Annotated in this window: 49 protein-coding genes and 2 pseudogenes (1 of these 51 running past the window's edge); 27 read left to right on the top strand and 24 right to left on the bottom strand. The window is 66.2% G+C overall.

Annotated elements, in window-relative coordinates:
• The 3 genes from glnE to RBR52_RS08970 form a co-directional block, all read right to left on the bottom strand.
• Window positions 1-923, bottom strand: partial view of a bifunctional [glutamate--ammonia ligase]-adenylyl-L-tyrosine phosphorylase/[glutamate--ammonia-ligase] adenylyltransferase gene (glnE, locus tag RBR52_RS08980; RefSeq protein WP_320376869.1) — the beginning only. The gene continues 1819 nt to the left of window position 1, outside the view; 923 of the gene's 2742 nt are visible here — the first part of the coding sequence; it begins with the start codon at window positions 921-923; the stop codon falls past the left edge of the window.
• A gap of 226 nt (window positions 924-1149) precedes the next feature.
• The gene (gene ssb / locus RBR52_RS08975) at window positions 1150-1623 is read right to left on the bottom strand and encodes a single-stranded DNA-binding protein (protein WP_320376868.1); all 474 of its coding nucleotides are present in this window, start codon (window positions 1621-1623) and stop codon (window positions 1150-1152) included.
• Between the two features lie 101 nt (window positions 1624-1724).
• Window positions 1725-2987 carry an MFS transporter gene (locus tag RBR52_RS08970; protein WP_320376867.1) on the bottom strand — a complete coding sequence of 421 codons (1263 nt, stop codon included), beginning with the start codon at window positions 2985-2987 and terminating at the stop codon, window positions 1725-1727.
• 267 nt (window positions 2988-3254) lie between these two features.
• Between RBR52_RS08970 and uvrA the strand changes: the two genes are divergently transcribed.
• A complete protein-coding gene (gene uvrA / locus RBR52_RS08965) occupies window positions 3255-6158 on the top strand; it encodes an excinuclease ABC subunit UvrA (RefSeq protein WP_320376866.1) in 2904 nt (967 codons plus the stop codon).
• Between the two features lie 164 nt (window positions 6159-6322).
• Here uvrA and tyrS read toward each other — a convergent pair whose 3' ends face one another.
• Window positions 6323-7576, bottom strand: coding sequence for a tyrosine--tRNA ligase (gene tyrS, locus RBR52_RS08960; RefSeq protein ID WP_320376865.1), 1254 nt, complete (start codon window positions 7574-7576; stop codon window positions 6323-6325).
• Window positions 7577-7861: 285 nt separating this feature from the next.
• On the opposite strand from tyrS, the gene RBR52_RS08955 reads away from it, so the two are divergent.
• The 3 genes from RBR52_RS08955 to RBR52_RS08945 are packed head-to-tail and all read left to right on the top strand — an operon-like array spanning window position 7862 to window position 11787.
• On the top strand, window positions 7862-9292 hold the full coding sequence (locus tag RBR52_RS08955; protein WP_320376864.1) for a M23 family metallopeptidase: 1431 nt from the start codon (window positions 7862-7864) through the stop codon (window positions 9290-9292).
• Window positions 9285-10685, top strand: coding sequence for a M23 family metallopeptidase (locus RBR52_RS08950; RefSeq protein ID WP_320376863.1), 1401 nt, complete (start codon window positions 9285-9287; stop codon window positions 10683-10685). Before RBR52_RS08955 ends, RBR52_RS08950 begins: the two co-directional genes overlap by 8 nt.
• Window positions 10675-11787 carry an anhydro-N-acetylmuramic acid kinase gene (locus tag RBR52_RS08945; protein ID WP_320376862.1) on the top strand — a complete coding sequence of 371 codons (1113 nt, stop codon included), beginning with the start codon at window positions 10675-10677 and terminating at the stop codon, window positions 11785-11787. Before RBR52_RS08950 ends, RBR52_RS08945 begins: the two co-directional genes overlap by 11 nt.
• Before the next feature lie 53 nt (window positions 11788-11840).
• Here the strand turns inward: RBR52_RS08945 and erpA are convergent, their stop codons facing one another.
• Window positions 11841-12218: an iron-sulfur cluster insertion protein ErpA gene (gene erpA, locus RBR52_RS08940; RefSeq protein WP_320376861.1), complete on the bottom strand. Its 378-nt coding sequence runs from the start codon at window positions 12216-12218 to the stop codon at window positions 11841-11843.
• Window positions 12219-12304: 86 nt separating this feature from the next.
• Window positions 12305-13363 (bottom strand): N-acetyl-gamma-glutamyl-phosphate reductase, encoded by a 1059-nt coding sequence (gene argC / locus RBR52_RS08935; protein WP_320376860.1) that lies wholly within the window; start codon window positions 13361-13363, stop codon window positions 12305-12307.
• A 178-nt stretch (window positions 13364-13541) separates the two neighbouring features.
• Here argC and yajC point away from each other — a divergent pair, with 178 nt between their 5' ends.
• The 3 genes from yajC (at window position 13542) to secF (ending at window position 16980) form a co-directional block, all read left to right on the top strand.
• Window positions 13542-13877: a preprotein translocase subunit YajC gene (yajC, locus tag RBR52_RS08930; RefSeq protein ID WP_320376859.1), complete on the top strand. Its 336-nt coding sequence runs from the start codon at window positions 13542-13544 to the stop codon at window positions 13875-13877.
• Window positions 13878-13986: 109 nt separating this feature from the next.
• On the top strand, window positions 13987-15987 hold the full coding sequence (secD, locus tag RBR52_RS08925) for a protein translocase subunit SecD (RefSeq protein ID WP_320376858.1): 2001 nt from the start codon (window positions 13987-13989) through the stop codon (window positions 15985-15987).
• Between the two features lie 39 nt (window positions 15988-16026).
• A complete protein-coding gene (gene secF / locus RBR52_RS08920) occupies window positions 16027-16980 on the top strand; it encodes a protein translocase subunit SecF (RefSeq protein ID WP_320376857.1) in 954 nt (317 codons plus the stop codon).
• Between the two features lie 63 nt (window positions 16981-17043).
• Here the strand turns inward: secF and RBR52_RS08915 are convergent, their stop codons facing one another.
• From RBR52_RS08915 to RBR52_RS08900, 4 genes are all read right to left on the bottom strand, one after another.
• On the bottom strand, window positions 17044-17868 hold the full coding sequence (locus tag RBR52_RS08915) for a hypothetical protein (protein ID WP_320376856.1): 825 nt from the start codon (window positions 17866-17868) through the stop codon (window positions 17044-17046).
• 61 nt (window positions 17869-17929) lie between these two features.
• A complete protein-coding gene (locus tag RBR52_RS08910) occupies window positions 17930-18388 on the bottom strand; it encodes a DUF494 domain-containing protein (RefSeq protein WP_320376855.1) in 459 nt (152 codons plus the stop codon).
• A 78-nt stretch (window positions 18389-18466) separates the two neighbouring features.
• Entirely contained in the window at window positions 18467-19603 is a 1137-nt protein-coding gene (gene dprA / locus RBR52_RS08905) for a DNA-processing protein DprA (RefSeq protein ID WP_320376854.1), read from the bottom strand.
• Window positions 19604-19791: 188 nt separating this feature from the next.
• A complete protein-coding gene (locus RBR52_RS08900) occupies window positions 19792-20919 on the bottom strand; it encodes a LysM peptidoglycan-binding domain-containing protein (protein ID WP_320376853.1) in 1128 nt (375 codons plus the stop codon).
• A gap of 382 nt (window positions 20920-21301) precedes the next feature.
• On the opposite strand from RBR52_RS08900, the gene def reads away from it, so the two are divergent.
• The 3 genes from def to htpX all read left to right on the top strand — a co-directional run bounded on the left by def (window position 21302) and on the right by htpX (window position 23799).
• Window positions 21302-21808, top strand: a complete 507-nt coding sequence (def, locus tag RBR52_RS08895) for a peptide deformylase (RefSeq protein ID WP_320376852.1) — start codon at window positions 21302-21304, stop codon at window positions 21806-21808.
• A gap of 35 nt (window positions 21809-21843) precedes the next feature.
• A complete protein-coding gene (gene fmt, locus RBR52_RS08890; RefSeq protein WP_320376955.1) occupies window positions 21844-22803 on the top strand; it encodes a methionyl-tRNA formyltransferase in 960 nt (319 codons plus the stop codon).
• 126 nt (window positions 22804-22929) lie between these two features.
• Window positions 22930-23799 carry a zinc metalloprotease HtpX gene (gene htpX, locus RBR52_RS08885; protein WP_320376851.1) on the top strand — a complete coding sequence of 290 codons (870 nt, stop codon included), beginning with the start codon at window positions 22930-22932 and terminating at the stop codon, window positions 23797-23799.
• Between the two features lie 78 nt (window positions 23800-23877).
• Here the strand turns inward: htpX and RBR52_RS08880 are convergent, their stop codons facing one another.
• Window positions 23878-24240 (bottom strand): phage holin family protein, encoded by a 363-nt coding sequence (locus RBR52_RS08880; protein ID WP_320376850.1) that lies wholly within the window; start codon window positions 24238-24240, stop codon window positions 23878-23880.
• A 20-nt stretch (window positions 24241-24260) separates the two neighbouring features.
• The gene (gene purB, locus RBR52_RS08875) at window positions 24261-25658 is read right to left on the bottom strand and encodes an adenylosuccinate lyase (RefSeq protein ID WP_320376954.1); all 1398 of its coding nucleotides are present in this window, start codon (window positions 25656-25658) and stop codon (window positions 24261-24263) included.
• A 187-nt stretch (window positions 25659-25845) separates the two neighbouring features.
• On the opposite strand from purB, the gene RBR52_RS08870 reads away from it, so the two are divergent.
• Complete coding sequence (locus RBR52_RS08870; protein WP_320376849.1) at window positions 25846-26466, top strand: glutathione S-transferase family protein; 621 nt, start codon at window positions 25846-25848, stop codon at window positions 26464-26466.
• A 13-nt stretch (window positions 26467-26479) separates the two neighbouring features.
• On the opposite strand, the gene RBR52_RS08865 is transcribed toward RBR52_RS08870, so the two are convergent.
• The 3 genes from RBR52_RS08865 to thiL are packed head-to-tail and all read right to left on the bottom strand — an operon-like array spanning window position 26480 to window position 28494.
• Window positions 26480-26992, bottom strand: coding sequence for a CinA family protein (locus RBR52_RS08865; RefSeq protein ID WP_320376848.1), 513 nt, complete (start codon window positions 26990-26992; stop codon window positions 26480-26482).
• Window positions 26993-26996: 4 nt separating this feature from the next.
• Entirely contained in the window at window positions 26997-27518 is a 522-nt protein-coding gene (locus tag RBR52_RS08860; RefSeq protein ID WP_320376847.1) for a phosphatidylglycerophosphatase A, read from the bottom strand.
• 4 nt (window positions 27519-27522) lie between these two features.
• Entirely contained in the window at window positions 27523-28494 is a 972-nt protein-coding gene (gene thiL, locus RBR52_RS08855) for a thiamine-phosphate kinase (protein WP_320376846.1), read from the bottom strand.
• Window positions 28495-28630: 136 nt separating this feature from the next.
• On the opposite strand from thiL, the gene RBR52_RS08850 reads away from it, so the two are divergent.
• The 3 genes and pseudogenes from RBR52_RS08850 to RBR52_RS08840 form a co-directional block, all read left to right on the top strand.
• Window positions 28631-30919 (top strand): NADP-dependent malic enzyme, encoded by a 2289-nt coding sequence (locus tag RBR52_RS08850; protein ID WP_320376845.1) that lies wholly within the window; start codon window positions 28631-28633, stop codon window positions 30917-30919.
• Between the two features lie 430 nt (window positions 30920-31349).
• A complete protein-coding gene (locus tag RBR52_RS08845) occupies window positions 31350-31790 on the top strand; it encodes a ribonuclease domain-containing protein (protein ID WP_320376844.1) in 441 nt (146 codons plus the stop codon).
• A gap of 4 nt (window positions 31791-31794) precedes the next feature.
• Window positions 31795-32199 (top strand): annotated as a pseudogene (locus RBR52_RS08840) (barstar family protein); the annotation flags it as partial.
• Between the two features lie 175 nt (window positions 32200-32374).
• Here the strand turns inward: RBR52_RS08840 and rsmA are convergent.
• Genes rsmA through RBR52_RS08825 form a run of 3 tightly spaced genes read right to left on the bottom strand, consistent with a single transcriptional unit; the run spans window position 32375 to window position 36929 of the window.
• A complete protein-coding gene (rsmA, locus tag RBR52_RS08835) occupies window positions 32375-33181 on the bottom strand; it encodes a 16S rRNA (adenine(1518)-N(6)/adenine(1519)-N(6))-dimethyltransferase RsmA (protein ID WP_320376843.1) in 807 nt (268 codons plus the stop codon).
• 36 nt (window positions 33182-33217) lie between these two features.
• Window positions 33218-34636, bottom strand: a complete 1419-nt coding sequence (locus RBR52_RS08830) for a peptidylprolyl isomerase (protein WP_320376842.1) — start codon at window positions 34634-34636, stop codon at window positions 33218-33220.
• Window positions 34629-36929: an LPS-assembly protein LptD gene (locus RBR52_RS08825; protein ID WP_320376841.1), complete on the bottom strand. Its 2301-nt coding sequence runs from the start codon at window positions 36927-36929 to the stop codon at window positions 34629-34631. Before RBR52_RS08825 ends, RBR52_RS08830 begins: the two co-directional genes overlap by 8 nt.
• A 153-nt stretch (window positions 36930-37082) precedes the next feature.
• On the opposite strand from RBR52_RS08825, the gene RBR52_RS08820 reads away from it, so the two are divergent.
• Genes RBR52_RS08820 through RBR52_RS08810 form a run of 3 tightly spaced genes read left to right on the top strand, consistent with a single transcriptional unit; the run spans window position 37083 to window position 40259 of the window.
• The gene (locus tag RBR52_RS08820; RefSeq protein WP_320376840.1) at window positions 37083-38111 is read left to right on the top strand and encodes an aminoglycoside phosphotransferase family protein; all 1029 of its coding nucleotides are present in this window, start codon (window positions 37083-37085) and stop codon (window positions 38109-38111) included.
• Between the two features lie 20 nt (window positions 38112-38131).
• Window positions 38132-38818 carry an N-acetylmuramate alpha-1-phosphate uridylyltransferase MurU gene (gene murU, locus RBR52_RS08815; protein WP_320376953.1) on the top strand — a complete coding sequence of 229 codons (687 nt, stop codon included), beginning with the start codon at window positions 38132-38134 and terminating at the stop codon, window positions 38816-38818.
• 34 nt (window positions 38819-38852) lie between these two features.
• Window positions 38853-40259: an aminopeptidase P N-terminal domain-containing protein gene (locus RBR52_RS08810; RefSeq protein ID WP_320376839.1), complete on the top strand. Its 1407-nt coding sequence runs from the start codon at window positions 38853-38855 to the stop codon at window positions 40257-40259.
• A gap of 50 nt (window positions 40260-40309) precedes the next feature.
• On the opposite strand, the gene RBR52_RS08805 is transcribed toward RBR52_RS08810, so the two are convergent.
• The 4 genes from RBR52_RS08805 to RBR52_RS08790 form a co-directional block, all read right to left on the bottom strand.
• Entirely contained in the window at window positions 40310-40600 is a 291-nt protein-coding gene (locus RBR52_RS08805) for a hypothetical protein (RefSeq protein WP_320376838.1), read from the bottom strand.
• Between the two features lie 86 nt (window positions 40601-40686).
• Window positions 40687-41505 carry a carbon-nitrogen hydrolase family protein gene (locus RBR52_RS08800; RefSeq protein WP_320376837.1) on the bottom strand — a complete coding sequence of 273 codons (819 nt, stop codon included), beginning with the start codon at window positions 41503-41505 and terminating at the stop codon, window positions 40687-40689.
• Between the two features lie 40 nt (window positions 41506-41545).
• On the bottom strand, window positions 41546-45889 hold the full coding sequence (locus tag RBR52_RS08795; protein WP_320376836.1) for a YhdP family protein: 4344 nt from the start codon (window positions 45887-45889) through the stop codon (window positions 41546-41548).
• Between the two features lie 109 nt (window positions 45890-45998).
• Window positions 45999-46988: an integron integrase gene (locus RBR52_RS08790; protein WP_320376835.1), complete on the bottom strand. Its 990-nt coding sequence runs from the start codon at window positions 46986-46988 to the stop codon at window positions 45999-46001.
• 108 nt (window positions 46989-47096) lie between these two features.
• Between RBR52_RS08790 and RBR52_RS08785 the strand changes: the two genes are divergently transcribed.
• The 3 genes from RBR52_RS08785 (at window position 47097) to RBR52_RS08775 (ending at window position 49054) form a co-directional block, all read left to right on the top strand.
• Complete coding sequence (locus tag RBR52_RS08785) at window positions 47097-47324, top strand: hypothetical protein (RefSeq protein WP_320376834.1); 228 nt, start codon at window positions 47097-47099, stop codon at window positions 47322-47324.
• An 86-nt stretch (window positions 47325-47410) separates the two neighbouring features.
• Window positions 47411-47893 carry a hypothetical protein gene (locus tag RBR52_RS08780; protein ID WP_320376833.1) on the top strand — a complete coding sequence of 161 codons (483 nt, stop codon included), beginning with the start codon at window positions 47411-47413 and terminating at the stop codon, window positions 47891-47893.
• Window positions 47894-48091: 198 nt separating this feature from the next.
• Window positions 48092-49054 (top strand): site-specific DNA-methyltransferase, encoded by a 963-nt coding sequence (locus RBR52_RS08775; RefSeq protein WP_320376832.1) that lies wholly within the window; start codon window positions 48092-48094, stop codon window positions 49052-49054.
• On the opposite strand, the gene RBR52_RS08770 is transcribed toward RBR52_RS08775, so the two are convergent.
• Together RBR52_RS08770 and RBR52_RS08765 are read right to left on the bottom strand one after the other, a co-directional pair.
• A complete protein-coding gene (locus RBR52_RS08770) occupies window positions 49005-49571 on the bottom strand; it encodes a hypothetical protein (protein ID WP_320376831.1) in 567 nt (188 codons plus the stop codon). The two genes, RBR52_RS08775 and RBR52_RS08770, sit on opposite strands and share 50 nt — an antisense overlap.
• Window positions 49534-49779 (bottom strand): helix-turn-helix transcriptional regulator, encoded by a 246-nt coding sequence (locus RBR52_RS08765; RefSeq protein ID WP_320376830.1) that lies wholly within the window; start codon window positions 49777-49779, stop codon window positions 49534-49536. Before RBR52_RS08765 ends, RBR52_RS08770 begins: the two co-directional genes overlap by 38 nt.
• Window positions 49780-49959: 180 nt before the next feature.
• Here RBR52_RS08765 and RBR52_RS08760 point away from each other — a divergent pair.
• The 7 genes and pseudogenes from RBR52_RS08760 to RBR52_RS08730 all read left to right on the top strand — a co-directional run bounded on the left by RBR52_RS08760 (window position 49960) and on the right by RBR52_RS08730 (window position 56445).
• Window positions 49960-50993 (top strand): annotated as a pseudogene (locus RBR52_RS08760) (IS30 family transposase).
• Between the two features lie 192 nt (window positions 50994-51185).
• Window positions 51186-51416: an addiction module protein gene (locus RBR52_RS08755; protein WP_320376829.1), complete on the top strand. Its 231-nt coding sequence runs from the start codon at window positions 51186-51188 to the stop codon at window positions 51414-51416.
• Window positions 51413-51721, top strand: coding sequence for a type II toxin-antitoxin system RelE/ParE family toxin (locus RBR52_RS08750; RefSeq protein WP_320376828.1), 309 nt, complete (start codon window positions 51413-51415; stop codon window positions 51719-51721). The genes RBR52_RS08755 and RBR52_RS08750 overlap by 4 nt, the downstream gene beginning before the upstream one ends.
• Window positions 51722-51745: 24 nt before the next feature.
• A complete protein-coding gene (locus RBR52_RS08745) occupies window positions 51746-52066 on the top strand; it encodes a hypothetical protein (RefSeq protein WP_320376827.1) in 321 nt (106 codons plus the stop codon).
• Between the two features lie 141 nt (window positions 52067-52207).
• Window positions 52208-52708, top strand: a complete 501-nt coding sequence (locus tag RBR52_RS08740) for a BCAM0308 family protein (protein WP_320376826.1) — start codon at window positions 52208-52210, stop codon at window positions 52706-52708.
• Between the two features lie 41 nt (window positions 52709-52749).
• Window positions 52750-54747 (top strand): phosphate transport regulator, encoded by a 1998-nt coding sequence (locus tag RBR52_RS08735; RefSeq protein WP_320376825.1) that lies wholly within the window; start codon window positions 52750-52752, stop codon window positions 54745-54747.
• 42 nt (window positions 54748-54789) lie between these two features.
• Window positions 54790-56445 (top strand): PEP/pyruvate-binding domain-containing protein, encoded by a 1656-nt coding sequence (locus RBR52_RS08730; RefSeq protein WP_320376824.1) that lies wholly within the window; start codon window positions 54790-54792, stop codon window positions 56443-56445.
• Window positions 56446-56663 lie beyond the last annotated feature (218 nt).

The raw sequence follows: 56663 nt of genomic DNA, 5'->3' as shown, positions 1-56663 counted from the left end.
CCGCCGCGCACCACCTGCAACAGTTGCACGATGAACTCGATCTCGCGGATGCCACCGCGTCCCAGCTTGACATCGTTGGCCTTGTCGGGCCGGGCCACGGCGCGCCTGGTCGCCTCCGCCCGAATCTGCCGGTGCAGCGAGCGCAGCGCTTCGAGCATGCCGAAGTCCAGATACCGGCGCCAGACGAAGGGCTCGACCACCGCCGCCAGACCCTGCGCCGCCCGCTGCGCTGCGGTGCTCTGCAGCGGGGAAACCACGCGCGATTTGAGCCAGGCGAACCGCTCCCACTCGCGGCCCTGCACCAGAAAATACTCCTCCAGCATCGCCAGGCTGACCACCGGCGGGCCGCTGTCGCCATTGGGTCGCAGCCGGGTATCGAGCCGGAACACGAAACCGTCGGCGGTGACATCCGACAGCATGGGCGCGAAGGCGCGCACCACACGGCCGAAATACTCGCGGTTGCTCAGGCGCACGGCGCCGTCGGTTTCGCCGTCTTCGTCGTACACGAACACCAGATCGATGTCGGACGACACGTTGAGCTCGCGTCCGCCCAGCTTGCCCATGCCCACCACGAGAAACTGCGCTTCCTCGCCCGCCTCGGTGCGCGGCACGCCAAAGCGCGGTTGCAGCTCGGCGTGCGCCGCGCGCAGCCCGGCGGCCACCGCGCCTTCGGCCAGATCGCTGATGCCGATGCACACCGCCTCCAGCGGCGCGCCCGACAGATCCGACTCGATGAGCCGCAGCATCAGCGCATTGCGCACCCGACGCAGCGCCACAGGCAGCGGCGCTCCCGCCTGCTGCAAGGCGGCAATGGCCGCGTCGATCCCGCCCCGCGCAGGAATGCCCGGCGGCCAGCAGGCCATCACCTCGTCGAAGCGGCCGACATGGCGGCGATAAAAGCGGGAAAACTGCGACAACTCCATCGGGCGGGTCCGGCAACGGCAATGAGCGCGCAGCATAGGGCAGCATGCCCCGGGCTGCATCGCGCCTGCTCAGTGTCTGACGCCCCGGTGCAGGAATCCATGATGCCGCGCAAATCCCGATTGGACGGCGCCTCTCCTGGGCGATCCACGGGCCGGACGCGCCGTGAAAAAGCCCACGCCCTAAATAGGGCGCGGGCTTGTACCCACAAAAACTGTTTTTTCCGTTTTAGAACGGAATGTCGTCGTCCATGTCGCTGAAGTCGCCCGCCGGCTTGCTCTCGGCCGCAGCGGGGGTGCGGCTGGGGGCTGCGCGGCCCGGGGCGGCTTCGCGGCTGCGGCTGTAGGCCTCGCCTTCTGCGCCACCTTCACGTCCGCCGAGCAACTGCATGTCTTCGGCGATGATCTCGGTGGTGTATTTCTCGACGCCGTCCTTGTCGGTCCACTTGCGGGTTTTCAGGCGGCCTTCCACGTACACCGGGCGACCTTTTTTGAGGTATTCCCCGGCGATTTCGGCCAGACGGTCGTAGAACACCACGCGGTGCCACTCGGTTTCCTCGCGTTTTTCTCCGCTGGTCTTGTCTTTCCAGTTGCGCGTGGTGGCGATGCTGACATTGCAGATGGCGGCGCCGCTGGGGGCAAAGCGGGTTTCGGGGTCGCGGCCCAGGTTGCCGACGAGAATGACTTTGTTGACGGAGGCCATGAGGTGTCCTGAATTGCGGCGACCCGCGGGCTGCGGGACGATGGCGGCAAGCATAACGCCTGCGGGGACTAACGGGCAGTGCAGATCAGGGTCAGTGCAGATCAGGCGTTCTGCGGCTGCGCCGGGGCGGCGTCGGCTTCGGCGGGTTTGTGGCGTCTGGGCGGGGGCTGGATGGTGAACGACACCAGCAGCCACAGCGCGGCCAGCGCGGCAGCGGCGAAAAACACGTCTTCGCTGCTGTAATGCGCCAGCCAGCCGCCCACCGCGCCGCCGGCGAACAGGCCGAGCGACTGCCCGGTGTTGTAGATGCCCATCGCCAGACCCTTGCGGTTGGCCGGCGCGGTGCGCGACACCAGCGAGGGCAGCAGCGCTTCCATCAGGTTGAACGAGAGGAAGAAGAAGAACAGCGCGGCGATGAGCGCCACGGGGTGTTTGTAGCCTGCGGCAAAGCCCAGCATGGTGAGCACCAGCAGCGCCACGCCGCCGACGAACACGGGCTTCATATAGCCGTATTTCTCGGCGTAGATGATGCCGGGAATGGACAGCGCGAAAGAAATCAGCGTGACCGGCAGATAGACCATCCAGTGATGCAGCAGCGGAATGCCGGCGTATTTCACCAGCGCCACCGGCACCACGACGAACATGCTCACCTGCAGAAAGTTGACGACAAAGATCGAGAAGTCGAGCTTGAGCAGCGCCGGGGTGAACACCGCCTGCGCCCAGTGGCCTTGCACCTCTTCGGAGGGCGTGGTCATGGGCACGTTGGGCACGACCCAGATGATCACGGCAATGGCGATGATCGCCAGGATGCCGGTGAGGTCGAACATGCCGGGCACCGAAATGGCGTGATACACCGGCGGGCCCAACACCAGCGAGACGATGAAGGAAAAGCCGATGGTCATGCCCACCATCGCCATGGCCTTGGTGCGGTGCTGGTCGCGGGTGGAATCGGCGATCATGGCCGAGATGGCCGCCGAAATGGCCCCGGCGCCCTGAATGGCGCGGCCGATGATGATGAGGTAGAGGTTGTCGCTCGCCCCGGCGATGAAGGAGCCGATGGCGAAGATCAGCAGCCCGACGACCATCACCGGCTTGCGCCCGAAGCGGTCACTGGCCACGCCGAAGGGAATTTGCAGCACCGCCTGCGTCAGGCCGTAGATGCCCAGCGCCAGACCGACGAGAAACTTGTCGTGGCCGTGCGGCAGGTGCTCGGCGTAGATGGCGAACACCGGCAGGATGAAAAACAGCCCGAGCATGCGCAGACCGTAGATTGACGCCAGCGTGCTGCTGGCGCGGCGCTCGGCCGAGGTCATTGCATCCTTGGGGTCGGTCGTCTTGGATCGTCGGGAAGATTTTGAGGCCATGGTGTCGAATGCTGAGGGGCCGCGAGGGCGTCCGAGAAAAACAAGGCGCTTGAACTTGCCAATGCGATGGAAAGCGCATTTTCCACGATGCGCCGGGTTGCTTCGTGACGGAATCTGTCGAGAAGTGCCCAGGATTACATGCGGTTTCATCAGTGACCGGATTCGACACGCCGATTGACGGCGGCCTGCGCACGAGATGGGCCCCATGGGGTGGCGCGCCTTATAGTGTCGGGTTCGCTTTTTCGCCGTGGCTTTTCGCCTTCGCCCATGAATGACCCCGCCTCCTCGTTTGAACCGCCGGCCAGCACCCAGGCCGAGGCCTTGATTCGCGTGCGCGGGGCGCGCACCCACAATCTGAAAAACATCTCGCTCGATCTGCCGCGCAACAAGCTGGTGGTCATCACCGGGCTGTCGGGTTCGGGCAAGTCGTCGCTGGCCTTCGATACGCTGTACGCCGAGGGGCAGCGCCGCTATGTGGAAAGCCTGTCGGCCTATGCGCGGCAGTTTCTGCAGTTGATGGAAAAGCCCGATGTCGATCTGATCGAAGGGCTGGCACCGGCCATCGCCATCGAGCAGAAGGCGACCAGCCACAACCCGCGCTCCACCGTGGGCACGGTGACCGAAATCCACGACTACCTGCGGCTGCTGTACGCCCGCGCCGGCACGCCGCATTGCCCGCATCATCCCGACCAGCCCTTGCAGGCGCAGACCATTTCGCAGATGGTCGATGCGCTCGTCGCCTGGCCCGAGGGACGGCGGCTGCTCATTCTCGCGCCGCTGCCTGCGGCGCAAATGGGCGCTTCGGCCGCCGGGCGACTGGCGGCGCTGCGGGCGCAGGGCTTCGTGCGCTTTCGGCTCGACGGCGTGGTGGTCGATGCGCAGGACTTGCCCGGCCCCGATGCCCCGCCGCCGCAACGCATCGAGGTGGTGGTGGACCGCATCAAGACCGGCCCCGACCTGCGTCAGCGTCTGGCCGAGAGCCTGGAGACGGCGCTGCGTTTGTCCGACGGCCAGGTGGCAGCTCTCGACGCCGACAGCGGCGAGCTCACCGTGTTTCACAGCCGTCCCACCTGTCCGATCTGCGGCACGACGGCGCCGCTGCTCGAACCCAAGCTGTTCTCCTTCAACAATCCTGCGGGCGCCTGCCCCACCTGCGACGGCCTGGGGCAGGTGGAGCGCTTCGACCCGGCGCGGGTGGTGGCCCACCCCGAGCTCAGTCTGGCCAGCGGCGCGATTCGCGGCTGGGACAAACGCAACGCCTTCTACTTTCAGATGCTGCAGGCGCTGGGCGCGCATTACGGCTTCGATCTCGACACACCCTACGAACAATTGCCGCAGGCGGTGCGTCAGGTGCTGCTGCACGGCAGCGGGGCGCAGGCCATCGCTTTCACCTATCTGAGTGACCGCAACAAGCCCACGGTCAAGACGCATCCCTTCGAGGGCATCGTTCCCAATCTGGAGCGGCGCTGGACCGAGACCGACAGCCCGGCGGTGCGCGAAGAACTTGCGCGCATGCGCACCGTGCAAATCTGCCCCGACTGCCTGGGCGCGCGGCTCGGGCCGATTGCGCGCCACGTCACCGTCGGCGGCGAGCGTCTGCAGGCGCTTGCCGCACGCCCCTTGCGCGAGCTGCGCGACTGGTTTTGCGCGCTGCAGCTCGAAGGCCAGCGCGCCGAAGTGGCGGCGCGGCTGGTGCATGAAATCGGCAGCCGCCTGCGCTTTCTCATCGACGTGGGGCTGGACTACCTCACCCTCGACCGCAGCGCCGACACCCTCTCGGGCGGCGAGGCGCAGCGCATCCGCCTGGCCAGCCAGATCGGCTCGGGCCTGACCGGGGTGATGTACGTGCTCGACGAGCCCTCCATCGGCCTGCACCAGCGCGACAACGACCGGCTGATCGCCACCCTCAAGCGCCTGCGCGACCTGGGCAACAGCGTGCTGGTGGTGGAACATGACAGCGACGCCATCCTCGCCGCCGATCATGTGGTGGACATGGGCCCCGGCGCGGGCGAGCACGGCGGGAGCATCATTGCCCAGGGCACGCCGCAGAGCATCATGGCCGATCCGAACTCGATCACCGGCGCTTACCTGAGCGGCACGCGCAGCGTGTTTCGCGGCAAGCCGAGGCAGCACGCCGCGCCCGAGCGGTGGCTCACCCTGAGCGGCGCCTGCGGCAACAATCTGCGCGACGTCACCGCGCGCTTTCCGCTGGGGCGCATCACCTGCGTGGCGGGGGTGTCGGGTTCGGGCAAATCCACGCTGATCAACGATACGCTCTACGCGGCCTGCGCGCGCGAGCTCAACCGCGCCGGGCTGGAGGCCGCGCCCTATGCCGCCCTTGACGGACTCGATCAACTCGACAAGGTGATCGCGGTGGACCAGTCGCCCATCGGCCGCACGCCGCGCAGCAATCCGGCCACCTATACCGGGCTGTTCACCCCCATCCGCGAGCTTTACGCGCAGACCCCCGTGGCGCGCGAGCGCGGCTACGACGCCGGACGCTTTTCCTTCAATGTGAAGGGCGGGCGCTGCGAGGCCTGCCAGGGCGACGGTGCGGTGAAGGTGGAAATGCACTTCATGCCCGACCTCTACGTGCCTTGCGACGTATGCGGCGGCCAGCGCTACAACCGTGAGACCCTCGAAGTCAGCTACCGCGGCCTGAACATCGCGCAGGCGCTCGATCTCACCGTGGATCAGGCGCTGGAGACTTTCTCGGCCGTGCCCGCCATCGCCCGCAAGCTGCAGACGCTCAAGGAGGTGGGGCTGGGCTATATCCGCCTCGGGCAGTCGGCCATCACCCTGTCGGGCGGCGAGGCGCAGCGGGTGAAACTGGCGCTCGAACTCTCCAGGCGCGACACCGGGCGCACCCTCTACATCCTCGACGAGCCCACCACTGGCCTGCATTTCGCCGACATCGAACTGCTGCTGGGCGTGCTGTTCAGGCTGCGCGAGGCGGGCAACACCATCGTCATCATCGAACACAACCTCGACGTGCTCGCCAGCGCCGACTGGATCGTCGAGCTCGGCCCGCAGGGCGGCGCCGGCGGCGGCCGCCTCATCGCCGAGGGCACACCCGAAGCGCTCGCCGCGCATCCCGACAGCGTCACCGGGCCGTATTTGGCGCAGCGTCTCGCAAACGCGGCGTCAGGTCGGGCGCAGCGCAGCGAGTAGGCAAGCAAGGCTGAAGGAAACCTCGAAAACCCCTCCCCCACTTGTGGGGGAGGTTGGGAGGGGGTTGTAGGCGCTTGATTCAACGCCCCTATGCCCCCCCCACCACCCCCGCCCATGAAGGGCGCCAGGACTGGATCAGGGGGCTGGCTTTATAGCTTTCGATGCTACGAAGCTAGACCTGACCCCCTCAAACTGACCCGCGCAAACTTGCGCTTGCCCACCTGCAACACCACCGCTCCCGCGCCGAGCTTGAGCGCGCGGTCTTCGACCACCGTGCCGTCGATGCGCACACCGCGCTGTTCGATCATGCGCACGGCCTCCGAGGCGGAGGACACGAGACCGGCCTGCTTGAGCGCCTGCGGCAGCGCCAGCCCGCCTTCGGGCAGGGTCAGGCGCACTTCGGGAATGTCGTCGGGAATGCCGCCCGCGGCGCGCAGGGCGAAGTCGGCCTGCGCCGCGTCGGCCGCCGCGGCAGAGTGGAAGCGGGTGACGATTTCGCGCGCCAGCATGACCTTGGCCTCTTTGGGGTTGCGCCCGGCTTCGACTTCGGCCTGCAGCGCGGCGATCTCGCTCATCGGGCGGAAGGACAGCAGCTCGAAGTAGCGCCACATCAGCGTGTCGCTGATGGACAGCAGCTTGGCGAACATGGTCGCGGGCGGCTCCTGGATGCCGATGTAATTGCCCTTGGACTTGGACATTTTCTCCACCCCGTCCAGCCCTTCGAGCAGCGGCATGGTGAGAATGCACTGCGGCTCCTGACCGTATTCGCGCTGCAGTTCGCGCCCGACCAGCAGGTTGAACTTCTGGTCGGTGCCGCCGAGTTCGAGGTCGCTCTTGAGCGCCACCGAGTCATAGCCCTGCATCAGCGGGTAGAGCAGCTCGTGCAGGGCGATGGGCACGCCTTCCTTGAAGCGCTTGGTGAAGTCGTCGCGCTCGAGCAGCCGCGCCAGCGTGTATTTGGCGGCCAGGCGGATCATGCCGTCGGCGCCCAGCGGCTCGCTCCATTCGGAGTTGTAGCGAATCTCGGTTCTTTGCGGATCGAGCACCAGGCTGGCCTGGGCGTAATAGGTCTGGGCGTTGGCCTTGATCTGCTCGATCGTCAGCGGCGGGCGGGTGGCGTTGCGCCCGGAGGGGTCGCCGATGCGGGACGTGAAGTCGCCGATGAGAAAAATGACCGTATGGCCCAGATCCTGCAACTGCCTGAGCTTGTTGAGCACCACGGTGTGGCCGAGATGAATGTCGGGGGCGGTGGGGTCCAGGCCGAGCTTGATGCGCAGGGGCTGGCCGGTGCGGGCGCTGCGGGTCAGTTTGGCGATCCAGTCGGCCTCCACCAGCAGTTCGGCGCAGCCGCGCTGGGTGATGTCGAGTGCCCGGCGCACATCGTCGGGAAGGTCTGCGGGGGAATTTGAGTCCATCATGGGGGCAATCGAAAAGAGGGCGAAGGGGGCTGTTAGACTCGCGGCTTTATCCGTGCTGCGCCCTGCTTCAGGGGGCAGTGTATTCGGTGCCACAGCGTGATCGTTGGAGCCCGGCGCGCAGCCGCTGGGTTTCCAGCGGCGCCCAGGGTGGGCTCGAAGATGCTTGCCGCGTCTCGCCGCCCGTTGTGCGTGGCGCCCTCACGGTGTCGGAGGCGCAGCCTTCGGCGCCACTTTCCATTGTCGGCAATGGCGCGCGCGCCATTGCCTGAAGTGTGTGGAGTGGGAATGTCTTTGGTCGAATTCAAGCAATCCGCGGCGCAAGGCGCGCGGGGTCTGGCCCGGGGTCTGGTCGATAGGGTGCATCGGCATCACAAACGGGTGTTGGCGGGTGTGGGCGGTTCGCTGCTGTTGACCAGCGCCGCCGCATTTGCCCTGGCTTACGAAGGTCCGCAGGCGCATCCGCCCGCGCCGACCTGGGTGAGTGTGGCGGTGGCGAGCACCGCGCCGCAACAGGCCGAACAGCTCTCCAATGCCGATCAGGTGGTCTATACCACGGCGCATGTGCGCGCGAGCGATACCGTCGAATCGCTGCTGCGCCGTCTGCAGGTGACCGATCCGCAGCAGTTGCGCCAGCTCAGCGCGCTGCGCCGTCTGCGGGCGCTGGTCGCCGGGGACCCCGGCCGCGTGGTGAGCGCGCAGGTGAGCAATCTGGGCGAGCTTCAATCCTTGCAAGGGCGGCTGCCCGGTCTCGAGCCGCTGGCCGACGGCTCGAATGATGCGCGCCAGTGGCGTGAGCTCACGGTCAAGGCCACGCCGCAGGGCTGGGACGTGCAGACGCAGTCGCGCCTCGTTCAGCCGGTCCTGCGCGTGGCCAGCGGCACGGTTGATTCGACCTTTTTTGCCGCAGCCGACCAGGCCGGGATGCCGTACAGCGTGGCGTCTCAACTGATCGACGTGTTCGATACGCGCATCAACTTCCGGCGCGATCTGCGTCCGGGCGACCGCTTCCACGTGGTGTACCGCGTGTACCAGGCCCAGGGCCAGACGCTGGCCGACGGCCGCCTGGTGTCGGCGGAGTTCGTCAACCAGGGCCACGATTACAAGGCCGTGTGGTTCGACGCCAAGAGTGACGCCAAGGTCTCGGGCTATTACGCGCCCAATGGCGGCAGCCTGGGCCGGGCCTTTCTGCTGTCGCCCCTGCCTTACAACCGCATCACCTCGGGCTGGGGCTGGCGCGAAAACCCGGTCAAGCACTTCCATGAATTCCACAAGGGCATCGATCTGGCCATTCCCGTGGGCACCCCGGTCAAGACCATCGCCGATGGTCGTGTGGCGTACGCCGGCTGGGGCACGGGCTACGGCAAGTACGTCAAGGTCGTTCATCCCGGCGGCTTCGCCACGATCTATGCGCACCTGAGCGCGTTCAAGGTGCATGCGGGCGAGCCGGTCCAGCAGGGCGAGGTGGTGGCGCTGTCGGGCAATACCGGCTGGTCCACCGGGCCGCATCTGTACTTCCAGTTTTTCGTGCACGGCAAGCCGGTCGATCCGCTCGATCTAGCGCATTACGCCCCCAAGGGCAGGCCGGTTCCGGCGGCGCTCAAGCCGGAATTTCTGGCCCAGACCGCCGAGTCGCGTCATCTGTTGGCCGTCATCGACGGTCGCAATCCGGTGGTGGACGCCGCTGCGACAGCCACCAAGGGGGCGCAGCATGGTTAAGCCGTTCCGTGCTCAAGAAGCCGCGCTTTGGGTGTCGCAACGCGCGGCTGAAGCGGCGCAGGTATTGCGAGCGCATCCGCGGCGTCTGGCTGCCAGCGTTGGCGGGTTCCTGCTGCTGAGCAGCGCCGGGGCCTATGCCCTGGTCGAGGCGCAGCCGCCCATGCCGCCGCGCACCATCGTCGCCACCGTGTTCGACAACGATGTGCAGGGTCAGACCGAAGCGCTGGCCGGGACGGATCTGCTTTATGCCAGTAGCACCTCGGTGCAGCGTCGGGACACGGTACAGCAATTGCTCAAGCGCCTGGGCGTGACCGATCCGGCCACCGTCGCGCAACTGGCCCAGAATGCGCATATGCGCGCCTTGGTGACCGCGGGCCCCGGGCCTGACCCGGTGCGGGCGCAGCTCAACGCGCAAGGCGAGCTGGTGCAACTCACCGCCGTGCTGCCCCTGCCCGCAGGCGCCGACCCGCTCGCCGCCCCGGTCTGGCGCGAATTGATGGTGCGTCCTGGCGCCGACGGCGCCTTGCAGGTCTCGGCCACCGAACGCAGGCTCGAACCCCGCACGCGGCTCGCCAACGTTTCCGTGCGCGGCGCCTTGACGACCGCACTGAGCCAGTCCGGCGTCCCCTATTCGGTCGGCATGCAGTTGGTCAAGGCGTTCGCGCCGCAGATCGACCTGCGCCGCAGCCTGCGCAAGGGCGATCAGGTGGCGCTGGTGTACGAGATGCAGACCCTCGACGGCCGTGAGCTGCGCCCGGGCCGCCTGCTGGCTGCGCAGGTGCGCAGCCGCGGCGTGGTGCGTCAGGCGGTGTGGTTTGCCGCGCACGGTGACGCCCACGGCGGCTATTACACGCCGTCCGGCGAAGGCCTGGAAAAGACCTGGGCCCCCTCGCCGCTGCCGGGGGCCAGAGTCACTTCGCCCTTTGGCATGCGCCTGCATCCGGTGCGGGGCAGGCGGGAAATGCACGAGGGCGTCGATCTCAAGGCCCCCATCGGCACCCCGGTGCCCAGCGTCGCCGAGGGCCGGGTGAAGTTCGCCGGGATGCAGAGCGGCTATGGCAATGTGATCAAAATCGCGCACCCCGGCGGTTTCGAGACGGTCTATGCCCACCTGAGCCGCATCGCCGTCAGGCCGGGACAGTCCGTGTCCAAAGGCCAGATCATCGGCAAGACCGGCAATACCGGCACCTCCACCGGGCCGCACCTGCATTTCGAATTTCACGCCGCCGGGCGCCTGATCGATCCGCTGCGCATGGCCAGCTATGTGCCCCAGGGCAAACCCTTGCCACCGGGCGAGAAGGCTTCGTTCTTCGCGGCGACAGCGGTGATGCGCACCCAGCTCGCGCAGGCCGCTGGCAGCGGCGACGCGGTGCGGCTGGCGCGTGTCGACTGAACCGGGCTTGTTCATCGGCCTGATGTCGGGCACCTCGCTCGACGGGGTCGACGGCGTGCTGCTTGAATCGCCAGGCGATGCGCAGCCGAAGGTGCAGGCCCATGCGGCACTGGCCTTTCCCGCCGGGTTGCGCGAGGAATGTCTCGCCCTCAACGCGGCTGGATTCGACGAACTCCACCGCAGCGCCCTCGCCGCACGGCAACTCGTCGATCTCTACGCCGAAGTCATCGCCGCCCTGCTGCACGCCAGCGGTGTGCGCGCATCCTCGGTGCGCGCCATCGGCGCACATGGGCAGACCGTGCGCCACCGCCCCGATCTCGGCTACACCGTGCAGATCAATGCCCCCGCCTTGCTCGCCGAGCGCTGCGGCATCACAGTGGTGGCCGACTTTCGCAGCCGCGACGTGGCCGCGGGCGGCCAGGGTGCGCCGCTGGTTCCCGCGTTTCATCGCGCCGTGTTCGCCATGCCCGGCGTCGATGTCGCCGTGCTCAACCTCGGTGGATTCGCCAATCTCAGCCTGCTGTTTGCCGATGGCCGCACCTCAGGTTTCGATACCGGCCCCGGCAACGCCCTGCTCGACCACTGGGCGCAGCGCCATCTCGGGCAGCCTTACGACGCGCAGGGCGAATGGGCGGCAGGCGGCGTGGTGCAGGCGGATTTGCTGGCGCAATTTCTGGCCGATCCCTACTTCTCCCGCCCCGCGCCCAAGAGCACCGGGCGCGATGATTTTCATCCGGCCTGGATGGAGCGCCATCTGCGAACACTCAAGGCTTCTTTGTCGCCGCAGGACGTGCAGGCCACGCTCGCGGCGTTGACCGCGCACAGCGTGGCGCAGGCCTTGCTGCGCGCCATGCCCGGCGTGTGCAATCTGGTGGTCTGCGGCGGCGGGGCGCGCAACACCGACCTGCTCAGCCGCCTGCAACAGATGCTGCCCAACGTGACCTGCCTTTTGAGCGACGACCGCGGCATTCCTGCCGAACAGGTCGAGGCCGCTGCCTTTGCCTGGCTGTCGCAACAAACACTGCTGGGATTGCCGGGCAACCTGCCGTCCGTTACCGGCGCCGCCGGCCCGCGGGTGCTCGGCGCGATCTATCCTGCCTGAAACCTAACAAAAACCGCCTTCCAAGGCGGTTTGAGGCGGGGCGAAAAGCCTGATTACACCGAAAACGACGAACCGCAACCGCAGGTCGTGGTGGCGTTGGGGTTCTTGATGACGAACTGAGCGCCTTCGAGTCCTTCCTTGTAGTCGATTTCGGCGCCGACCAGGTATTGCAGGCTCATGGCGTCGATCAGCAGGGTGACGCCGTTTTTCACCATTTGCGTGTCGTCTTCGTTCACGGCTTCGTCGAAAGTGAAGCCGTATTGAAAGCCCGAGCAGCCGCCGCCCTGCACGAACACGCGCAGCTTCAGATCGGTGTTGCCTTCCTCGTCGATCAGTTCCTTGACCTTGGCCGCGGCGCTGTCGGTGAACAGCAGCGGGGCGGGCGGTGCGGCCATTTCGGCAGCGGTTGCGGTATCAAACATGGCGCTCATGAGGCACTCCTTAAAGTTGGCCCGATTTTAGTACCGCGCAAGACCCTGTTCGCGGCTGCGGTTTTAGGTCGGCGGTTTTGCCGGAATCAGGGCAGGACCGCCAGGCCGTCCAGTCCCATGCTTTCGGGCAGGCCGAACATCACATTCATGTTCTGCACCGCCTGCCCCGATGCGCCTTTGGTGAGGTTGTCCTGCACGACCAGGATCAGTGCGTTGTCGGGACGCGGTTTGTGCACGGCCAGCCGCAGGGTATTGGCGCCGCGCACCGAGCGGGTTTCGGGGGCACCCCCCGAGGGCAGTACGTCGACGAAGGGCTCCTGCGCGTAAAAAGTCTCGTAGAGATGCTGGAGATCGAGGACCTGCCCGGCGGGGGTGAGGCGGGCGTGGAGCGTGGCGTGCATGCCGCGGATCATGGGGGTGAGATGCGGCACGAACAGGCAGTCGACCGCGTCGCTGCCGGGCTCGACTCCGGCGATGCGGCGCAGTTGTTCGTTGATTTCCGGCCCGTGGCGGTGGCCTTTGACCCCATAGGCCCTGAAATTGTCCGAAGCCTCGCTGAACAGCAGGCCGATTTCCGCCTTGCGGCCTGCGCCCGAGATGCCCGAGGCGCAATCGGCCAGGAGGTGGCTGGAGTCCAAGAGGCCAGGCGTGCGCAGCAGCGGAGCGAAGCCCAGTTGCACCGTGGTCGGATAGCAGCCTGGATTGGCGACGATGCGGGCACGGGCGATGGCCTCGCGGTGCAGCTCCGGCAGGCCGTAAACCGCTTCCTGCAACAGATCGGGGCAGGCGTGCTCCATGCCGTACCAAAGGGTGAACTCGGCGACGTCTTTCAGCCGGAAGTCGGCGGCCAGATCGATGATTCTCACCCCGGCATCGAGCAGCCGCCGCGCCTGCGCCATGGCCACTCCATGCGGCGTGGCGAAAAACACCACATCGCAGGTATGCAGCGGTGCGTCGTCGGGGGTGGTGAAGGTGAGATCGACCTGTCCGCGCAGGCTGGGGAACAGCTCGGACACCGGCGTGCCCGCCTCCTTGCGCGAGGTGATGGCGGCCAGTTCGGCCTGGGGGTGGCGCGCGAGCAGGCGCAACAGTTCCACCCCGGTGTAGCCGGTGCCGCCGACGATGCCGATACGCAGACGCTTCATGATGCGATGCCTGAAAGGAAAGCGGACATCTTATGGGCTTTGTGCGAAAGCAACGCGAGCGCCGCCAGAGGGATTTGAACAAATTTGCGGCGCCTGCCCTCAGCTTTGCGACAATACGCGGTTGACCGACCCTGGCCACGAGCCAGGATGCCGATGAAATTCACCGTTCCCGTTCCCCATGAACCTTATTTCCGTTGCCCACGCGCAAGCCGCCGCCCCCGCACCCAGTGCAGGTTCCACGCTGATGAGCCTGTTGCCCATCATCGTGATGTTCGTCATCCTGTACTTCGTCATGCTGCGCCCGCAAATGAAGAAGCAGAAGGAGCTGCGCGCCATGTTGGCCGCGCTGGCCAAGGGCGACGAGGTCGTCACCACGGGCGGCGTGGTCGGCAAGATCACCAAGGTGGGCGAGAACTACATCGGGCTGGAAATCGCGGCCAACACCGAAGTGCAGGTGCAGCGCAGCGCCGTGACCCTGGTGCTGCCCAAGGGCACGATCAAGAGCGGGGTCTGAGCGCGCAGCACCCGGCCCGCCCCTGCGTGCCCAGCCGTGCAGACCGGTTCTGTGCGGTCTTTTTCATTTCAGCCCGTGGCGGATCTGCGGGTGAATCGAGGTTGTTGCTATGAATCGCTATCCCTGGTGGAAGTACCTCATCATGGTCGTCGTGCTGGTGGTGGGCGTGGTGTATGCGCTGCCCAATCTGTACGGCGAATCCCCTTCGGTGCAGATTTCCAGCACCAACGGCGGCAAGGTGGACAACGCCCTGCTGCTCAAGGGCGAGCAGATTCTCGACGCCGCCGGATTCAAGCCCGATTCGGCCGACTTCAACGGCACGACGGTCAACTACCGCTTCAGCAACACCAGCGTGCAGCTCAAGGCGCGCGATGTGCTGGCCAAGGCGCTCAACCCCAATCCCGCCGATCCGCAGTATGTGGTGGCGGTCAACCTGCTGTCGCGCTCGCCCGCGTGGCTGACCGCCCTCAATGCCCATCCCATGTATCTCGGCCTCGACCTGCGCGGCGGCGTGCACTTTCTGCTGCAGGTGGACATGCAGGCGGCGGTGCACAAAAAGCTCGACTCGATCGCCGGAGAACTCCGCCGCGACCTGCGCGACAAGGACGCGCGCTACACCAAGCTGGAGCGCGTGGGCGACACCCTTCAGGGCGTGTTCGTCGACTCCAGCGCGCTGAATACGGCCAAGGAACTCATCGCCCGCCAGCACCCCGACCTGCAACTGGCCGCGCAAGCGCCCGCAGGCCCCTACAGCCTCAGCGCCAGTCTGACGCCTGCGGCCGTGTCGCAGGAAGAAGACTACGCCATCAAGCAGAACATCCAGACGCTGCACAACCGCATCAACGAACTCGGCGTGGCCGAGCCCATCATCCAGCAGCAGGGGCGCGACCGCGTGGTGGTCGAACTGCCGGGCATTCAGGACGTCGCCCGCGCCAAGGACATTCTGGGCCGCACCGCCTCGCTCGAAGTGCGCATGGTCGATGACAGCGCCGCCGCACAGGCGGCGCTGGCCGGGCAGGGACCGCTGCCGCCCGGCGACCAGATCTTCCCCGACCGCGACGGCGGCAAACTCGTGGTCAAGCGCGACGTGCTGCTCACCGGCGACAACCTCACCGACGCCCAGCCCGGCTTCGACCAGCAGACCAACGAGCCCGCCGTGTTCCTCACCCTCGACTCCAAGGGGGCGCGCATCTTCCAGGAGGTCACGCGCGAGAACGTCGGCAAGCGCACCGCGATGATTCTGTTCGACCGCGGCCGCGGCGAAATCATCACCGCGCCGGTGATCCGCAGCGAAATCGCCGGGGGCCGGGTGCAGATCTCCGGCCACATGACCGTGCAGGAAGCCAACGACACCGCGCTGTTGCTGCGCGCAGGCGCGCTGGCCGCGCCGATGAGCATCATCGAAGAGCGCACCGTCGGCCCCAGCCTGGGCCAGCAGAACATCAGCCAGGGCTTCCATTCGGTGACCTGGGGCTTCGTCGCCATCGTCATCTTCATGTCGATCTACTACATGTTCTTCGGCGTGGTGTCATCCATCGGTCTGGCGGTCAACCTGCTGCTGCTGGTGGCGGTGCTCTCCATGCTGCAGGCCACGCTCACCCTGCCCGGCATCGCCGCCATGGCGCTGGCGCTGGGCATGGCCATCGACTCCAACGTGCTCATCAACGAGCGCGTGCGCGAAGAACTGCGCAATGGCGCGAGCCCGCAAAACGCCATCTTCCACGGCTATGAGCGCGCCTGGGCGACGATTTTCGACTCCAACGTCACCACCCTGATCGCCGGTGTCGCGCTGCTCATCTTCGGCTCGGGCGCGGTGCGCGGGTTTGCCGTGGTGCATGTGCTGGGCATTCTCACCTCGATGTTCTCGGCGGTGTTTTTCTCGCGCGGCATCATCAACCTCTGGTATGGCCGCAAGCGCCGTCTGCACAGCATTTCCATCGGCCAGATCTGGAAGCCCGAACCCGCAGCAGCGGGCAAGACGACGGCCGCGGCAGCCAAGGCGCCGGCTGGCGCGCGGTCGTCCGAGGCCGCAAGCGACGCGGTGAAGGCAGGCAAGCCGCCGGGCGCGCCCACACCCCGCAGCACCAAGCCGCGCCGCAAGGTGCATTGACCCGGCGCCGACGCCAAGACTCACGACTCAAGGCACATCATGGAATTTTTCCGTATCCAGCGCGACATTCCGTTCATGCGGTCGGCGCTGACCTTCAACATCATCTCGGTGGTGCTGTTCGCCGCCGCGGTGTTCTTCCTCGTCACCCGCGGGCTCAACCTGTCGATCGAATTCACCGGCGGCACGGTGATGGAAGTCGGCTACAGCCAGGGCGCCAATATCGACGCCATCCGCGCCACCCTGGGCAAACTCGGCTACGCCGATGCGCAGGTGCAGGCCTACGGCAACGCCAACGACGTGGTGATCCGCCTGCCGCTGCACAAGGGCGAGACCAGCTCCGAGCAGAGCGCCAAGGTCATGGCGGGTCTGCTGGCCGCCGATCCGCAGGCGCAGCAGCGGCGCACCGAATTCGTCGGCCCGCAGGTGGGGTCTGAACTTGCCACCGACGGCCTCAAGGCGCTGGCGCTGGTGATCGTCGGCATCGTCGCCTATCTGGCGGTGCGCTTCGAGTGGAAGTTCTCGGTGGCGGCCATTCTCGCCAATCTGCACGATGTCATCATCGTGCTGGGCTTCTTTGCGCTGTTCCAGTGGGAGTTCTCGCTGCCCGTGCTGGCCGCGGTGCTGGCGGTGCTGGGCTATTCGGTGAACGAATCGGTGGTGATCTTCGACCGGGTGCGCGAGAACTTCCGCAAATACCGCAAATACAGCACGGTGCAGGTGATCGACAGCGCCATCACCAACACCATCAGCCGCACCGTCATCACCCACGGCTCGACGCTGGCGATGGCGTTTTCCATGTTCTTCTTCGGCGGCCCGGCGCTGCATTACTTCGCGCTGGCGCTGATCATCGGCATTTCGATGAGTATCTACAGCTCGGTGTTCGTCGCCGCAGCCCTGGCGATGTGGTTCGGCGTGAAGCGCGAAGACTTGATCAAGCCGGGTGGCAACAAACCCAGCGACCGCAACGACCCGAACGCGGGCGCGGTGGTTTGAAAATCTGTGGCGCCCACAAAAAAGCCGGCTCACGCTGGCTTTTTTGTGGGCGGAACGAGGGCTTCAGTTGAAGCTGAAATTCGCGCTCGTGCCGTTGGCCTGGTTGTAGGCCGTGGTGTAGTCGACCGACACCGTGGCGAGATTGGTCCAGTTGAGCAGATTGGCGCCGTAGGGGTCGTGGGTGGCCCCCAGCGTGGTGCCCATATCGAGCAGGTACTGATCCACCCCGAGCAGCGCCTTGTCGTAGGCGTCTGCAGCCACGGGGGTCGTGGTGGCCAGCGCCAGGCTGCCCAGGTCGAACTGTCCGGCGATGTGCTGCAGCGAGGCGGCGTAGTTGGCCATCGTCAGGCCGCTGTTGGGGGTGATGCGGGCCACGGCAAACGTGGTCAGCGGGGTGATGTTGGCCGTGACGGTGCCGCCGCCGCCCACGTTGACCATGGCCTGCAGGCTGGCGTTGGTCGCCAGCGCGGCGTTGCTGGCGCCGGCGGCGAGGTTGAGCGCGGTGGAGGTGAGGCTGTTGAGCGTTTGCGACACGCCCTGGTAGCTGTAGGTGCCGCCGGTGACCTGCAGCAGCACCGGGCCGTAGAAGCTGGTGAGGTCGATGCTGTAGCGGCCGTCGGCGGCGCTGGGCACGCAGGCCAGCAGCGTGCCGTAGCTGTAGTAGGGTGTCACCGCCGCGTCCAGCGGGTTGCCCTGGCCGTTGACGATGGCATAGGCGCAGACGTTGTTTGTGCCGTTGCCGTTGACCGGACCGTTCGCTGCCATCAGCACCTGCCCCGCCACGGTCGAGCCGGAATAGTTGGTACCGGACGAGCCGCCGCAACCGGCGAGGGTGAGACTGGCCAGCAGGGCGGCGCCCAGGCTGAGGCGGAGGGGAGAAACGGGCATCGGAAATCTTTCAGGATGGGGTGAGTCACGTCGCTGCCAGGGCCGACCGGTCGATGTCAGCTCAGTGCACCACGCGGTCGTCGGCTTCGACGAACAACTCGTCGAGGATGAGGGCGTCGGGCTCTTCGTCCAGACGCCAGAAAATCATCAGCACGATGGTCTTGAGATGCTCCAGCGGCAGAGGCTGCATGCCCGTGGCCAGCGCGCGTTCTATGGTGAGCTCGCGCAGATGCGGTTTGAGCACCCCGGCGGTTTCGAGGAAGTTGAGATAGCCGATGGCTTCCAGCCCGAGGCAGTCGAGCTCCTGCTGGGCGTAAAGACGAATGGCGTGCGCGCTCTGCGCGTGCTGCGTCTGCAGGCCGCCTACGGCGCTGTCGAGCCCGCGGAGCCAGTCGAGGGCTTCGTGGATCTCGTCGTTCTCGAACCCGGCGGCGCTGAGTTTGCGCGTGAGCTGCCCAAACTCGGGGCAGGCCTCCGGATGCCAGTAGGACTCGTAGAGATACATGAGGATGTCGAACATGGGGTCATTCTATGCATGACGCGATGACCGAGGGCTTCGCGGCGGTTTTGACGGGTTTGTCGCGCTGCTGCGCGATATTCAGGCGCGGGCGATGCGCTGAAACCGACCGCCTGGCAGGCGCGCGACCCGGCCTTGCAGTTCAAGTTCGAGCAGGCGGGCGCCGAGCCGGTCGGCGGGCCAGCCGGTGCGCGCGCCGAGGTCGTCGAAGTCGCGGATGTCGTAACCCAGGGCGCGCAGGATGTCGCATTCGGGCGGGTTTTCTGTTGCAGGGACGGCATCCCTGTCGATCTCCTCAACGGCGCGCCTGGGCAGGGGTGCGTCCCAGCCGAATTCCTCCAGCACGTCCTGCGCAGTTTCCACCAGCTTGGCGCCTTCGCGGATGAGGCGGTGGCAGCCATGCGCCAGGGGGTTGTGGATCGAGCCGGGCATGGCGAAGACTTCGCGCCCCTGCTCGCCCGCCAGCCGCGCGGTGATGAGCGAGCCGGAATGCGTGGCGGCTTCGACCACCAACACGCCGCGCGACAGGCCGCTGATGAGACGGTTGCGACGCGGAAAATTGCCCTTCGCCGGAGCCGTGCCCAGCGCGAACTCGGACAGCAGCAGCCCGCGCTCGGCGACGAGATGCGCCAGCTCCTTGTGACGCGGCGGATACACGCGGTCGCTCCCGGTGCCGAGCACGGCGATGGTCGAGCCGGCCTGCGCGCCCGTCGCGGCCAGCGCGCCACGATGCGCGGCGGCGTCGATGCCCAAGGCGAAGCCCGACACGATGGTGACCCCGGCTTCGCTGAAGGCCTGCGCGAAGGCCTGGGCGTCGCGTGCGCCCTGCGCGGTGGGGGTGCGGGCGCCGACCATCGCCAGCCGCCTCGGGGCATTCAGCAGCGCGGCGTTGCCCAGGGCGTAGAGCAGCGGCGGCGGATCGGTGATGTCGAGCAGGCTTTGCGGATAGGCCGGATCGTCCAGGGTGATGCAGGCGCGCCCCGGCTGGGCAGCCCATTCCAGGGTGCGGGCGATGAGGTCGCGGGTTTCGGAGTCGGGGCCAGCCAGCAGCGACGCAGCGACGGCGGCGCTGACCACCTGGGTCAGCGCCGCATGCGAGGCCTGGAAAATCAGCGCCGGCGGTCCGAAGACGGACAGCAGTTGCCGCGCGGTGAGCGCGCCCACGCCCGGCGTCTGCATCAGCCGCAGCCAGTCGGCCAGATCGTCGGGTGGCGTCATCCTCGACCGTGACGAAGACTGCGCTCAGAGGGTATGAATGAATCCGGCGTGGCCGAGCAGTGCGTCCAAAGTGCTCCAATCAAGGCGCAAAGCACAGCCGTGCCCGGTCGGCACGGCGCGCATTTGCAACGCTGCAGGGGGGCGCTTTGGGCGCGATGAGCGGGCATGGCGGATTTGTTCACACCCTCTCAGGGCTGGGTGAAGCGGTCGGCGACTTCGACGGGCTCGTCGGCCGACAGGATGAGCGCATAGGCTACATGCTTGAAAGTGCGGAACACCATCATCAAGCCGATGCGGCGGTCGGGCAACTCGATCTCGGGCTTGCCCGGCGCGGTCACGTCCTCGACCCTGCGGCTGTTGTGCCACAGCGCCAGCACGTCGCCGCGCTCCAGCCCGTCGTCGGCCCCGCGGTTGAGCGCGACCACGCTGTTCTTCGCGGCCATGTTCAGGTCGCCGTAGATCGAGACGATGTCGCCGCTGATCGGCTTGGCCGGGGCGTGCGGGGTGTAGTTGAGGTACTCGCGCGGCGGCGCGATGACCAGGCGGTCGCCCACGCCGACTTCACGCTCGATGCCATCGACACGAAACACCGACACCGCATCCGGCCCGGAGGGCGGTTCCACAAGTTGGGTCGTGCCGAGGTATTCGGACTGATAGGCGATGATTTTTTTCGTGGCCGGATCGACCAGCGGCTTGGCCGGGCGGTAGATCTGGTAGCGCGTGGCCTTGCTCACATCGCCGCGCACATAGACCTGGGTGCCGGGGGAGGCCATGGTGTGACCCTTGGGCAAGGCGACGATGCGCGGCGAGGCTTCGAGCGTATCGGGCTCGACGAGCAGCGGCTGGGTGAGGAAGGGGGCGATGAGTTCGGGCGAGATGGTGGGAATGCCCTCGGGCGGCAACGCGCTGGACTCGACCCGCGGTTTGAGCACCACGGTCGGGATGCCTTGATCGCCCTGCCCCAGGCTGAGGCGGGCGCGGCCATCGGCGATGTGGAGAAAAAGCACCTGCCCCGGAAAGATCCAGTGCGGGTTGCGGATCTGCTGCAGGTTCATGCCCCACAACTTGGGCCAGTCCCAGGGCTTGCGCAGATACATGCCGGAAATCGCCCACAGGGTATCGCCGCGCTTGACGGTGTAACGCGGGGGCGCGTTGGCGGCCAGCTCGGAAACCGGCACGCCGGTTTGCGCGGTCAATTCGGCCTGGGCGCGCTGCGTCGGGGGGACGGGATAGTTCGGCAGCCCATGCAGCGAAGGGGCGGCGGGCTGAACTTCGGCGGCGTGAGCCCACGGTGCCGCTGCGGCCAGCGCCAACACGGCGGCTGGCGCACAACGGCTCAGGCGCGATGGGCGCAAACGAGATGAGCACAGACCGAATGAGAAAAGGTTGAAAGGATGGTGCAAAGCCTGTCTCAGCATGGCGCAAAGTCCCCAGATCGAAACGGTGGCCACGCCCGGCGCGGTGTGGTCCTTTGTGAATCTGCCCCCCGTGGAAATTTGCGATTCCAGGGTCTCTATTTCAGAATTGTTGGGCACATTGTGCATGCAACACCTTGATGCGGCAATCAAATCACTGTTTGACAGGGGTTTGGGCGGCGCGGCAGTTGCAAGAATGTTGCGGGCGGCTCTCTGCGAACAGGTCGCCCCATTTTGACAATGGATAAAGCCATTTCCATCGCAAATAACTAAAATGCGAAACATGGATGACCTGACCATACTTCAATACCCCGATCCGCGTCTTCACACCGTGGCCAAGCCGGTGGCGGCGGTGGATGACCGCGTGCGCGCGCTGATCGACGCGATGTTCAAGACCATGTACGCCTCCAATGGCGTCGGGCTGGCCGCGACGCAGGTCGACGTGCACGAGCGCATCATCGTCATGGACACCTCGGAAGAACGCAATCAACCGCTGGCGCTGATCAACCCCGAAATCTTGCGCCACAGCGCCGAAAACAAGGAATGGGAAGAAGGCTGTCTGTCCGTTCCTGGCGTTTTCGACAAGGTCACGCGCCCGGCCTCGGTGCGGGTGCGCGCGCTGGACACGCAAGGCCAGCCCTTCGAGATGGATGCCGACGGACTGACCGCCGTATGCATCCAGCACGAGATGGATCACCTCATCGGCAAGGTGTTCGTCGATTACCTCTCCCCGCTCAAGCGCAGCCGGATCAGGAGCAAGATGCTGAAAAGGCAAAGGCAGGCTGCTTGAGCCAGGCCGTTCCCGTTTCATCCCCGGCGCGACAGTTGCGCGTGGCGTTTGCGGGCACGCCGGAGTTTGCCGCTCAAGCGCTGCGTGCCATTCTGAGCGCGGGCTACACCGTGCCGCTGGTGCTGACCCAGCCCGACCGTCCTGCGGGTCGTGGCATGAAGCTGCAATCCAGCCCGGTCAAGCAGGTCGCAGCTGCGGCGCAGATCGAGACGATCCAGCCCCAGGGTCTGCGGCTGGACGGGCGCCATGCCGAACAGGCCGCGCAGGCCCACGCAGCGCTGCAAGACGCGCAGGCGGACGTGCTGGTCGTAGCCGCCTATGGACTGATTTTGCCCACGACTGTGTTGACCCTGCCGCGCCACGGTTGTCTGAACATTCACGCCTCGCTGCTGCCGCGCTGGCGTGGGGCGGCGCCGATCCAGCGCGCCATCGAGGCGGGAGACGCGCAGACGGGCATCACCCTGATGCAGATGGACGCCGGGCTCGATACCGGCGACATGCTGCTGGAGCAGGCCCTGCCGATCGATGCCACGGACACCGCGGCCACCTTGCACGACAAACTGGCCACCCTGGGCGCGGCGCTGGTGGTGCAGGGGCTGGGCGCGCTGGAGCGCGGGGAGTTGCATCCGCGCCCTCAGCCCGAAGCCGAGGTGACGTATGCGGCGAAAATCGGCAAGGGCGAAGCGCAGATGCAGTGGAACCAGCCTGCGGAGCTGCTCGCCCGCAGGGTGCGCGCCTTCACCCCCTGGCCGGGCACGCAGTTCTTTCTGCCGGATGGCGCCGTGGTCAAGGTGGGCGCGGCCACGGCATTGAACGGACCGATGCATTCCGGCCCGCCCGGCTGGGTGCGGCAGATGACCGCCGAGGGGCTAGATGTGTGTTGCGGCGAAGGGGTGCTGCGCATCACACGGCTGCAAAAACCCGGCGGCACGATGCAGAGCGTGGCGCAATGGCTGCAAGGCGCAGCCGACCTCACGGGGCTGACGCTCGGCTGAGCCCCGAAGGACTCAAGCCCTGTCTCAAACCCTGTTCAACACCCTTGTAAATCCTCGTTCCGGTCTTGAACTTTCGTTTCGCTGCACAATCTAGCGCCGTTGTATCCAAACGTATCGGAGTCGAGCATGTTCAACATCATGAAAACCGCCATTCTGATGGCTGCGATCACCGCGCTGTTCGTCGTGATCGGCTCCATGCTGGGCGGACGGCAGGGCATGGTGCTGGCGCTGCTGTTCGCGCTGGGCATGAACTTCTTCAGCTACTGGTTCAGCGACAAGATGGTGCTGAAGATGTACAACGCGCAGCAGGTCGACGCCAGCAGCGCGCCGCAGTTCTACGCCATGGTGCAGGAACTCGCGCAGCGCGCCGGGCTGCCGATGCCGCGGGTCTATCTCATCCAGGAAGACGCGCCCAATGCCTTCGCCACCGGGCGCGGCCCGGAACATGCGGCTGTCGCCGCCACCACCGGCATCCTGCGCGTGCTCAGCGCGCGCGAACTGCGCGGGGTGATGGCGCATGAACTGGCGCATGTGAAGCACCGCGACATTCTGATCTCCACCATTTCGGCGACGATGGCCGGCGCGATTTCGGCGCTGGCGAATTTTGCGATGTTCTTCGGCGGGCGCGATTCCGAAGGCCGCCCGGTGAACCCGATCGCCGGCATTGCCGTGGCGCTGCTCGCGCCGCTGGCGGCAAGCCTGATCCAGATGGCGATTTCCCGCGCCCGCGAATTCGAGGCCGATCGCGGCGGAGCCGAGATTTCGGGCGATCCCGCCGCGTTGGCTTCGGCCTTGCAGAAGATCGAGGCCTATGCGCGCGGCGTACCGTTTCAAGCCGCCGAAGAGCATCCGGCCACGGCGCAGATGATGATTCTCAACCCTCTGCATGGCGGCGGCATCGCCAAACTGTTCAGCACGCACCCGGCCACCGAGGAGCGTGTCGCGCGTTTGATGCAGATGGCCCAGACCGGCACGGCGCGGGCCTGGCAAGGCTGAAGGCACGGGTCCTGACAAGGCAAAGGCCCGGCAGGCCGCAAGGCTTGCCGGGCTTTTGTGAGCGCCCGCTGCGCGCGCCTACCAGCGCCGCCCGAATCGCAGCCCTTCGAGCGCACTGTCGATGATGACCCCGGCGATGCTGTAGAGAATCGACCCGAGCAGCGCCGCGCCGAAGCTGCGCACATGAAAACCGTCGATCACGCCCGAAGCCGCGTAGAACATCGCGGCGTTGAGCACGAACAAAAACAGCCCGAGGGTCAGGATGGTGATCGGCAGGGTGAGGATGAACAGAATGGGCCGCACCAGCGCATTGAGCAGACCGATGAACAGCGCCGCCCACATGGCCGCGCCAAAACCGGCGACCTGCACGCCGCCGTAGAGATAGGCCACGGCCAGCAGGGCGCAGGCGGAAAGCAGCCACTTCAGCAGGAGTTTGAGCATGGTTTGCTACCTCTTTATCTTTAGCGCGTTGCCGCCATCCGTTTGGCCAACTCGGCCGCCAGTCCGGTGTAGCTGGCCGGCGTCAGCGCGAGCAGGCGCTCGCGGTCGTTTTCGGGCAGGTCCAGCTCTTCGATGAAGGCACGCATCGAGTCTGCAGTGATGGCCTTGCCGCGGGTCAGTTCCTTGAGCTGCTCGTAGGGGTTGGGCAGGCCGTGCCGGCGCATGACGGTCTGTACCGGCTCGGCCAGCACTTCCCAGGCGTTGTCGAGATCTTCTTGCAGCCGCTGAGGATGGACCAGCAGCTTGTCGAGCCCGCGCAGCAGAGAGTCCCAGGCGAGCACGCCGTGGCCCAGCGCCACGCCCATATTGCGCAACACCGTCGAGTCGGTCAGGTCGCGCTGGAAACGCGAGATGGGCAGCTTGTCGCTGAGGTGACGCAGCAGCGCGTTGGCGATGCCCAGATTGCCCTCGGCATTCTCGAAGTCGATGGGATTGACCTTGTGCGGCATGGTGGACGAACCGATCTCGCCCGCCAGGGTTTTCTGCTTGAAATAGCCCCAGGAGACATAGCCCCAGATGTCTCGGCTGAGGTCGATGAGCAGGGTGTTGGTGCGGGCGATGGCATCGAACAGCTCGGCCATGGCGTCGTGCGGCTCGATCTGGATGGTGTAGGGGTTGAAGCGCAGGCCCAGCGACTCGACCACCTTGCGCGAGAACGCCTCCCAGTCCACCTCGGGGTAGGCCGCCAGATGCGCGTTGTAGTTGCCCACAGCCCCGTTCATCTTGGCGCTCAGTTCGACCGATTCGATGGCCGCCATGGCGCGCTGCAGGCGATAGGCGACGTTGGCGAATTCCTTGCCCAGGGTGGTGGGGCTGGCGGTCTGGCCGTGGGTGCGCGACAGCATGGGCTGTTCGGCCAGCTCGGCGGTGAGGTCGAGCAGCCGGCGCAGCACGCGCTGCAGCAAGGGCATGACGACCTCGCGGCGCGCGCCCGCGAGCATCAGGCCGTGCGCGGTGTTGTTGATGTCTTCGGAGGTGCAGGCGAAGTGGAAGAACTCGGCGTGCCGATGCACCTCGGGCATGTCGGCCGTCTGCGCCTTGAGCCAGTATTCCACCGCCTTGACGTCGTGGTTGGTGGTGCGCTCGATGGCCTTGATCTCGGCGGCCTGCGCGCTGCCGAATCCGGCGACCAGGCCGCCCAGCGCGTCGCGGGCTGCGGGCGACAGCGCGGGAAACTCGGCCAAGCCGAGATCGGACAGGCCGATGAACCAGGCCACTTCGACCTGCACGCGGCTGCGCATCAGCCCGGCCTCGGACAAATGCGGGCGCAGCGCGTCGACCTTGGCGGCATAGCGCCCGTCCAAGGGCGAGAGCGCGTCCAGGGTGGACAGCGCAACGGATGGCGGGGTGGGGTTCATACTCATGCCGCCATTGTAGGAAGGCGGCGCACAGTGGCCAGGAGACTGTCGGGCTTGGGGCGCGGAAAGCGAAAAAGGGAGGTGTGAATGCCATGTGGCGACGGATTTGCAGCCCGCGATCCCCAAGCCCGACGGGCTCCTGAGCCGGTTGATATACTGAATCAACCATCTTTCGCAGCATCTGAACATGAAACTCATCGGCTCCCTGACCAGTCCCTACGTGCGCAAGGTGCGCATCATGCTGGCCGAGAAAAAAATCGACGCCAAGTGGGAAGAGGAAAACGTCTGGTCAGACACGACGCAGATCGGGCGCTTCAACCCGCTGGGCAAGGTGCCCTGTCTGGTGCTCGACGACGGCGAGACGATTTTCGATTCGCGCGTGATCGTCGAATACCTCGACACCCTCACGCCCGTGGGAAAGCTCATTCCCGCAGGCGGGCGCGAGCGCGCCGAAGTGCGCACCTGGGAGGCTCTGGCCGACGGCGTGATGGACGCCGCGGCCACGGCCCGGCTGGAACAGACCTGGCAGGGGCGTACCGAAGCGCAGCGCAGCCCGGCGTGGATCGCGCGGCAGTTGGGCAAGGTGGAATCGGGCATCAAGGCCATGTCGAATGGTCTGGGAGACAAGCCGTTTTGCTGCGGCAACCACCTCACCCTGGCCGACATCGCCGTCGGCGCGGCGCTGGGTTATGTGGTGTTCCGTTTTCCCGATCTGGCCTGGCAGCAGCAGTATCCCAATCTGGCCAGGCTCTACGACAAGCTGATGCAGCGCCCGTCGTTCCGCGACACCGCGCCGCCGCAAGGCTGAACGGCGTCAAGCGCTACGTCGGCTGCGCCGTCTGCAGCAGCCAGCGCAGCGCCAGCTCGGCAGCCTGCAGTCGCACCCTGGCCCGGTCGCCCTCGAACAGCGCGTGACGGGTTTCGCCGTGCACGGCGTCACCCGCTCCCCAGGCCAGTCCGAACCACACCGTGCCGACGGGTTTTTGCGGCGTGCCGCCGCCCGGCCCGGCGATACCGGTGATGGCCACGGCGACTTCCACCCCCGCGCGTTGCCGCGCGCCAATCGCCATCGCGCGGGCGACCTCCGGGCTCACCGCACCGACCTGGGCGAACAGGGCAGGGTCCACCCCGAGCAGCTCGGATTTGGCGGCGTTGCTGTAGGTGACAAAACCCCGGTCGAACCAGTCGCTCGATCCGGCCACACTGGTGAGCGCCGCCGAGACCAGCCCGCCGGTGCAGGACTCCGCAGTCGCCAGCCGCCAGCCGCGCAGTCGATAGGCCGCGCCGACACCTTCGGCCAGGCGGCAGAGTGTGTCCAAGTCAAGGGGGGTCATGGGCTCAGACCCAGGCGTACAGACGAATGCCCAGCGCCATGACCAGCAGCGTGAACGCCGCGGCGATCAAGTCGTCGAGCATGATGCCAAATCCGCCTTTCACATGGCGGTCGGCCCAGCCCACGGCCAGCCATTTGCCCGCATCGAATGCGCGAAACAGCAGAAATGCGGCCAGTTGTTCCGCCCAGCCTGCGGGGGTGACGAGCAGCAGCACCAGCCAGAAGGCGATGATTTCGTCCCACACCACCGGCGAAGCGTCTTCCAGACCCAGGGCGCGCGAGGTATGGCCGCAGGCCCAGATGCCCACCACGGCGCCGATGCCGATGACCACGGCCCACACCAGCGGTCCCAGCCAGAGCGACAGCAGCGCGTAGCTGGCCCAGGCGAACAGCGTGCCCGCAGTGCCCGGCGCAATGGGCGACAGCCCGCTGCCGAAACCCAGCGCGAGCACATGCAGGGGATTGCGCCACATGAAGCGCCACGAAGCGCCTCGTGCGACGGTGGGAATGGGGTTGGAGGCGGTCATGGTGTCAAGGCATGCGGAAATGGTCGAAACCCGCATAGACATTGTCCAACACCTGTCCGCTTGCGTCGATCAGCCGCAGGCCCGGTTCGGCGTCGATGCGGCCGATGCGGGTGACGGGCGTGATGGCCTGCGCCGCGGCCACCGTCACCGCGGCGCGCGCAGCGGGTGGCGCGGTGAACAACAGCTCGTAATCGTCGCCGCCCGCAAGTTGGCACAGGCGGCGGCGCATCAAAGGCTGGTCGCGCAGGGATGCGCTGGCCGGGCAATCGTCCGCCTGAACGACTGCGCCCACCCGGCTTTGGCGCAGGATGTGGCCGAGGTCGGCAAGCAGCCCGTCGGACACATCGATGGCGGCGTGTGCCAGACCGCGCAGCGCCAGACCGAGCGTCACGCGCGGTGTGGGACGGTCCATGCGGAGAAAAGTCGCCGCCTGCGTCGGGGCATCCAGCGCCCATTCGCCCAGGCGATGGCCCAGCGCCAGCCGGGCGTCGCCCACCGTGCCCGAGACCCAAAGGTCGTCGCCGGGCTGCGCGCCGCTGCGCAACAGCGCCTGACCGCGGGGTACGAGCCCCAGCACGGTGAGGCAGAGGTTGCGCGGGCCGCGGGTGGTGTCGCCGCCGATCAGTTCGATGTCGTGGGCGTCGGCCAGGGCGAACAAGCCGCGGGCGAAGCCTTCGAGCCAGCGTGCATCGGCCTCGGGCAGGGCCATCGCCAGGGTGAAGGCGTGCGGCCTTGCGCCCACGGCGGCCAGATCCGACAGGTTGACCGCCAGCGCCTTGTACCCCAGAGCCTCGGGGTCGGCGCCGGGCAGGAAATGTCGGCCCTCCACCAGCATGTCGCTGGAAATGGCCAGTTGCTCGTCCGCTGCGGGCGCGGGCAGCAAGGCGCAGTCGTCGCCCACACCGAGGAAGGCGCGGCGCGCAGGACGGGTGAAGTAGCGGGCGATGAGATCGAATTCGCCAAGCGGTGCGGTCATGGAAAGGTTGTGCCGTTGGAGATGTTTTGCGCGCCATGTTCGCATAACCGTGCGTCGGCAGGCTCCTACAATGCTTGCTTCCCGTGCGGCGACAAGATGCGAAACGTTCACGACGGCCGCGTGAGGAGGAGACTTCATGTCCAGCCCCGAAGACACCCAGGCCAAGCTGCGCCAGGCCGCGCTCGAGTACCACGAGTTTCCCCGCCCCGGCAAACTGGCGGTCATCGCCACCAAGCAGTTGTCCAATCAGCGCGATCTGGCGCTGGCGTATTCGCCGGGCGTGGCCTCGGCCTGCGAGGAAATCCACGCGCATCCCGACGATGCGTTCCGCTACACCGCGCGCGGCAACCTCGTGGCCGTCATCAGCAACGGCACGGCAGTGCTGGGGCTGGGCGACATCGGCCCGCTGGCGGCCAAGCCGGTGATGGAAGGCAAGGCGGTGCTGTTCAAGAAGTTCGCGGGCATCGACGTGTTCGACATCGAAGTGAACGAAAAAGACCCGGCCAGGCTGGTCGAGATCATCACCGCGCTAGAGCCCACCTTCGGCGGCATCAACCTCGAAGACATCAAGGCGCCGGAGTGCTTCGAGGTCGAGCGCAAACTGCGCAAGCGCATGAACATTCCGGTGTTCCATGACGACCAGCATGGCACGGCCATCATCGTCGGCGCGGCCATTCTCAATGGACTGAAGGTGGTGGGCAAGGACATCGCGCAGGTCAAGCTGGTGTGCTCCGGCGCGGGCGCGGCGGCGCTGGCCTGCCTGAACCTGCTGGTCGATCTGGGGCTGCGGCGCGAGAACGTCTGGGTCAGCGACCTGGCCGGCGTGGTGTATGCGGGCAGGACCGAGCTGATGGACGAGGACAAGCGCCGCTTCGCTCAAGCGACCACGGCCCGCACCCTGGCGGAGATCATCGACGGCGCGGACGTGTTTCTCGGGCTGTCGGCCGGCGGCGTGCTCAAGCCCGAGTATGCGCAGCGCATGGCCGACAAGCCCATCATCCTGGCGCTGGCCAACCCCAATCCGGAAATCCTGCCGGAAGAGGCGCGCGCGGTGCGGCCCGATGCCATCATCGCCACGGGCCGGTCTGACTATCCGAACCAGGTCAACAACGTGCTGTGTTTTCCCTACATTTTCCGCGGCGCGCTCGACAGCGGCGCCACCACCATCACCGCGGAGATGGAGGTGGCCGCGGTGCAGGCCATCGCCGAGCTGGCGCAGGCCGAGCAGAGCGACGTGGTGGCGGCCACCTATGTGGGCGAGCCGCTGCGCTTCGGGCCGGACTACCTGATCCCCAAACCCTTCGATCCGCGGCTGATGATCAAGATCGCCCCGGCCGTGGCCGAGGCGGCGGCCAAAAGCGGCGTAGCGCGACGCCCCATCGCCGATCTGGACGCCTACCGAGACAGCCTGCAGCAGTTCGTCTATCAGTCCGGTGCGCTGATGCGGCCGATGTTCAGCATCGCCAAGAAAGCGGCGAAAAAGCGCATCGTCTATGCCGAGGGCGAGGATGAACGCGTGCTGCGCGCGGTGCGCGTGGTCGTCGACGAGCATCTGGCCCGTCCCATCCTGGTGGGCCGACCGGCGGTGATCGCACAGCGCATCGAGCGTTTCGGCCTGCGGCTGGAACAGGGGCGCGATTTCGACGTGGTCAACACCGATCACGACGAGCGCTACCGCGACTTCTGGCAAACCTACCACCAGCTCGCCGGACGCAAGGGCGTGACCCCGGCGATGGCCAAGATCGAAATGCGCCGCCGCCTCACCCTCATCAGCTCGATGATGCTGCACAAGGGCGAGGCCGACGGCATGTTGTGCGGCACCTGGGGCCATACGCATATCCATCTGCACTACATCGACCAGGTCATCGGCCGCCGCCCCGGCGCCGATGTGTACGCGGCGATGAACCTGCTGGTGCTGCCGGGGCGGCAGGTCGCACTCGTGGACACGCATGTCAACATCGATCCCACAGCCGCCGAAATCGCCGAGATCACCCGCATGGCGGCACAGGAGCTGCGCCGCTTCGGCATCATGCCCAAGGTCGCGCTGCTGTCGCATTCCAACTACGGTTCTTCGAACGCGCCCAGCGCGGTGAAAATGCGCGAGGCGCTGGCGCTGCTGCGTCAGCACGAGCCCGATCTGGAAGTTGACGGCGAAATGCAGGGCGACACCGCGGTCGATCCCGTGCTGCGTGCCGGTCTGCTGGCCGAATCGACCCTGAATGGCGAGGCCAACCTGTTGGTTTTCCCCGATCTGGACGCGGCCAATATTTCCTACAACCTGCTCAAGGCCACCGCAGGCAACAACATCGCCATCGGACCCATTCTGCTGGGGGCGGCCAGGCCGGTCCATATCCTCACCGCATCGAGCACCGTGCGCCGCATCGTCAACATGACCGCACTCACCGTCGCCGAAGCCAATCTCTGAGTGCCCCTCTCAAGAAAACGCCGGGCCGCCCCAAGTTTTCTTGACCCCCACGGGGGGCGGGTCGGCGAGCCGACCCTGGGGGCGCTCATGAAGATCACGCAAACCTGCGCCGACCCAACATCTGCGGAAAAGCTGCAGCGGCAAAGCCTGCCTAAAAAATAGGCGAATCCTTGTGTTTTCGTGGCGATTTCGCTACGATCCTTCCCTTGTCGAAACAAGCAGGCGGCTCTCTGGCGGTGAGCAACCGCCCGTCATCTGCCTGCCTGTTCAACGCTTTATCGCATTTCAACACATCAGCGTCCATTAGCCTCATGAGAAAACGCAGGGCCGCCCCAAGTTTTCTCATCCCCCTCGGGGGGCCTGACGCGAACGCGGCAGGTCTGGGGGCGCTCTCATTGGCCTCCACCCGCGCACAAACACGCGCTGCAGCATGAATTGCCGGTGCATTCGCTCTACGCTGCGCTCCCTGTTTCTGACGGGGCTCCTGCTCGTCACGCTGCCGTTCCTGGCACCGGGCGGGTTGCAAGCCCTGCCCTGCGCACAGGCCCGCGAAACACCGCATCGATCCCTCCCGGCGTCGGAAATTCCTGTCGTCGCGGTCGCCGATCTGCCGGTGCAGGCGCGAGACGTTTTGAGACGCATCGAACAAGGCGGCCCGTTCGAGGGATACAAGGACGGCATCATTTTTGGAAACTATGAGCGGCTTTTGCCCTCGAAACCTCGCGGTTATTACCGTGAATATACCGTCCCGACTCCAGGCGCCCGAAACCGGGGGGCGCGCCGCATCGTATGCGGTGGGGCCAAGCACCATCCGGAAGTTTGTTACTACACCCATGATCACTATGCCAGTTTCCGACGCATCGCTCCATGATGCCGATCCCGCCGTACTGCTCAAATCGGTGCGGCCCAATATCGTGCAGTCGATCCGGGCTTACCGTGTCGCTCAGTTGCAAGAGGCAGCCGAGGCGACCGGCCAGCATTTTCTCTATGCCAACCTCGCCGAGGCGACCACCAAGCAGGAAGTGCTGGAGACGATCGCGCGCTCCTTCCTGTTCCCGAAGCATTTCGGCAAGAACCTCGACGCCCTGCACGATTGCCTGACCGACGTGGTGCACGGCAGCGGACCGCAGCCCGGTTTCGTCGTCGTGCTCGAACAGTTGCCGGCGACGCAGCGATTCGACAAGGAGGCGCGCGAGACCCTGCTCGATGTGTTCCGCGACGCGGCCGATTTCTGGGCGGAGCGTGGCATTGCCTTCAGGGTCTTCTATTCTTTTCTGTAACCCGCACTCCTGGCCGGAAGGAGATGCGGGGCGAAGCGGGGCCGGCATCCAGTATCGAGACCATCGAGGTCAGCACGCCGTGGGAAGGGGCCTGGGCGCAACTCGTGGTTTGATGCGTCTTGGTTTTCGCAGCGTTGGAAATGGCGCAGGACACAGCGGAGTCTTGCGCCATTTTTTATGCCGCTGAGGGAAGCGACTGGGCCAGCGCGACGTACTCGTCTGTGCTGACTTCTTCGGCGCGGCGCTGCAGATCGAAGTCGCCGCCATAGCCCTGCGCGTCGAGCCAGGGCCCGAGGCTGTGTCGCAGCAGCTTGCGCCGCTGGGAGAACGCCGCAGTCACCAGTGCGGAAAGCCGTTTTCTATCGAGCTGCGGCAACTCCTGCGCGGGCAGCGGGATCATGCGCACCACCGCCGAATCGACTTTGGGCGGCGGGTCGAAGGCTTCGGGCGGCACATCGAGCAAATGGGCCATGCGGTAGCGCCATTGCAGCATGACCGACAGCCGGCCGAAATCACGACCGCCGGGCGAGGCCACCATGCGGTCGATCACCTCTTTCTGCAGCATGAAGTGCTGGTCCCGCACTCGCTCGGCCGCGTCCAGGAGATGGAACAGCAGCGGCGTGGAAATGTTGTAGGGCAGGTTGCCGACCAAGCGCAGGCCGGCGCCCAGGGTGGCGAAATCGAAAGCGAGCGCATCGGCCTCGATCAGCTCCACCTTGTCGGGTGCCAGCCGACGCCAGCGCGCAGCGAGGTCGCGGTCGATTTCTATCGCCGTGAGGCGGGGAATGCGCTGCAACAGGGCCTGAGTCAAGGCGCCCAGGCCAGGGCCGATTTCCACCAGGCGGTCGCCTTCCTCTGGGGCTATGCAGTCGACGATGCCCTGGATGATCTGCGGGTCGATCAGAAAATGCTGGCCGAACCGCTTGCGCGCCACGTGCGTGGTCTGCGCCGCCGCACGCGGCCGGGCTGGCGGGCGCTTCATGCCGCGCTGCGTGGCTCGGCAGACCAGACTGAGGCGTCAGTCATTTTCGGGGATGTGCACATAGGTGCGCTCGCGCACATCGCGCACCAGATCGTCGAAGTCTTCCGCGGCCTTCTGACGCTGCAGCACTTCGCGCGCCAGCGCGCGCTTCTGCGACGCTTCGAGCGGACGCACGGCGCGGTCCACCAGTTGCAGCAGCACGACCTTGTTGCCCATGACGATGGGCGCGGAGACGTCGCCCGGATTGAGATGCTGCAACGCGGCATCGAGCACGGGGTCGAGCTGTCCGGGCAGCACCCAGCCCAGCTCGCCTCCCTTGTCCGCAGTGACCGGGTCTTGCGAGAGTTCACGGGCTTTTTCGCTGAACTTCACCTTGCCGGCCTGCACGGCCTGGGCGATGGCATCGAGCTCGGACTTGGCGCGCAGGCGCTGGGCGTCGGTGCCGGCGTTGAGCACGATTTCGCGCACTTCGCTCTGCATGGCGGTGGTGGGCGCAGCCGCTTCGCCGCTGACCTGCAGCAGCTTGAGAATGTGGAAGCCGGCCGCGCTGCGGATCACGGGGCTGATCTGCCCCGGTTGCAGGTTGCGCACGGTGTCGACAAACAAGCCGGGCCAGCGATCCGCCGGGCGCATGCCCAGATCGCCGCCATGCTTGGCTCCCTCGCCCTGCGAGTCTTGTTTTGCGATCTGGGCGAAATCGGCGCCCGCCTTGAGCTGGGCGTCGATGGCGTCGATTTTCTGCTTGACGGCAGCCACCTGTTCGGGGCTGGCATTCTGCGGCACGGGCAGGAAGATTTGCGCGATCTCATAGGCCGCCTGCGGACTGGCGGCCGCAGCATCCTGTTTGGACAGGAACTCGTCGATCTGGCTCTCGGAAATGTGCGGCAGTTGCGCCATGGTGCGCTCGCGCAGGCGGCTGATGAGAATTTCGCGCTGGAGCTGGTCGCGGTAAGTGGTCCAGCCCATGCCTTCCTTTTCCACGGCACGGCGCAATTCGGCCACGGTCATCTTGTTGTTGCTCGCCACCTGGGCGATGGCGCGCTCCAGCGTGTCCTTGCTCACGCCCATGCCGATCTGCTGGGCATATTGCGCCAGCGCCAGTTCGTCGATCATCTGGTTGAGCACCTGGCTGCGAAGCTGGGCAATGGGTGGCAGGGTGGCACCCGCGGCCTGCGCCTGCTGGCGCGTGGCCTCGACCCGCAACTGCAGGTCGTAGTCGGTGATGACCTGATTGCCGACGATGGCGGCGATGCCATCGCTGCTGCGCGCACTGCCGAAAGTGGAGGGCAGCGCGGGCGGTGCGGCCATCGGCGGCGCAGTGGCCGCTGCCGGTGCGGGCGCCGACAGTCCGGCGCCCGCACCGGGCGGCAGCCGCAAACCCTGCGCCTGCGCACAGACGGCCAGTGAGGCCAGCATCATCACCAGCAGGGCGCTTGGCAAAAGGGTTTTATTCATAGTTCGAGAAGCGGCTCGGGGGCGCGTTGGATTGCTTGAGGATTTGGTAGCCGGGGATATTCTGCTTGAGCGCCGACAGCGGATTGTTGCCCAGCCGGGAAAAGCCGACGAGTTCGAGCTGGAAAAGAATGCGGGTGTAGGCCGTGGCCTGGGTGAGCGAGTTGCGCTGCACCACGATGCGGCCGACCCAGCAGCCGCCGTCGTACTCGAAGCCCAGCAGGCCGTCGTTGAAGCGTTTGTCCTGAATGCTGTAGTTGGCCTGCCCGACCGAATACCAACGCCGGCTGAGCTGCCACTGCCAGGCGGTGTTGATGTAGCGCAGCGGAATCTGACCCGACGCGGCGCTTTGGTACAGGTAGCTGGTGCTGAGGGTCTTGTACGGGCCAGGCGACCAGCGCGCGCCTGCGGCGATCTGCTGGGTTTGCTTCAGCCGCATGTTGTATTGCAGCGCGGCATCCGCGCTCCAGTGCGCGCCGAGATTGGCGCTGGCCAGCGCGAAGGTGTCGTTCAACCCGGCGGGAATCGGGCCGCCGCCGAGTGTGACGCGCTGCGGCGAGAACAGCACGCGCTGCGCGAGCGTCAGCCGCCCGAGTTCGACGCCGGTTTGCGGATCGAGCAGGCGCGAGGTGACGCCGGCGGTCAGGTTGTTGGCGTCGGCGATGCGGTCATTGCCCGAGAACACGTTGTCGGTGTAGATGGTCGACAGGTTCAGGTCGAGGTCGGCGCTGTCGAAGTTAGGCAGGTTCTGCTGGTTGCGATACGGCGTGTAGACGTAATAGAGCCGCGGCTCCAGCGTCTGCCTGAGCGCGCGGCCGAACAGCGAAGTGGGGCGCTCGAACACCAGACCGCTGTCGAGGCTGAAGGTCGGCACGGCGCGATCGACGGTGGTGGCGCCGCCCGGCATCGGCGTGTCGGTGACGTAGCGGGTGAAGTTGAAAGACAGTCTGGGCGTGATGAAACCGCCGGGGCGCACCAGCGGATAGCTGATCTGCGGGTTGAGGTAGAGACGGTCGCCCGAGATCGCCGTGGGGTTGGTGAAGCGGGTGAGCGCCGAGTCGAACTGCCAGGAGAGGCCGCTGTAGTTCGCGCTCTGCAGATGGGTGTAGAGCTGCGGCTGCTGGTTGTACGGCACGGCGATGGGGGCGCTCGCGTTCTGCAGCGTCTGCCAGCGGTTCACGCTGAGCTGCAGATAGCCCAGCGGCAGGCCATAGGTCAGACTGGCCTGCTGCGGCAGGGTGCGGTTGGAGCCGATGACCGGGTTGACGCTGCCGAAGTCCTGCCACCAGTTGTCGTCGGATACGCGCTGGTAGTTCAGCGCATAGCTCAGGCCGGGACCCAGGCCGCCGTTTTGCTGCACATAACCCGCCCAGCGGCTGTTGCCGTTATCGCTGCTGTCGGAGGGCAGCAGGTCGAACTGACTGCGCCCGGAATAGTTGGGCTGCAGCCAGCGCGCCGCGACGCTGCCCATGAAGCCGCGACGCAGAATCACCCTCGGGGTGAGCGTGGCATCGTAATTGGGCGCGATGTTCCAGTAATACGGCACGGCGAGGTCGACGCCGTTGCGGCTGTCCACGCCCAATGTGGGCGGCAGCCAGCCGGACTTGCGTGCATCGCTCAGCGGAAAGCTGGCGTAGGGCAGCGGCAGAATGGTCGCGCCCTTGAACACCACCCGCGCATCGCGCGCCACGCCGGTGTTGTCCGCCAGATTCAGGTCGAGATGCGTGGCCTGGACGAACCAGTCCACCGGGCTGGCGGTGCAGGTGGTGTAGGTGGCGTTGTCCGCCTGCAGGTGATCTCGGCCGAGGAAGTCGATGTTGTCGGCGTGACCGTGCCCCTGGGTGATGCGGAAGTAATAGTCCGCATCGGGCATCTGGCCGCGGTAGGTGTCGAGCTGCATGCGCAGCGCAGGTCCTGTGAACAGATTGCCGTCGCGCAGCACGCGCACATTGCCGTTGGCCACGGCCTCGTTCTCGACGAAGTAATAGCGCAGGCGGTCGGTCTTGATGACCACGCTGTGCTTGCGCAACTGCACATCGCCTGTGGCGTGGACATAGACGTTGTTCTGCCCGGTGATCTTGTCGGCGATGACGAACAGCGGTTCGAACGCCTGCGCCTGGGCGGGCAGGTATGGCAGCAGATCCAGGCTGGGCGTGAGCTGCAGCGGGGCAGACGTGTCGGCTGCGGCCGCCGCCTCCTGAGCCTGCGCTGCGGCATCGCAGCCCAGTGCGAGCGCCAGCGCCAGCATCAGGGGGGCTAGGCGCGGAGGGCTGGGCAGCGGCTGGGGAAAAGACACGGGGATCGGGGGCGCAGGGCAGTCGCTTGATGGTGCTGTGGTCGGCTATTGGCAGCTCGAGCCAAGGCCAGACATTCGGGCCGCTCGCAGCGATGCCTAAAATGCCAGCGGATTATAGGGAGAGCCTTCCTCCCGATTCGTCGGCCCCGTTCCATGTCCGTCACCGATCCCAACGCCCGCGCGCAGGCCCTGCAGCATTGGCTGCAAGGCGTCGCTGCGGCGCACCCTCTCCAGCCCGAAACCCTGCAGCCCGCGTCCAGCGACGCCAGCTTTCGCCGCTATTTCCGCGTCCGGGCCGACGAGGGCTCGCTGATCGTGATGGACGCGCCGCCGCCGATGGAAAACGTGCGGCCCTTCGTGCGCGTCTCCCAACTGCTCGCCGATGGCGGGGTGCAGGTGCCTCGGGTTCTGGAACAGGACGTGGACCAGGGTTTTCTGCTGCTCACCGATCTGGGACAGACCACCTATCTGCAGGCCATCTCCGCCCGGCACGAGCGCGCCGACGGCCTGATGCGCGACGCGCTGGGCGCGCTGGTCACGCTGCAGCGCATCGACGGCGCGGGTGTCGTGCCGACCTACGACGCGGCGCTGCTGCGGCGCGAGCTCGATCTGTTCCCCGAGTGGTTCGTGCAGCGTCACCACGGCCATGCCCTGACCGAAGCGCAGCGCGCCGCACTGCAGGACATTTTTTCCGCGCTGATCGCCAACAACCTGGCGCAGCCACGGGTGCTGGTGCACCGCGACTGGCACAGCCGCAATCTGATGGTCACGCCCGAGCGCAATCCCGGCGTGCTCGACTTCCAGGATGCGGTGATCGGCCCGATCACCTACGACCTGGTCTCGCTGCTGCGCGACGCCTACATCGCCTGGCCCGAAGAGCAGCAGCTCGACTGGGCCATCCGCTATTGGGAGCGCGCCCGCAAGTCCGGGCTGCCGGTGGCGCCCGATGCCGCCGACTTCTACCGCGACCTCGACTGGATGGGCCTGCAGCGCGCGCTCAAGGTGCTGGGCATATTCGCGCGGCTGCACCACCGCGACGGCAAGGCGCAATACCTGCGCGACCTGCCCGTGGTGCTGCAGCACACCCGGCTGGTGGCCGCGCGTTACGGCGCCTTCAAACCGCTTTTACGACTGCTCGACCAGATCGAGCAACGCAGCCCGCTGGTGGGCTACACCTTTTGAACGATCTGCCCATGCGCGCCATGATTCTTGCGGCGGGTCGCGGTGAGCGCATGCGGCCCCTCACCGACGCGACGCCCAAACCGCTGCTGGCCGTGGGCGGCAAACCGCTGATCGTCTGGCAGATCGAACGACTGGCCGCGGGCGGCTGGCGCGACCTCGTCATCAATACCGGCTGGCTGGGAGAGCAGATTCCCGCCGCGCTGGGCGATGGCGCGGCCTGGGGCGTGCGCCTGCGCTACTCGGTGGAGCCGGCGCAGGCCTATGAGACCGGCGGCGGCATCGCCACGGCCCTGCCCTTGCTGGGCGATGCGCCCTTTGTCGTCGTCAGCGCCGACATCTACACCACTTTCGACTACGCCCGGCTGCAAGCGGCGGCGCGGATCATCGCCGCCGATCCGCAGCGCACCGCGGCGCACCTCGTGCTCACGCTCAACCCCGGGCACAACCCGGGCGGCGACATGGCGCTGGACGCGCAGGGCCGCATCCGACGCGAGGGCGAGCGGCTGAACTACGGCAATATCGGCGTGTTCCATCCCGCGCTGTTCGCCGGGCAACCAAGGCAGCAGGCGTGGAAGCTGTTTCCCTGGCTCTACGCGGCAGCCGATGCCGGACGGGTGAGCGGTGAAGTGTTCAGCGGCCCCTGGCACAACGTCGGCACGCCCGAGCAGTTGGCCGAGCTGGATGCGCAATGGCGCGGCCTGGACTAGGCTTTCGTTCACACATTCCTTTTCGCACTCTCCGATGCCCGATTCCAACCTGCTCGTCCGCTGCGCCACGCGCCGCGCCGAAGTCGTGCGCCAGCTCGCCGCCGCGGGCGGTGGCGTGGCGCTGCTGCCCACCGCGCCCGAGGCGCTGCGCAACCGCGACGCCGACTATCCCTATCGTCACGACAGTTATTTTTACTACCTCACCGGCTTCACCGAACCGCACAGCCTGCTGGCGCTGCAGGCAGGGGCCGACGGCAGCAGCCGCAGCGTGCTGTTCTGCCGCGACAAAAACGAGGAGCGTGAAATCTGGGACGGTTTCCGCTGGGGGCCGGACGCCGCGCGCGAGGCCTTCGGTTTCGATGCGGCGCTGTCCATCGACAGCCTCGACGCCGAGCTACCCAAGATGCTCGCCGACCAGCCCGCCGTGTGGCGCCCCTTCGCCGTGCAGTCGGGGTTCGAAACTCAGGTGGAACGCTGGCTGAATGCCGTTCGCGCCCAGGCGCGCAACGGCATCACGGCGCCGCGCACCCAGCACGATCTGTGCGCCATCCTCGACGAGATGCGGCTGTTCAAGGACGCCTACGAGCTCGACGTGATACGGCGCGCAGCAAGCATTTCCGCGCAGGGCCACATCCGTGCCATGCAGGCCAGCCGCCGCGGCCTGCGCCAGCCGCCGCCGCAGGGACTGCGCGAATACCACCTTGAAGCCGAACTGCTCCACGCCTTCCGCCAGGGCGGATCGCAAGCCCCGGCCTATGGCTCCATCGTCGCCGCGGGCGCCAATGCCTGCGTGCTGCACTACCGCGCCGGCGACGCCCCCGTGCGCGCGGGCGATCTGGTGCTGATCGACGCCGCCTGCGAACTCGACGGCTACGCCAGCGACATCACCCGCACCTTCCCGGCGAACGGCCGCTTCTCCGGAGCGCAGCGCGCGCTCTACGACGTGGTGCTGGCCGCGCAAGCGGCGGCGCTTGAGGCCAGCGTGCAAGGCGCGCGCTTCACCGATCCACACGAAGCCGCGCTGCGCATTCTGGCGCAGGGCCTGCTCGATCACGGCCTGATTGCGCGCGACACCGCCCCCGATGTGGACGCCGTCATCGCCACCGGCGCCTACAAGCGCTTCTACATGCACCGCACCAGCCACTGGATGGGCATGGACGTGCACGACTGCGGCGACTATGCCGAACCGGGCGAGGCCGCCGAAATCCAGCCCGACGGCAGCCGCAAGCGCCCGGCGCGCATCCTGCGCGAGGGCATGGTGCTCACCATCGAGCCGGGTCTGTACGTGCGCGCAGCCGCCGATGTGCCCGCAGCCTTTCGCGGCATCGGCATCCGCATCGAAGACGACATCGCCGTGCGTTCTGGCGGCCAGCGCTGCGAGGTGCTCACCGCGGCGGCGCCCAAGACCGCAGAGCAAATCGAAGACCTCATGCGGGACTGATAGGCAGGAACCGAGGCGCAGAACAAGGCGACACGAACCGCCCCGCAGCTTCAGCCCTGCAAGCGCATCATCAACTCGCGCGTCGCGCCCTCGGCGCTGTTTTTGAGCGCGAGGGCTTCTTTCATATGCGCCACGGCATTGCCGACTTCGCCTTGATCGATTTGCAGCAAGGCATTGAGCAGAAGGTCTGACGCCTGCTCCAGGGTCTGCGAGGCACTATGCAGTGTCGAAGCGATTTCATCCATGTCCAGCATGACAATCTCCCGATGAAGGCAGGTGAATCCGCACTTTGACAGCAAAACATGAAAGCGCGGTGAAAGTTGACGGATCGGCAGGGGCAAACCGAACTGGAGCCTGGCATGAAAGAAACAGCAGAAGGAAGAAGCGGCCGATGCAAAAACCAGCGTGGGACCACCGCCACCACAGATTACACCACCCGATGCGCCAACGCGGGCAGGCTTTGCCGGTGTCGGGCGATGCGCTCGCGTTCCAGCGTTGCGGTGACCACGGCTTCGCCTTCGGCCTGCATCGCCAGCACCTCGCCCCAGGAATCGACGATCAGGCTGTGACCCCAGGTGCGCCGTCCGTTTTCATGCGTGCCGCCCTGCGCGCTGCCGAGCACATAGGCGAGGTTTTCGATGGCGCGGGCGCGCAGCAGCACCTCCCAATGCTTCTCGCCGGTGGTGTGGGTGAAGGCTGCGGGCAGCAGGAACACATCACAGGGATGGATGGCCCCATCGGGCCGCCGTGACAGCGCCCGGAACAGCTCGGGAAAGCGCAGGTCGTAGCAGATGGCGAGTCCTACGCGCCAGCCTTCGCAGTCGAAGGCCACGGGCTGTGCGCCCGGGGTGATGCTGTCGGCTTCGGCGTAGCGCTCGGCACCGCTCTGGAAGGCGAACAGGTGCATCTTGTCGTAGCGCGCGGCCAGTTCGCCTGCGGGATTGAACACCAGGGTGGTGTTGAGCACGCGATTGGGGTCTGGGCCCTGAAGCGGCAGCGTGCCGCCTGCGATCCACAGGCCCAGGCGGCGCGCGGTGCTGGCGAGAAAGTCCTGAATGGGGCCGCTGCCAGGCTTTTCGCGCACCCGTACCTTGTCGGCATCGGTCTGGCCCATGAGGCAGAAGTATTCGGGCAGCACGGCCAGGCGGGCGCCCTGGGACGCGGCCTGTTCGAGCAGGCTTTGGGCGCGCTGCAGGTTGCTGGCGACGGAGGTGCCGGAAACCATCTGGAGGGCGGCGATTTTCATGGCGGTGCACGCTGGAACTGTCAATGCATCGAAGCTTACGTCAGGGGGCGGCGGGCGTGGTGTCTGCGGGTTTGGAGGCGTTCAGCGCGACTTCGGTGACGGTGGGGGCGACCCAGGTACCGGTGATGTCGTACACATGGGTGAAGGCGCGCGCCAGCGGTTCGCTGGCGATGTATTGCGCCAGAAAGGCGCCCAGGCCGACGACCGGGTTGACCAGCGCATAGGCCAGCGAGGCGGCGCCCGCGTTGATGTTGGGGATGACGACCACGCGCAGGTTCTGCGTCTCGGCGGCCAGATTGGCGCTGCCTTCGATGCGCACCGAGGCGGCCACGCCGCTCATGCGGAAGTCTCGGGTGCTGGCGATGCCACTGTTCACGCCGACGTCGGCGTCGACCTTGTCGAAGGCGAAGCCCGATGAGAACAGATCGCGGAAGTCGAGGGTGAAGCGGCGCGGCAGGCTTTGCAGGCTGAGTACGCCCAGCAGTTTGGCGATGCCGGGGTCGGCCTTGAGAAATTGCCCTTGCCCCAAGTGCAGCCTGAACTGCCCGGTGAGGCTGGGAAAATCGAGGCCGAGCGGCGAACCCAGCCAGGCCAGGTCGCCGTTGATGTCGCCCTTGCCGCCCTTGAGCAGGCCGGGCTTGCCCAGGGTGGCGAGCAGCTTGCCCGCGTCTTGAATGGCGAGCTTGAACTGCATGGACGTGCGCCGCGCGGGCGAGGCGGCGGCGGGGCTGCCGGGCGCGGTGAGCTGCGCGCCCAAGGAGGTCCAGGCGCCGCTGCCGGTGAGCACCCCGCCTTCTCCCGCGAGCTGGAAGTGGGTGAGCTGCCACACCTTGCTGCCATCGACCCGACCGCGGTTGACGGCCTGCACTTCCAGATGGGTGAAGCGGTGGCCGTGCAGTTGGACGTTGTCGGCCGCGATGTCTAGCGCGGGAATGCTCTTGGGCTGCTCGTCGAGCAGGTTTTCCACGTCGGAATCGTCCGACTTGGGCAGGTCGAGCCGCGCCAGCCGGGCGCTGAGGGCGCCGGGGTTGTTGCCGCTGCCGATCTGCCAGCCGATATAGCCCGACATCTGGCGCGAGTTCACATTGGCCTGCAGCAAATCGCCGCTGCGACTGCCGCCGGCGACGACCTGATCGATGACGCGGTGCATCAGGGTGAGGCGGCCGATGTCCAGCGCCGCGGTGGTGGGCAGCAGCCCCATCAGCCCGCGGTCTCCCCCGGCGCGAAACACCATGGGCGTCTGCGCCGAGGTGTCGGGCAGCAGGCGCTTGATCGCAGCCTCCCAGTCGTCGAGATCGAGCAGGGGCAGTTGCACATTGGCCTGCACCCCGGTTGTAGGTTGCGGCAGCGCCGCCTGCGAGCCGATGGCCAGCCCGCCGTTGAGCACGCGGAATTCGGCTGCCGACGAAGGCTGGCCCGTCGGGGCGGGTAGCGGCTCTTCCAGCGCATAGCGGGCGCGGGCGATGCCGCCCAAGTCGATCTGCACCGCATAGCGACGTGCACCATCCCGTCCGGCGGGCAGCGGGGTGCGGGTGTAGAGCAGCGACTCGGGCGCATCGGCGGGCTTGCCAAGCGGCGGCGGCAGCTCGATGGCGGCGCCCGTCAGATTGCTGCGCAGTTCCAGCGTCGCTTCACCCGCGCCGCGCGGCTGGGTGATGCGCAGTGTATAGGGCGCCTGCCCCTTCAAGACCATGCCGAGGGTCTGCATCCATTCGGGCCGGGCGGCGCGCAGACCGGCGCTGCTGAAGCTGCCGCTGGCCTGCAATTGCAGCGGCCCACCGGTTTGCTGGCCGCCGCGCAGGCTCACGGCGCCGCCCAGCACGTCAGGGGCGTTCAAGGCCAGGTTGAAGCCGTCGTGGGTGAAGTTCACCGTGCCGCGCACCTGCTTGAAGCGCGGCAGGTCGGGGCTCCACAGCACGTCCACGCCCTGCAGCGTGGCCTGCCCCTTGACGGTGGCGGCCTTCAGGTCGTCGAGTGGAAGTTGCAGGGCGATGTCCAGCGCCATCGGCCCCTGCGCCTGCACACCGTCGAACACGCCGTCCAGCCGTTGGTTGATCGGGCTGTCGAGCAGATAGCGCAGTGCATCGCCCGCGGGGGCCTGCGCCTTGCCTCGAATGCTCAGCACGCCGTTGTCGAAACTGGGCAGGCGGCCGTTGACCTCGCTCAGGCGCGCGCCATAGGCCCGGGCCGAGGCGTTGCGCACTTCCAGGCTGTGCGAGGTGATGAACAGTTCGCCTTGAACCTGGGTGAGCTCCGGCCATTCGGCGTTGGCGTGCACGCTGGCGGCACTGGCGGTCTGTCCCGGCGGCAGCAGGCCGCGCGGCGCGTAATTGAACACGCCGTTTTCGATCTGCGCATTCACCTCGAACTGGCCGGGATAGCGGCCGGCCTTGTCCGGGACGTCGAAGGGAAAATCGTCCAGCGGCCCCTTGACGACGAAATCCACCCGCCGCGCGCTGCCCGCGGCGATGGCGCTGCGCAGGTAGTCGCGGGTGTGCAGGGCGATGTCGATGGGCAGGTAGCGCCACACCGCACGGGCGTCGGCGCGTGTGAACTGGCCCTGCAGGTCGATGTCGCCCAGACCCTGGGCTGCGCTGCGCCAGATCAGCTTGGCCTGGCCCGCGACATCGGCATTGATGAAATCGAGCCGCTGGGTGCTGATCTGCCATTGCCCGGCCTTGTCGCGCGTCCAGTCGAGATCGGCCTGCAGGCTGTCAAAGCCCAGCCGGGCAGGGGCGTAGACCAGCGGCAGGTCGAGCGCACCGCCGCGCCCGAGCCGAATCTGCGCCTTGCCGCCCTGCTGCGTGGCGCTCACCGTGCCCGAAAGTCCGCTGACGCCCGGCAGATCGGCCGGGAGTTGCAGCGCCTTGGCTGCCGCCTTGCCGCGCTCGATCAGCGCCCGCGGGTTGGCCGGGGGTGTGCGCTCTCCGCTGCCGGCCGGGCTGTTCCAGCCCAGGTCGGCGAACCGGGTTTGGAGTTGGTAGGTGGGCGGCAGGCCGGTGGGCGCCACGCCCTTGGGCCAGCTGGCCTGCGCGGTGAAGGAGGCGATGCGACCCTGCGGCTGCAGCGCGGCCAGCCGCTCGTGCCACAGCGCGGGCAGCGGCAGGCATTGTGCCAGCGCCGAGAGCGCGCCTGCGTCGAGCGCACCGGTCTGCAACCTGGCCTGCGCAGCGCCTCCTTTGGGCTGCTGCCACTGCCAGGCTATGGTCACCGGCGGCAGAGACTGGCCCTGCGCGGTGCGGAACTGCAGGTTCTGCAGGCTGGCATCCTCGCCACCGGGCAGCGGCGCCCAGGTCATGCGGGTGGATAAGGTATCCAGCGCGAGGGGTGGCAAGGTCGGCGGCAAACCCGGCGGCAGCGGGCCGACGGTCTCGCCGGGTGCGAGCTGCAGGGCGACGCCGCGCAGCGCCAGGTCGGCGGTGAAGGCGGTAGTGACGCCGTCGTCGAACTGCGCCCAGGCGCGCACCGAGCCGCGCCCGGTCTGCGTCCGGGCTGGGAGTGAGAGGGGGAGCTGGGGCTGCAGCGCGGCCAGATCGACTCCCTTCACTTCGCCATACAGCGTGCCGCTCCAGCGCGAAAAGTCGGCGGTATGGCGCAGGAAGAACGGCTGGCGGAAGCTGGCGCGCAGGTCGATCGGGCCGCCGAAACCCGCGGGCGGCGTGGCGGTGAGCGCGGCGCGGTGGGTGAGCAGGGTGTTGCGCAGCAGCAGGTTGACCTGCGTGAGTGGCAGCGGCGGGGGGGAAGTAGGCCCCCACGCTTCGGCTGCGCCTGCGCTGCCCCCCGAGGGGGCTGGCCCCGCCTTGGGGCGGCCCGGCGGCGGGGGGGGCGGCCCTGCGGCGGGGGGCGCGGCGTTCACCCAGGTCAGGCGGCTGTCGAGGATCAGGATTTCCCCCTGCTCGAACAACCAGTCGGCGAACCGCTGCGCGGCGTCGCTCTTGCCGGTATCGTGCAGTGCCAGGCGAATGCCGCCGATCTCCAGATGGTCGGCATCGGGCCGGGTCACGGTGAGGTCGGCGCCGCGAATCACCAGTTGATCGAAGGTCGGCGTGAGGCGGGTGAGACTTTTCCATGAGGGCGCAGCCTCCACTGCAGCGAACCGCAGTGCGGGCCGACCCTGCGGGCCGTCGATGCGCACATCACGCAGGGTGAACTGCGGCATCAAACCGTGCCACTGCGTCTGGATGGCGCCGATATGCACCGGCAGCCCCAGCGCCTGGCTGCTGACCTGTTCCACCCAGGGACGAAACGTCTGGGCGTTGGGCAGCACCGCATAGCGCAGCGTCAGCAAACCCGCGCCGAGCACGAAATACACCGTGAGCACGAGCAGAACAGCCGCCTCCCAGATGCGGGTGGCGGCACGCAGCGAGAGATGGAGCAGAGACAAGGGTTGCGGCGCCCGAAGAAAAACAAGCGAAAACGACGGCAACGATGGTAGTGAATCGACATGGCGGCGGGACGGGTGCAAGCTGCAAGCAGCCAGCGCGCGCCCTGTCTTATCGCTGCGGCAGCCGGTCCAGCGGACTCACCACCCCCATCGGCCCGCGGCTGAGCACATGGGTGTAAATCATCGTCGTGCGCACGTCGGCATGGCCCAGCAGCTCCTGCACCGTGCGAATGTCCTGCCCCGATTCCAGCAAATGCGTGGCAAACGAGTGCCGCAGGGTATGCGTGCTCGCCGGTTTGGTGATGCCGGCGGCCAGCACGCCGCGTTTGACGGCCCGCTGAATCCCCTGCTCATGCGCATGGTGGCGCCGCCGAATCCCGCTGCGCGGATCGAGCGATAGCTCCGGGGCCGGAAACAACCAATACCACGCAAATGATTGCCCTTCCCCTGGCTTTTTGCGTTCCAGGGCATCTGGAAGCTGCACACCGGGCAGTCCCGCGTCCCGATCGCGCAGCCACTGCCGGCGCGCCCGCGCGATCTGCTCGCTCAGATCCGAAAGCAGCGAGGTCGGAATCATCGTGCGCCGATCCTTGTCGCCCTTGCCTTGCCGAATCGTGATCTCGCGTCGTGCCAAATCGACATCCTTGATCCGCAGACGCAGACACTCCATCAGCCGCATTCCGGTGCCGTATAACAAGCGCCCCATCAACGCCTGCGTGCCCTCCAACTGCGCCAGCAGCCGCCTGACCTCGTCCGGCGTGAGCACCGTCGGCAAGCGCTGCGGCCGCTTCGCACGCACCACCTCGTCCAGCCACGGCAAATCCACTGCGAGCACCTGCTTGTAGAGAAACAGCAAGGCCGCCAACGCTTGGCCCTGGGTCGACGCCGACACCTGCCCCTCCACTGCCAGCCAAGTCAGAAACGCCTGTACCTCCGCTGCCCCCATCTCGCGCGGATGGCGCTTGTGGTGAAACAGGATGAAGCGTTTAATCCAGTGCACATAAGCTTGTTCCGTGCGCAGGCTGAAATGCCGCAGGCGAATGGCCTCCCGCACCTGATCGAGCAGACGGGGTGGCGGAAGGACAGTGGGATCATTCATGGCGGGGCTCGGATGTTAGACTGCAATCCAAGATGTTACGCTGCACATGGGGTGCAGTCGAATTTACGTTAGGCATCTATCGATGGGTATTCTTGAGAGATATTGGAAATGAACAACTTTCAAAGTGGTCAAGAACAAGAAAACATTGCTCGTTGGGCCTCTTTAGGCATCGGGGTTCTTATGTTGTTCTTTGCCATCTTCACCGATCCAGTCGGTGACTCGCCAACTTGGGGTATCGCGATAGGGGTGCCTGCCGCCAAGATGCTCTTAGGTATATTCGGATTGTTTTTTCTGGTTGCCGGACTTGTTGGTTTCATTAAAAAAACCTCGAAATAAAAACACGCCTAACAATCGCTTCGAGAGGGACGCTCCGCTGACAGGCTGGCTCCCTGCTCCTCAAGCTAAACTTTAGGCAATCATCTATGGCCATGTCACCAGAACAGCAGCTTGAAAAGCTCCGACGAGCCACGCGGTTCTCATGGATACCCAAAGGGCTTCTCGGGCTGACGCTGGCGTTTATTGCCTTTGGACTATTAACCGGATACGAATTTTTCTTCGTAATTAGTGCGTTTTCTGGCCTCTTTGCTGTTGCAGCAAGAGAAGTTGCCCCTCACTGGAGAAATGCCGTTACAGCCATTCAGAATGGAATACGGTCGAATGGCAGCGTACTAATAGCAATCACAAGAGACCCAACGGAATTTGATCGCCATGTAGCAACAGTTCGAGACGAATCAAAATATGCTTGGCAGTTCCAATTCACCCCCAGTGACTGGGAACCATCCGAAGGTGAATTTGATGCTGAAATATACTATGTTCGCGGTGTTGAATGGCCAGCATTACTTGTTACACCGAATGGCATATTCTTTCCGGCCTTCACTCCAAAGAAGCTCACTGAGAATGCCTAACAATCGCTTCGAGTGGGACGCTCCAACAGCCGGCTTCGCCGCCTGTTTCCGCGCCCCTCAAGCTAAACGTTGGGCCTCATAGAACCATCGCCGTATTGCCAGCGCCGACTTTCAACGCTTTACCGCCGTCGAATTTGCTTGACGAAAAGGCGGTATCTGAATACTATTACTAGCATTGAGTTAGCTAGGACAGACGCCATGACTTTTGAGAATTCCATCCTTGTTGGCGACTGCCGAGACCTCCTACGCAAGCTTCCAGACAACTCGATAGCTGCATGTATCACTGACCCCCCCTACAACTATGAATTTATTGGCCACAAGTGGAACGCTGAGGAAATTGAGCGCCGTCTAGCGCGAGTCAAGGATTCCAAGACCCTCGTAAAAAATATTCCCTATGGAAGCGGTTTAGCTGGCGGGGTAAGAAATAAGCGATGGTATGAGAAGAATCGCCAAAACATTCTTGATTACGAGGCTTGGTGCTATGAATGGGGGCAGCAGGTCTACCGTGTATGCAAGCCTGGGGCGATTGTTGCAGCATTCAACAGCACAAGGACTATGGCCCATGTACAAGTTGCTCTTGAGCGCGCAGGATTTTATGCAAGAGACTGTATCGTTTATCGGAGATCTAGCGGCATTCCGAAAGGCTTAAATGTTGAGGCCAAACTTCGTAAGCTTGGCGATCCCGAGCCCGAGCGATGGGAAGGCTGGCATAGCTGCCTACGCAGCGAATGGGAGGCAATTGTCGTAGTGCAGAAGCCACTGGAAAACAACTACGTTGAAACACTTCGGAAATACGAGGTAGGGCTCTTTCACGCCGAGAATGCCGATGGGAGTTTCCAAAGCAATATTCTCGAAGGCATACCAAGATCGAATTCTGAAGAATTCAATTTGCACTGTACCGTCAAGCCACTGCCGTTGATGGAAAGGCTTATTGAACTGATGGTTCCTCCAAGTCCGGACAACATCGTACTTGACCCCTTCGCTGGGTCTGGAACTACTCTGGTTGCTGCGAAGAAACTTGGATTTACCTACGTCGGCATGGAAATCAATCCAGACTACGCCTTGATTGCCAAGACCAGATTAGGCGAACGGGTCAAGACGGCAAAGAAGGTCAGCGCGCAACCGGAAACGCTTGGGCTCTTTGCTGGAGAAATGCTTTGACATCGAATCCTGTGAGTTTCAGCAAGTAGTCGAATGTTTGCTGCCCGGTTGTGACAGTCCATCCCCCGGCATTACATGCGGTAATCGCAGCGCCGAGATTGTCCTCTCGAACAATGAGCAGGACTGGAGTGAATCCCTTTTCCGCGAGCGTGGGGCCATACGCCTTGAACTTCTTGAGAGTCCCAGAATCACCTGAGCCAACACGATACTTGGTATCAATTGCAAGGTTTCCCACAGTCAGGTCACAGGGTTCATCCGCACCAATTCGCAGAGCTGGCCCAAAGTCCGCTCGTGTTTGCCGACAGACCTCGACTACCAAACGCTGCCAACACATTCCAAGCTCGCGACCCCAGTATTGACGGTTCTCGCGTTTCAGTAGTGGCGTTATGCCGTAGACATCCATGAGTAGGTCGTGATCGTCGTTTTCCTCGCTATAGACTTTCTCGGAAAAACCCTTCTGATAGGTGGCGAGAATTTCATCAAGAGCGCTTTGCAGTTTGTTCTTTTCGTTGTTCATCGTTCAATCTCACGCATTGATCTAGGGGTACGCCAAGAGCTTCGGCTATACGTTCGGCATTCAGAAGCGTTATATTTCGTTCGCCGCGTTCAACCGCACCGACGTATGTCCGATGAAGACCAGCACGGTGAGCAAGTTCCTCCTGAGAGAAGCCACGCTCCATCCGCAGTTCGCGAACATTTCGTGCGAAGAGTTCTGTAATCGTCATAATTTAGAAGTTAATGCGATGATGACTATTAGTCGACCTACTATTAGTAGCATGAGGCCCAACCCGGCGGTCCACCGGACGCTGCGCAATAAAGCCGCGCAGCGCCGGTGACCTCTACGTTAGGGCTCGGCGGTCTCAAATCTGAAGTGCAACACCTTGCCATCCGGTAAGGTGTTGTGAATGACACGAACGACGTACCGACAACTTCAAGCGGCTGAGCGCATGCGCATCGAGATCTGGAAAGCCGAAGGCATCAGCCTGCGGGCCATGGCCCGCAGGCTGGGCCGCTCGCCGACGACCGTATCGCGCGAACTCGCCCGCAATGCCCCGGCAGACCCGACCACGGCGGCCTATGACGCGGTGGCCGCGCAAGCCTTGCGCGCCAGGCGCCGCGCGGCCAGCCGTCCTGCGGCCAAGCTGGCCCCCGACAGCGTGCTCTGGGGCGCCGTGCGCGAGATGCTGAGCTGGAAGTGGTCGCCGCAGGAGATTGCCGCTACGCTCAGGCGCACCGATCCCGACGACGCCGACTTTCACGTGTCCCACGAGACGATCTACACCGCCATCTACGCCCACCCCAAGGGCGAGCTGCGCCGTGAACTCATCGCCTGCCTGCGCCAAGGGCGCAGCAAACGCCTGCCGCGCTCGCGCGGTGCCGACCGCCGTGGCCAGATCCCCGAGAGGGTCAGCATCCATGTGCGCGCGCCCGAGATCGAGGATCGGCTGATGCCTGGCCACTGGGAGGGCGACCTACCTCATCAAGGGGGCGGGCAACCGGTCGGCCGTGGCCGTGCTGGTCGAGCGCATGAGTCGCGCCGTCCTGCTGGCCAAGATGCCCGATGCCACCGCCGCATCGGCGTTGGCCGCGTTCACCACCAAGCTGCAGTCCTTGGTGGCCCCGCTGCGCCAGACGCTGACCTGCGACCAGGGGCGCGAGATGAGCCGCCATGCCGAACTCACCGCCGCCACCGGCGTGCGCGTGTACTTCTGCGACCCCCACAGCCCCTGGCAGCGCGGCACCTGCGAAAACACCAACGGCCTGCTGCGCCAGTACCTGCCCAAGGGCACGGATCTGTCGGTCTACTCGCAGGAGGAGCTCGATGCCAACAGCCGACAGCCTCAACACCCGACCCCGCCAAACCTTGGGCTGGCGCTCGCCCTTGCAGGTGCTCGCGGAAATCCTCGCCAACCCCCAAGATTCCTCTCCCGTCCATTAACCCAATCGGTGTTGCACTTCGCACTTGAAACCGCCCTGCTTGAAGAAATGACCATCGTCGAATCTATGCCTAACGAGGCGCTCCAGTGGGACGCGCCGCATTCGGCGCGCACCTGAGTTTCGACGTGTGCCGTCACGAGCAGCACCCGCTCGCCTCGGCGCGTATCATTTGTTCGTCGTTTGGAGGGGCGCCATGCCAGATCTCGTTGCCGAACTCGCCGAGCAAGCTCGTACCTTGCCGGCCGACGAACGTTCACGCCTCGTGGAACTGCTCCTTGAATCGCTCCACGAGTCGCCACTTGCGGAGGTTGAAGCCGCTTGGGCCAAGGAAATCGAGCGTCGTGTGGCGGCTCATGAGCGGGGCGAAGTTGAAACCTTCGCGGCCGAAGACGTCTTCGCCGAAGCGCGACGCATTGCGCCGTGAAGCGAGCGCGCTTCACGCGAGAAGCTCGGTCCGAGCTGCTCGCCCAGACCGCCTACTACGAAACCATCCGCAAGGGCCTTGGCGCACGCTTCCGCGCAGAGGTGGAGGTTGCCGCAAAGCTGGCCGCGACTTTCCCACTTCATGGAAAGCCTGCGCCCGCCGGAACGCGGCGCCGGCTTGTTGCCGACTTCCCGTTCAAGGTCTTCTACACCGAGACGGACTACGGCGTACTCATCCACGCAGTGGCCGGGGATCATCAGTTTCCAGAGTACTGGGTGAGTCGCATCCCGGAGAGTGACGGCTAACTCAAACGTTCGATTGCCCATCGTATGCCTTCAGCGAAGTGGTCGGAATCGGAGAAGCGGGTCGCGCGTCGCGTGTTCGCGGCCGCATTGCAGCGGGAGCTTGCGGACGTCATGGACGAGTTCAAACGACGGGCCGCCACGGCGAAGGAGCCCGAAGACATGTGGGCAGTCGAGCAGTTCCTGGCGACCGCGCGCAGGGAGATTGATTCGAAGTACGACTGGCGCTACTCGCAACTCGATCTCGTCTTTGGTCGCTTGCTTCGTGAGGGGCGCATCGGGGAGGGTGATCTGCAGGGCCTTTCCGAAGACAAGCTCGTCTACATCCGGCGCGTGGCGTCTCTTTGAGCAAGGCGACGCGGCCTGCCGCGCCGCGAGCGCGGCGAGCCGGGGGAAGCAATCAAGCGGCGACAGCCGGGTGCATTTGCGCTATGTTGAATCCGTCGGGCTCGTCATGGGCGAGCCGCAATTCCGGACGGAGGATCAAGCATGAACAAGCGTCACGAGAAGACCGGTGTCCCGCCGGTCGATCGCACCAAGCCGCTGTTGCCGCATGTCGACGACAGCTACAAGCTGCGCGGCAAGCTCGCTGAGCCCACGGTCTGCCCGCGCTGCGGCGCGGTGTTCCATCGTGGCCGCTGGCAGTGGTTGCCCGCGCCGGAGAGCGCGCACAGCGTGCTCTGCCCGGCCTGCCACCGCATCGAGGACAAGTTTCCGGCAGGCTATGTCACCCTCGAAGGCGATTTCCTGGCGCAGCATCGCGGCGAAATCCTCGATCTGGTACACAATGTCGAACGGCGGGAAAAGGCCGAGCATCCGCTGCAGCGCATCATCGAAATCGTCGAGGAGGGCGGATCGGCGCTGGTGACCACGACCGACATTCATCTGGCGCGCGGCATCGCCGAGGCGGTCGAGCACGCCTACCAGGGCGAACTCGACCTTCGCTACAACACCCAGGACAACCTGCTGCGCGCTCACTGGCGGCGCTGACCGGTTGGGCGGCAACGCCGTGCTGTCACGATTTCGTCACATTGCCAGCGGAAACTCAGCGCTTTCGGCTCGGTGGCGTGATGATGAAAAAGTCGGCGGTGGTGGAGTCTCTGGGGCAGCACGCGCTGCTCGGGCCGACCTGGATCGCACTCGCGCTCAAGGCCAACGACCGGCTCAAGCTCGGTCTGCTGCTGCTGCAGGCCGCTGCCGAGCATGCGCGGCATCCCGATCGCAGCGTGCCCGATCTGCAGCGTGAAATCGACGCCGCCGGGATCACCCCGGTCGATCTGGCGCGCTGGCTGCGCGACCTGCCGGCGCTTGCCGCGGAGCACGGGGCGGGAATGGAACTCCCGGGCTGGCCGCGTCTGGCCGCGCTGCTGCGCGACGACGTGCAGGCGATGGCGCGGCCGCTCGCAGTCGCAGCCGAGGGGCCGGACGCCGAACTGGCGGCCCGGGTGCAGCACTGGTCGGACTGGCTGGCTTCGCGCTCGAGCAGCGACGTGAGTTGCGAAGACGTCGATGCGCTGACCCGCGGCGACCGCGGCCGCGGCGACGGCCTGCATATCCTGGTGATGGACCTGCACAAGCGCATCAACCGCCTGGTGTCGCGGCTCGCGGTCGAAAGCATTGACGGCGCCCAGGTCTGGGGGCTGGCCGACGCCGACAAGACGCTGGTGCGCGCCTTCATGCGCGGTCTGCAGCGCACCGCTGCGCTCAAGCTCGACCACCCCGGGCTGGACACCGTCGCCACGCGCGACGGCGGGCGGTTGCTGATCCAGAACGACATCGGCACCAGCGACGTCCACGTGCTGGTGCTCGCGGTCGACGGCCTGCGGCTGACCATGACCTATTCCGATCTGCATCCCGAGCGCTTCGCGTTTTTCCAGCACATCCTCGCCGACACCGGGCTGCAGTGGAGCGTGGCGACGCGCGAATCGGCCGACATGAACGCCGGCGCGCGCTATCAGGTCGGCACCGCCACGGTCGACGCCGCCGACGCCGCGGCCCTGGAACTGGTGCTCGAGCGCATCGGCGCGCGCATCGTGTTCCTGATCGACTGGAACCGCGCGCGCAAGCGCCTGCAGCAATTCGTCGACAAGCCGCATGCGGTTGCGCTGCTCGGCGCCGCAGCGCGCGAGGAGGTCGGCCATATGCCCTGGCTGGCGACGGGAGGCGAGCGGCTGGTGTGGGAGGCGATGGCGGCGCAGGAAGCGGAAGTGTTTCGCCTCGGCGACCGTCTCGACGCGGTGCTGGGTGAGGACGACGCCGCGCAGTTCCTGCTGCAACTGCTGCGGCTGTCGACGCAGGCGGTGCGCCAGCATCAGCCGGTGGCGCTGGTGGGCGACGAGGCGCGGCTGCTGCTCGCGCGCATGCTGCGCAGCCACAGCGCATCGTTCGCGCTGCTGGCCGACCACGCCGCGTATGCCCAGGGATTGGCCGAGGCGCTGGCCGCGGCGCTGGAGCGCGGACTCGAACGCGATCCCGCCGCCGCGGCGGCGCTGGCCACAAGGGCGAAAATCTGGGAGCGCCGCGCCGACCATCTGGTGATGCAGGCGCGCGACCGGGCGCTGCGCGGGCCGCAGTGGCGCGAGTTCGCCGCCCTGCTCGAACGCGCCGACGACGCCGTCGACGCCATCGAAGAGGCGGTGTTCCTGTTCAGCCTGCTCGCCGAGTCGCATGCGGCGGTGTGGAGCGATGCGGTGCGCGCGGCGCTGTCGGCGCTGGCGCGCACCGTCGCCGACGCGGCGAAAGACCAGGTCCGGCTGGTCACCGTGCTCGCCGCGCTGGACGGCGCCAGCGACGCCTCGGACCAGGAGAAGTTTGTGGCCGCGTCGTGGCGGGTGCTGCAGGCCGAGCGGCGCTGCGACGAGCTGCTGCGCGCCGCGCGCCGCGCGCTCTGCCGCGATGTGCGCGATCCCGCCGGGCTGATGCTGGCGACCGACTTCGCCGCCGCGGTGGAGCTCGCCAGCGATGTGCTGCTGGCGCAGGCGTATGCGCTGCGCGAACAGGGGTTCGCGCGCAGCCGGCGGTTTGGCTGATTCGTCGCCCGTGCAAATCAAACTTCGATGTTTGCGACGACCATGAAAGATCTCCCGCAGGCTGCGCGGCAGCCGGCCGCTTCGACGCCGGGCGCGTCCGCACCGCCGCCGCCATACCTCATCGCCTGCGGCACTCCGCCAGCGCGGCTGCCGGCGCCGGGCGAGGTCGGATTGAAGGCGTGCAACCTGATGCGCATGGCCGCTCTCGGCCTGCCGGTGCCGCCGGGCTTCGTGCTCGGCGCGGGCTGGTGCGCGCGCGCGGCCGAATTGACGCCTGCGGTCTGGGCCGCGGCGCTGCAGGCGCTGGAGCAGGCCAGCGGGCTGCGCTTGGGCGACAAGCGCCGGCCGCTGCTGGTTTCGGTCCGTTCGGGAGCTGCGGTGTCGATGCCGGGGATGATGGAAACACTGCTCGACATCGGGCTGTGCGACTCGACCGTCGACGGTTTCGTCCGCCAGACGGGCAATCCGCGGCTGGTGTGGGACGCGTACCGCCGGCTGGTCGCGACCTGCGGCGAGGTGGTCGCCGGGCTGCCGCCCGAGCCGTTCGCCGCGGATCTGACCGCGGTCGCGGGCGACCGCGACGAGCGCGAGCTCGATTTCGCCGAACTGCGCGAGGTCGCGCGCCGCCACCTGGCGACGTTCGAGCGCGAGTCCGGCGCGCCGTTCCCGCAGGACCCGATGGCCCAGCTCGACGCCGCGATCCGCGCGGTGTTCGCTTCCTGGGGGTCGGACAAGGCGCGCGCCTACCGCCGCATCAAGGGCCTGGACGACGCGCTCGGGACGGCGGTCACGGTGCAGCGCATGGTGTTCGGAAACGCCGGTGGACTGTCCGGCGCCGGAGTCGGGTTCAGCCGCAATCCGTCGACCGGGGAAGCCGAGCCGTGGATCGACTTCCTGTTCGACGCGCAGGGTGAGGACGTGGTGTCGGGCCGCCGCAGCGTGCATGCGCACCAGGCGCTGGCCGAGGCATCCCCGGCGCTGTGGGACGAACTCGTCGCCGCGGCGCGCCGCATCGAGGCGGCGTTCGGCGACATGCAGGACTTCGAGTTCACCATCGAGCAGGGCAGGCTCTACCTGCTGCAGGCGCGCGACGGCAAGCGCACTGTGCAGGCGGCGGCGCGCATCGCCCTCGATCTGTGCGACGAGGGCATCATCGACGCCGACGAGGCGGTGCGGCGCATTGCGGGACTCGACGCCGCTGCGCTGCAGGTGTTCGAACTCGTCGCCGACGACGGCAACCCGCCCGATCCGGTCGGACGTGCCGACAGCGCCAGCAGCGGAGTGGTTTCGGGCGAGATCGCGCTCGACGCCGGGCGCGCCGCCGACCGCCATGCGGCGGGCGTCGCCGTGGTGCTGGTGCGGCAGGACGCCGAGACCGCCGACATCGCCGCGCTCGACCACGCCGCTGGTCTGCTGACCGCGCGCGGCGCGCGCACTTCGCACGCCGCGGTGGTCGCGCGCCAGCTCGGCAAGGTCTGCCTGGTCGGCTGCAGCACGCTGCACATCGACCTGGCGCGCCGCCGCATCCGCATCGGCGAGCGTGAGTTCGCCGAGGGCGAGAGTCTCACCTTGGACGCCAACACCGGGCTGATCTATGCCGGCGCGCTGCGCGTCCGGGCGCGCGTGCCGCATGACCTGATCGCCCGGCTCGAAGCGCTGCGCGCCCGGGTGGCGGCAAGGGAGCAGGACTCCCATTGATCCGGAGGCGTCTCCCCCTCCCAACCTCCCCCAGCAAGTGGGGGAGGAGAAGACGGCGCTGCGCAAGACTCAGGATGCTCCTCTCAACCTCCCCCACGTCGTGGGGGAGGCGTGTTCGCTCCCTCCCCACTCGTGGGGGTGGAGGCGGAAAAGGCAAAGCCAACTGCTTGGCTTTGCCCCGCCGCAACGGGGCTGGCCTGCAAGCCAGCCATTGGACG

Source organism: Thiomonas sp., assembly GCF_034007205.1.
In the GTDB taxonomy this organism is placed as follows: domain Bacteria; phylum Pseudomonadota; class Gammaproteobacteria; order Burkholderiales; family Burkholderiaceae_C; genus Thiomonas.
The sequence above is the reverse complement of the archived record's forward strand: the minus strand, read 5'-3'. Positions and strand labels throughout refer to the sequence as shown.

What these genes read in the sequence shown, in the direction of transcription:
- ssb (WP_320376868.1), bottom strand. Translation starts at nt 1,623, where the DNA reads ATGGCCTCCGTCAACAAAGTCATTCTCGTCGGCAACCTGGGCCGCGAC.
- RBR52_RS08970 (WP_320376867.1), bottom strand. Translation starts at nt 2,987, where the DNA reads ATGGCCTCAAAATCTTCCCGACGATCCAAGACGACCGACCCCAAGGAT.
- uvrA (WP_320376866.1), top strand. Translation starts at nt 3,255, where the DNA reads ATGAATGACCCCGCCTCCTCGTTTGAACCGCCGGCCAGCACCCAGGCC.
- tyrS (WP_320376865.1), bottom strand. Translation starts at nt 7,576, where the DNA reads ATGATGGACTCAAATTCCCCCGCAGACCTTCCCGACGATGTGCGCCGG.
- RBR52_RS08955 (WP_320376864.1), top strand. Translation starts at nt 7,862, where the DNA reads ATGTCTTTGGTCGAATTCAAGCAATCCGCGGCGCAAGGCGCGCGGGGT.
- RBR52_RS08950 (WP_320376863.1), top strand. Translation starts at nt 9,285, where the DNA reads ATGGTTAAGCCGTTCCGTGCTCAAGAAGCCGCGCTTTGGGTGTCGCAA.
- erpA (WP_320376861.1), bottom strand. Translation starts at nt 12,218, where the DNA reads ATGAGCGCCATGTTTGATACCGCAACCGCTGCCGAAATGGCCGCACCG.
- argC (WP_320376860.1), bottom strand. Translation starts at nt 13,363, where the DNA reads ATGAAGCGTCTGCGTATCGGCATCGTCGGCGGCACCGGCTACACCGGG.
- yajC (WP_320376859.1), top strand. Translation starts at nt 13,542, where the DNA reads ATGAACCTTATTTCCGTTGCCCACGCGCAAGCCGCCGCCCCCGCACCC.
- secD (WP_320376858.1), top strand. Translation starts at nt 13,987, where the DNA reads ATGAATCGCTATCCCTGGTGGAAGTACCTCATCATGGTCGTCGTGCTG.
- secF (WP_320376857.1), top strand. Translation starts at nt 16,027, where the DNA reads ATGGAATTTTTCCGTATCCAGCGCGACATTCCGTTCATGCGGTCGGCG.
- RBR52_RS08915 (WP_320376856.1), bottom strand. Translation starts at nt 17,868, where the DNA reads ATGCCCGTTTCTCCCCTCCGCCTCAGCCTGGGCGCCGCCCTGCTGGCC.
- RBR52_RS08910 (WP_320376855.1), bottom strand. Translation starts at nt 18,388, where the DNA reads ATGTTCGACATCCTCATGTATCTCTACGAGTCCTACTGGCATCCGGAG.
- dprA (WP_320376854.1), bottom strand. Translation starts at nt 19,603, where the DNA reads ATGACGCCACCCGACGATCTGGCCGACTGGCTGCGGCTGATGCAGACG.
- def (WP_320376852.1), top strand. Translation starts at nt 21,302, where the DNA reads ATGGATGACCTGACCATACTTCAATACCCCGATCCGCGTCTTCACACC.
- htpX (WP_320376851.1), top strand. Translation starts at nt 22,930, where the DNA reads ATGTTCAACATCATGAAAACCGCCATTCTGATGGCTGCGATCACCGCG.
- RBR52_RS08880 (WP_320376850.1), bottom strand. Translation starts at nt 24,240, where the DNA reads ATGCTCAAACTCCTGCTGAAGTGGCTGCTTTCCGCCTGCGCCCTGCTG.
- purB (WP_320376954.1), bottom strand. Translation starts at nt 25,658, where the DNA reads ATGAACCCCACCCCGCCATCCGTTGCGCTGTCCACCCTGGACGCGCTC.
- RBR52_RS08870 (WP_320376849.1), top strand. Translation starts at nt 25,846, where the DNA reads ATGAAACTCATCGGCTCCCTGACCAGTCCCTACGTGCGCAAGGTGCGC.
- RBR52_RS08865 (WP_320376848.1), bottom strand. Translation starts at nt 26,992, where the DNA reads ATGACCCCCCTTGACTTGGACACACTCTGCCGCCTGGCCGAAGGTGTC.
- RBR52_RS08860 (WP_320376847.1), bottom strand. Translation starts at nt 27,518, where the DNA reads ATGACCGCCTCCAACCCCATTCCCACCGTCGCACGAGGCGCTTCGTGG.
- thiL (WP_320376846.1), bottom strand. Translation starts at nt 28,494, where the DNA reads ATGACCGCACCGCTTGGCGAATTCGATCTCATCGCCCGCTACTTCACC.
- RBR52_RS08850 (WP_320376845.1), top strand. Translation starts at nt 28,631, where the DNA reads ATGTCCAGCCCCGAAGACACCCAGGCCAAGCTGCGCCAGGCCGCGCTC.
- RBR52_RS08845 (WP_320376844.1), top strand. Translation starts at nt 31,350, where the DNA reads ATGAATTGCCGGTGCATTCGCTCTACGCTGCGCTCCCTGTTTCTGACG.
- rsmA (WP_320376843.1), bottom strand. Translation starts at nt 33,181, where the DNA reads ATGAAGCGCCCGCCAGCCCGGCCGCGTGCGGCGGCGCAGACCACGCAC.
- RBR52_RS08830 (WP_320376842.1), bottom strand. Translation starts at nt 34,636, where the DNA reads ATGAATAAAACCCTTTTGCCAAGCGCCCTGCTGGTGATGATGCTGGCC.
- RBR52_RS08820 (WP_320376840.1), top strand. Translation starts at nt 37,083, where the DNA reads ATGTCCGTCACCGATCCCAACGCCCGCGCGCAGGCCCTGCAGCATTGG.
- murU (WP_320376953.1), top strand. Translation starts at nt 38,132, where the DNA reads ATGATTCTTGCGGCGGGTCGCGGTGAGCGCATGCGGCCCCTCACCGAC.
- RBR52_RS08810 (WP_320376839.1), top strand. Translation starts at nt 38,853, where the DNA reads ATGCCCGATTCCAACCTGCTCGTCCGCTGCGCCACGCGCCGCGCCGAA.
- RBR52_RS08800 (WP_320376837.1), bottom strand. Translation starts at nt 41,505, where the DNA reads ATGAAAATCGCCGCCCTCCAGATGGTTTCCGGCACCTCCGTCGCCAGC.
- RBR52_RS08790 (WP_320376835.1), bottom strand. Translation starts at nt 46,988, where the DNA reads ATGAATGATCCCACTGTCCTTCCGCCACCCCGTCTGCTCGATCAGGTG.
- RBR52_RS08785 (WP_320376834.1), top strand. Translation starts at nt 47,097, where the DNA reads ATGAACAACTTTCAAAGTGGTCAAGAACAAGAAAACATTGCTCGTTGG.
- RBR52_RS08780 (WP_320376833.1), top strand. Translation starts at nt 47,411, where the DNA reads ATGGCCATGTCACCAGAACAGCAGCTTGAAAAGCTCCGACGAGCCACG.
- RBR52_RS08775 (WP_320376832.1), top strand. Translation starts at nt 48,092, where the DNA reads ATGACTTTTGAGAATTCCATCCTTGTTGGCGACTGCCGAGACCTCCTA.
- RBR52_RS08770 (WP_320376831.1), bottom strand. Translation starts at nt 49,571, where the DNA reads ATGAACAACGAAAAGAACAAACTGCAAAGCGCTCTTGATGAAATTCTC.
- RBR52_RS08765 (WP_320376830.1), bottom strand. Translation starts at nt 49,779, where the DNA reads ATGACGATTACAGAACTCTTCGCACGAAATGTTCGCGAACTGCGGATG.
- RBR52_RS08755 (WP_320376829.1), top strand. Translation starts at nt 51,186, where the DNA reads ATGCCAGATCTCGTTGCCGAACTCGCCGAGCAAGCTCGTACCTTGCCG.
- RBR52_RS08745 (WP_320376827.1), top strand. Translation starts at nt 51,746, where the DNA reads ATGCCTTCAGCGAAGTGGTCGGAATCGGAGAAGCGGGTCGCGCGTCGC.
- RBR52_RS08740 (WP_320376826.1), top strand. Translation starts at nt 52,208, where the DNA reads ATGAACAAGCGTCACGAGAAGACCGGTGTCCCGCCGGTCGATCGCACC.
- RBR52_RS08730 (WP_320376824.1), top strand. Translation starts at nt 54,790, where the DNA reads ATGAAAGATCTCCCGCAGGCTGCGCGGCAGCCGGCCGCTTCGACGCCG.